Origin of the sequence: Bacillus sp. H1a, assembly GCF_000633475.1 — a bacterium.
Lineage (GTDB): Bacteria > Bacillota > Bacilli > Bacillales > Bacillaceae_G > Bacillus_A > Bacillus_A paramycoides.
Window position 1 is genome coordinate 1 of record NZ_AYMH01000030.1, and the last position, 57671, is coordinate 57671.

Sequence of the window (57671 nt, forward strand, 5' to 3'; positions counted from 1 at the left end):
CCAACGGTAGGTGGGAGATGAATTTCGGTTTGGTGTAGCCAAAAAAATTGTTTTTTCTATTTATTTCGCCTCTGATATAATCAGTCTTATAAGAGATAAAGTTTGGTATAACAATGAAATTAGATAATAATGACGCAGTGTTCATGTTGTGCTATCACCTTTGGTGGCTCGCCATAGATAAAGTAAAACAGTTTATGGGAAATCAAGGCGAAAGTGAGATGAACTGATATGAAAAAGCATAATAAGGCGTACAAATTTCGTCTGTATCCAACAGAAGAACAGGCATATCTGATACGTAAAACTTTCGGGTGTGTACGCTTTGTGTATAACAAAATGCTGGCTGAACGGAAAGAAGTATATGAAAAGTACAAAGAGAACAAGGAAGAACTAAAGAAACAAAAATTACCTACTCCTGCGAAATACAAAGCAGAGTATGAATGGTTGAAGGAAGTCGATTCATTAGCGTTGGCAAATGCTCAACTAAACTTGCAAACCGCGTATAAGAATTTTTTTAGTGGGCAAAGTGATTTTCCTACATTCAAAAGTAGAAAAAGTAGAAAATCATATACAACGAATAGGGTAAACGGAAATATTATGTTATTTCATGGTTATATCAAATTACCGAAATTGAAAATGGTGCGACTGAAGCAGCATAGAGAGATACCGCAAAACCATATCATCAAATCATGCACGATTTCAATGACACCAACTGGTAAGTATTACGTGTCTGTCTTGACTGAATATGAAAAGGAAATCGTTCAAAGAGAAGTAGAAAGTGTGATTGGATTAGACTTCGCAATGGCTGAATTGTACGTGAGTAGCGAAGATGAGAAAGCCAATTATCCTCGCTTTTATCGTCAGATGTTAGACCGATTAGCAAACGCACAACGAGTATTAGCAAGACGTGTGAAAGGTTCAGAGCGTTGGAATAAACAACGCGTTCGTGTAGCTAAGTTGCATGAAAAGGTCGCAAATCAACGTAAGAATTTCCTTCATCATAAGTCCAAAGAATTGGCTACGAATTTTGACGTTGTAGCAATAGAAGACTTACATATGAAAGGAATGTCAGGAGCACTTCGCTTTGGTAAAAGTGTTGCGGACAACGGTTGGAGGATGTTCACGACATTTTTAGCATATAAGCTACAAGAACAAGGAAAACAACTTGTAAAAATAGATAAGTGGTTTCCTTCTACAAAAATGTGTAGTAGTTGTGGAAGCAGAAAAGATATGTCACTATCTGAACGCACGTATGAGTGTTCTTGTGGACTAACAATAGGTCGTGACTATAACGCGGCTATCAATATCAAAAAGGAAGCCATACGCTTATTAGCGTTGGCATAAATAGCACAAAATAACCTTTGGAACAAGGGAGTTAGCTCGGCTGTCCTAGGACGAATTCGTTAGCTATTAAAAGTAACGATTAACCGAGAAGCCCCCACTTCAAGTAAGCTCGTAAGAGATACTAAGTGGTGGGTAGTTCACCCTTGAGAGTCTTACATTTCTCAATTGTTTTGTTGGAAAAAGGTAAGAAAACGTTATCTTTTTGATAGGGGAAGATTATGAAAATGTAATTGTATATCAAGTGAAAATTATTGTAGAAAGCAAGTATCAAAAGGGTTAGAGATCGTTGTTAAAGGACAGTTAAAGTGAGTGTAATCATGTTGCATAGCAGTGGAATACAAGGAAGAGTTTTCTCAACTAGCAGTAAATTTACTGTATATTTCTTGCAAAAACTATTGTATAATGATTATAGAAGTTACTTATTAAAAGTAATTGTTGTTTGTAATAAGTTGTTGCTTACATGAACTGCGATTTTTTTACTTTGCTATAAGACAAGTTATTGTGAAGAATTGCTGAAGTTAGAAATTTAAACTGTAATTAATACAGAATTTGTACTCTTTAAGGAGAGTGAGCTTTGTATGGTAACATTATATAGTTCTCCAAGCTGTACGTCTTGTAGAAAGGCGAAATTATGGCTAGAGGAAAATCATATTCCTTATACAGAACGTAATATTTTCTCAGATCCATTAACGATTGAGGAAATTAAAGAAATTTTACGTATGACAGAAAGCGGAACGGATGAGATTATTTCTACTCGTTCAAAAGTTTTCCAAGAATTGAATGTGAACTTAGAATCTTTACCACTTCAAGATTTATATAAGATGATTCGTGACTATCCGGGTATTTTACGTCGTCCAATTATGATTGACGAAAAACGCCTTCAAGTAGGTTACAACGAAGACGAGATCCGTCGTTTCTTACCACGTACAGTAAGAACGTTCCAATTACGTGAAGCACAACGTCTTGTAAATTAATTATAATAATATGAAAACCTTCTACCTATTATATAGTAGAAGGTTTTTTTTACTGTTTAACATTTCGTAATCGAATCTGTTGAACGATAAAGCCTATACATAAAACGGTGAAAATGAACAAATAAGGGATGCCGGTGGTAAAACTAGGATTATGATAGAAAAACGTTGCAAGTCTGTCTTCGTGTGTAATCATTTTTCCTGCTGTATAGGAGAGAACTGCTGCCCCGCCATAAATGAGAAATGGAAAGCGTTCCATGAGTATTAAAATAAGTTTGCTTCCCCAAATGATAATCGGGATAGAAATAAATAAACCGATTATTACGAGTAAAAATCTTCCGTGAGCTGCTCCTGCAATGGCAAGAACATTATCAAACCCCATAACGAGATCTGCGAATACAATTGTACGTACAGCTTGGAATAAAGTCGTTTTTCCTTGGATAGAAGAAAGGTCATTGTTATTATCAGTTAGTAAATTTACCGCGATTAATGTGAGTAAAATTCCGCCAATGAGTTGTAAGAATGGGATATCGAGTAAATAGACGGCTAGTATTGTGAGGAGAATTCGTAGCACAATTGCTAAAATAGTACCAATCAAAATGGCTTTATTTCGTTTTTTTTCAGGTAAATTTCGGCTAGCTAGTGCGATGACAATTGCGTTATCGCCACCTAGTACAACATCGATACCGACAATCATTAGTACAGATGTTAAAAACTCTAAGTCCATTCGTCTGCCTCCATTTATGATGTTTTAATAAGCGAAATATATGTATGTGATGAAGAAAGTTTGTCTAGGTTTTCCCGCGTACTTGGGGGACTAAATAATCTCCTCTAATAGATGTTTCACTTTATTACAGTGTACGGGCGAATATGGAAATGTATGTCCAAATTTTTTGTGAACAGTGAATTGGTGTCATGATATATTTGTCACGCTATCTGGGGGCTAATCATCTGAAGATGAACAAAACCCCCACTGATTAAAGTTTTACTTTATGTAAGCAGCTGAATGAAGGTAGGCATATAACTATTTTTGTAAAATAAATCGATTTTATTTCCATTCTGGAGAATCTTATCATAAAATGAAAGTACAAGAATCTATTGATTTGTCATATGAGTGGGGAATCCCTTCATAACAATTCTAAACAGGAAGGGAGAGTTGTATTTTGGATATTGAAAGAATTAACGATCATACGATGAAATTTTTTATTACGTACGTTGATATAGAGGATAGAGGATTTAACCGTGAAGAGATTTGGTATGACCGCGAACGAAGTGAAGAACTTTTTTGGGAAATGATGGATGAAGCTCGCGATCATGACGATTTCTTTATTGATGGACCGTTATGGATTCAAGTGCAAGCAGTTGACAAAGGAATTGAAGTGCTTGTAACGAAAGCACAGCTTTCAAAGGATGGACAAAAGTTAGAACTACCAATAGGTGTAGACAAAATTATAGATATTCCTCTAGATGAAGGAATCGAATCATTATTCCAGCAAGAATTAGAGGAAGAGGTAGTGGAACCAGCAGGTACAAACTTTAATGAAGATGGTACGTTTGGCTTTTTAATTAAGTTTAGTGATTTTGAAGATGTAATTTCATTAAGTCATCGTCTTATCTTTGAAGATATAAAAGATGAGCTGTATTCATTTGAGGACCGCTATTATGTATATGTAGAGTTTGATGAAGTGCTACATGATGAGGAAGAAATTGATCGTATTTTAAGTATTATTTTAGAATATGGAGAAGAATCTACTCTAACGATTCACCGCTTAAGTGAGTATGGAAAACAAGTTGTGAAAGAGCGTGCGCTTGAGACAATTCGTAATCATTTTCCTGCTAAGACGTAGGCCGATTTCTATAGTATGAAATCGGCTTTTTTTATGAAGCATAGGAAAGCTTTCTTAGTAAGGAGGTAAGAGATGAAAAATACGTTAAAACTACTTTTCTTTTTTCTATTATTGTTCGCATTATTTGTTTCGTTACGTATGTTTATTGATGTAGCATTTTATTCGGATGTAATTGGGATAAAAAACATTTCAATTTTAGGTATTATTAGTATTTTATTTACGGTTTCTGCGTTTTTAATTGGTTGTGTTATTTTCTTAGAAAACCGCCACCCGTCTAAAACACTTACATGGTTAATCGTACTAGGTATTTTTCCAGTGTTCGGTTTCTTTGCTTATTTATTATTTGGACAAAACTTTCGTAGGAAAAGAATGTTCCAAAAGAAGGCGTTACTCGATGAACAGGCGTTTTTACAATATAAGGGACACGAAGATTATGAGGAACGGATTTTGCGAGAACATAAGCATCAAGAATTGTTATTTCGCTTAGCAGATCGACTGGGTGCTTTAAATATTTCATTTCAAACTGAAACGAGGACATTAACAAATGGAGATGAAACGTTTCAGGCGATTTTAGATGGGTTAAATCGGGCGAAACATCACATTCATATGGAATATTACATTGTGCGTGATGATAAGCTAGGTACAGAAATTAAAGATATTTTAATAAAAAAATCAAAAGAAGGCGTTGTCGTTCGTTTTTTATATGACGCGGTTGGAAGTTTTAAATTATCAAATTCGTATATTGAAGAATTGAATGATGCAGGAGTAGAAATGATTCCATTTTTCCCTGTGCGCTTTCCGATTTTAAACGATAAAATTAATTATCGAAACCACCGAAAAATCGTTATTATTGATGGAAATGAAGGGTTTGTAGGTGGATTAAATATTGGAGATGAATATTTAGGTAAGGATAAATATTTCGGTTTTTGGCGAGATACACATTTATATTTGCGCGGTGAAGCAGTTCAAAGTTTACAGCTAATTTTCCTTCAAGATTGGTTTTATATGACTGGTGAGGCAGTATTAGCACCTGAATATTTACAAGCGAAAGCAGTTGAGGGTGATCATTGGGGCGGAGTACAACTTGTTGCAGGTGGACCAGATAATAAATGGGAAACAATTAAACATTTATATTTTACAATGATTGCTTCGGCTCGGAAATCGATTTGGATTGCAACACCATACTTTATTCCAGATGATGATATTTTATCTGCATTAAAAGTAGCTGCACTTGCTGGTATTGATGTTCGTTTGTTAATGCCAAGTAAGCCGGATAAGCGTACTGTCTTTTATGCATCAAGATCGTACTTTCCGGAGTTATTAGATGCAGGAGTAAAAATATATGAATATGAAAAAGGTTTTCTTCATAGTAAAGTTGTCATCGTTGATTCTGATTTAGCTTCAATTGGGACAGCTAATATGGATATGAGAAGTTTTCACTTAAACTTTGAAGTAAATGCCTTTTTATATGATACAGATAGCATTCGAAAGCTCGTTCAAGATTTTAAAGATGATTTAGAAGAATCAAGTGAAATTCATGTCGATCGCTTTCATAAAAGGCGTCTTCATAGACGAATTGTTGAATCGGCGTATCGGTTATTATCGCCTTTATTATAGAAAGGGATGTCCTAAATTAGGACATCTCTTTTTTAAAAAGGAATTTGTAGTAATTTGTAGAATACAAGAAGCTGAAAGGGTGTGATTGCGGTGTTTATTGCAAGGAGAGAAAACGGAGAAAAAATTCATCTATTATATAACCGGGATGAAGAGCGCTTACGCGATATGCGTAACCAAGAAAGATTCTTTTGTACAGCTTGCGGAAAGGAAGTGCAAATGAAATTAGGAAAACAGAAGAGCTGGCATTTTGCTCATAAGAAAGTAGATTCATGCCTTGCGTTTTATGAAGCAGAATCTGTGTATCATATGCACGGTAAAGAGTTGCTATATAGATGGTTAAAGACGCAAAGTTGTCATGTGGAAATTGAACATTATCTTCCAGAGATTCGTCAGCGCCCAGATCTGTTTATAGAAAGAGACGGGAGAAAGATTGCTATTGAATATCAATGTGCTGCGTTATGCGCGGAGCAATTATTCAAGCGAACATTATCGTATTGGAAAGCAGGTATACAAGTAATATGGATATTAGGCGGAAATCAACTGAAAAGGCATTCCGCTTATTGGTTTTCGTTATCTTCGTTTCATTCTTTTTGTCTACAGTCTTATCCTCAGCCATTACTCTTCTTTTTTTGTCCAAAGCAAAAAGCATTTATGAAATGTGTATTTATAACCGCATTTTCTTCAAATATTTATTTCTCACATACTATTTATTTACCTTTTCGTACTATTAGTCTTGAAAATCTTCTTCAGCCAGTTCCATTTCAAAAAAAACGATTAGAACAAGAATGGACGCATAAAAAGCAATATTTTCGGAAGAATGCTTTACCTATTTGGAATTATAATCATAAGTCACTACTACGAGTTCTATATCAATTCAAATTTACCCCAGCGAGTTTTCCTTCTGAAATTGGTGTTCCTCTTCCATCCTCATTTGCTTTTCAAACAAATCCATTTATATGGCAAGCTTCTCTTTATATGAAGTGCATAGGTAAGCTTAAGGTGGGGGAGTATATTTCCCTTCAATACGTATATAATTATGTAGCAAAATATACGAAGAGGCGTCTACTTCCGTATTTTGCACAACAAATATGGAAGATAGCAGTTGCAGAGTATATGACATTTTTATGTGATGCAGGTGTGTTAAATAAAGTAGGTACTTATAAGTATCGAAAAATAAGAGATATTGTTATGTTAAAAACAGAGGCAGAAATTATGAAATATGATGAAATTTGCTTAGCGCATGCACTATCTCTATTTGAGACAAAGTACAACATGAGAGAAGGAAAAGGGGATATAATAAAGACTGATCGTGAAGGAATTACATAAGAAAAATCGAATTGTACTTAAGTAGAGATATTTAAAGGAGGGCTTAAAGAATGGCTGAACAAAATACAGTAAGATCATTACCAGATCGCAATGAGATTGAAGAAGCAAACACATGGCGATTAGAAGATATTTTCCAAACAGATGCAGAATGGGAAAAAGAATTCCAAGCTATTAAAGAGCTATTACCGAAGTTAACTGAATTCAAAGGGAAACTTGGTGGATCTGCAAGTAATTTACTTGAGGCGCTGCAATATGAAGATGAAATTTCAATGCGATTAGGTAAGCTATATACATATGCTCATATGCGTTACGATCAAGATACAACAAATTCTGTGTATCAAGCATTAAATGATCGTGCGACAAATTTATATTCACAAGTATCTAGTAGCACAGCGTATATCGTGCCTGAAATCTTATCCATTTCAGAAGATACGTTACAAGCTTTCTTACAAGAAAATAGAGAACTAAGTGTATATGAGCATGCATTAGAAGAAATTACACGCCAACGTCCACACGTATTATCTGAAGCAGAAGAAGCTTTATTAGCAGAAGCATCTGAAGTGATGAGTGCATCAAGTAATACATTCGGAATGTTGAATAATGCGGATTTGAAATTCCCATCTATTAAAGGTGAGGATGGAGAAGAAGTAGAAATAACACATGGTCGTTACATTCAGTTTTTAGAAAGTGATGATCGTCGTGTTCGCCAGGATGCATTCGAAGCTGTTTATGAAACGTATGGAAAATATAAAAATACATTTGCAAGTACGTTAAGTGGTGCAGTGAAACGTAATAATTTCAATGCACGTGTTCGTAAATACGATTCTGCACGTCAAGCTGCATTAAGTAATAATAATATTCCTGAGGCGGTATATGATCAACTTATTGAATCAGTAAATGATAATTTACACTTACTACATCGCTACATTGATATTCGTAAGCGTGTTCTAGGTCTGGATGAGCTTCATATGTACGATTTATATACACCACTTGTACCAGAAGTGAAAATGAATGTGAAGTATGAAGAAGCGCAAGAAATGTTATTGAAATCTTTACATGTACTTGGTGATGAATATGTTGAAATTTTGAAAGAAGCATATGAAAATCGCTGGGTAGATGTGTATGAGAATAAAGGAAAACGAAGCGGTGCATATTCATCTGGTGCATACGGAACAAATCCGTATATTTTAATGAACTGGCATGATAATGTGAATAACTTATTTACGCTTGCTCATGAGTTTGGTCATTCTGTGCATAGTTACTATACAAGAAAGACACAGCCGCACGTATATGGTGATTATTCAATTTTCGTAGCAGAAGTAGCATCAACTTGTAATGAAGCACTTTTAAATGATTACTTATTGAAGACGACAGAAGATAAGAAAGAGCGTCTATATTTATTAAATCACTATTTAGAAGGATTCCGCGGTACTGTATTCCGTCAAACAATGTTTGCAGAGTTCGAGCATATCATTCATAAGAAAGTACAAGAAGGACATGCCGTTACTCCAGATATGTTAACGGAGATTTACTACGATTTAAATAAGAAATATTTCGGTGATGCTTTAGTAATCGATAAAGAAATTGGGTTAGAATGGTCTCGTATTCCGCACTTCTATTACAACTATTACGTATATCAATACGCAACAGGATTTAGCGCGGCAACAGCTTTATCAAAACAAATATTAGAAGAAGGGGAACCAGCAGTAGAACGTTACATTAACCAATTCTTAAAAGCGGGAAGCTCTGATTATCCAATTGAAGTGTTGAAAAAAGCAGGAGTAGATATGGCATCGCCAGAACCTGTAAGAGAAGCATTACAAGTATTTGAAGAAAAGTTAAACGAATTAGAAGCGCTACTATTTGAAGAGAAGTAATTAAAAAAGACGAGGATGAAATTCCTCGTCTTTTTTATTGTTTTGAACATTGATTCAGATATGTGTTGAATTTGTCGTTATTTGTCGAAAAACGATGAGGTTTCGCTTATTTTTTTCTAAATTAGAAGAGGTTTCGTGACTTATTTTTGTAGTTAAAATCGTTTGAACCGTTTTCTACGGTTGAAATAAGAGAGAGCGATGACGATAACTCCGAATAAAAGAGGTAAGGCAATAATTTTAGGAAAAGCTTGTAATAGAGAGAGGATATACAAGAGAAAAGAAACAATAACGCCTAGAAAGATAAGGAAAATATGAGACTTTTTCATAAAGAACACCTCCTAAATTGCTTTTTCTATAGCTTATTCAGGAATGAAAACGTTTAGAATGTGACAAAAGTGTGAAATTCGACAAAAGGGGTTGTCATCTGACGTCGAATCTTGTAATATAATAAGCGTGAACGAATTCACATACAAACATATACCCCTTTGTTTGAACGTGAAAATTTCTCCCATCCCCTTTAATATTTTTATAAGCCGTAAAGAAAAAGACCTGGTGTTTACACCAGGTCTTTTTCTTCTGTAATCCATTTCCAATAACGTTCGCACTTTACTTCAATCATTTGTACTTTTCGTTTTAGTAGTAATTTTTTGAGTTCGCGTTCTATTTCTTGCTGAGAGCAGTCATATATAAATGAGATTTCCTTCGAAGAAATAAATTGTGTTACTTCTAGTAATACCTCTAAAGGCGGTAATGGTTCTGGCTCAATCTCGCATTTCACAAGTTCTTTCAATAGCTGTACGTATACATCATAGGAATAAATCCCTGCGATTTTAATGCCTTCCTCATCTGAATTTGCATGGAAAAATACGAGGGAAGGAATTTCTGTAATGTGCATCTCATTTGTGAATTTCAGGTCACATTGGAAAGCTTTTTTTGCACTAATGGAATGTAAATCTTTTTTAAATTCCTCAACATCAATACCGCTATCTTTAGCACATGTAAGTAATAATTCACCGTCAGGGTTTGATACATTTTTAAGCAAAATGTATTCTTGGAGTTTTCGCAAAAACTTCGAACCTGCTTTTCGGCCTTGCAACTCCGCCGCCTTAATTGCCATCGAAACTAAATACGGTGTTGACGATGCATCTTGCATATGTACCTTTCCATCACATGAAAAGCCTTGTAAACTTGTTGTTTTTTCCCACACAAATCGAATATTAGCAGGTTTATTCCATTTGTGTGAGGAAGCATTTGCTCCGTCCACTTTTCCTGTTACTATATGACGAATCGAGAAGTATTTCCCATATTCAAGCCATAGTTTAATAATAAATGGCTCGATATCCCAGCAATCTTTACAAAGTGGATCGATAAATAAATATGCTTCTACAGATTTATGTTCGCATGTGGAAGGAGAAGGCATATGCTTAGCTTCCTGCTTATCCATTACACTTCACCTGTTTCATTTGGAGTATTAACCATATGTTGAGCAGTTAATGCTAAACGTTCAAAAACAAACTCTCTTATATGACCGTGCACTCCTGTATCATTCATTGCTTGCTCCATACATGATAGCCAAGCTTCTGCTCGTTTTGGAGTAATCTCAAACGGGAGATGGCGTGCTCTTAGCATAGGATGCCCATGTTCTTCAGTGTATAAATTAGGACCACCTAAATATTGTGTTAAAAATTGTTTTTGCTTCCTAGCGGTTTCTGTTAAATCATCCGGGAAGATCGGAGATAAGTCAGGGTGTTCACTGACATAGGAATAAAATGTATCCACTAATGTTGCAATGCATTGTTCACCGCCAATTGCTTCAAATGGTGTCATCGGTTGCTTGCTCATCCTTTATAAACTCCTTTTTCCATGAAATGTATATCTATTGTAGCAATGGAATGTTATGAAGAGCAACTAAACAGCCTTCATAACATTCTTTGCTTATTCTATAAGTTGCTAATAAATCTTTTTCTTTTCTAAAAGGTGAAACATAGTCACTGGTGAATTGCTTCTTCACTAATGGAATTTTCACTTTAGCGTGCTTTGTTTTGTTTGGCAAGGAAAAAGCGTTTTACTTTGTTGTTTGTATGACGAACTGGTACGCTATGTTGCTTTAGTAAACTCATAAATGCGGCTTTACCAGTCTTTTCATCTTGCACTTCGTATTCAATTTCATAATCATCGTGATTGTAATAGAAACTATGATCAAAGACAAGCGTTCCGCCTTCAAATAATATTTCAGCTCTTTCTGTTGTTAAACTACCCATATAAGTTAAAGAGGAAACGGGGATTTGTAATTTGTGAAGTTGATCCATTACAGCGCCTTGAATAATTGTGTTTGTTTCCATCATAAGATTAGCTTCTTTCTCTGTTACAGACTGATGAGTTTCTAATAAACCAATTTCAGCAGGTTGTTTTAATGTTAATGTATAAGTTCCATCTTTATGACGAATACGAAGTGCAGAGCCCGCATCTTTTAAAGAAAAGTGAGGCGTTTCAAAGTAGTGATTCACTTGTTTTGTAAATGCTTCAATAGAAAAAGATTTGCATAATGTTTGGAATTCGTCCTCTGTAACCATATTTTTAAATTCAATTTCAATTTCTTGTGTCATTGTATGCGCTCCTTTTGAAAAATAATTCTTTACACATTATCGCTTTTTCACAAATTTGGTTCAATGTTTTATTTGTTTGCGTCCATGTTATGATACAATAATACTGTTAAGTAAGACAGGAAGTTGAGATGGAGGAGTTCGAGCATGCAAAATAAAATCCAAGTTAAGAGCGTAGAAATGAGAGAGAATGCTCTTATTTTTTGTGCGGAAAATACTGAAATAGAGGTAAAGGAGTTAAGTACGCGTAATCACGTACTTGTAGACTCAGACAATTTATCATTTTTATATATCTTAGAAAACGAATCATCTTTCATTTATGTAAGCATTCCACATACATGCTGGGAAGCAATGCATGAAGCGATGAATAAAGATACAGCGATGTTTATTCGCGTGAATGATGTTGAAATGGAATTAGAAGGATTAAAAGAAGAAGTAGAATATTTAGTTGAAAATATTGAAGGTAATGCAAATTACGGAGAAGAATTAGTAACTGCTGTAGAAAAAGTGTTTCTATAAGCAAATGGATTGATTTTGGTGGTGGTTGAAATGAATCGTAATTGGGAAGAATTTTTAGCACCTTACCATCAAGCGGTGGCAGAGCTAAAAGTGAAACTAAAAGGAATGCGTACTCAATTTGCAATGTTAACGGAGCATTCTCCAATTGAGTTTGTAACAGGAAGGGTAAAGTCGGTTGCAAGTATTATTGACAAAGCGGAGAAGAGAAATGTACCGCTTGATCGGCTAAGAGAAGATATGCAGGACATCGCGGGCCTTCGAATGATGTGTCAATTTGTTGATGAGATCAAGCCTGTTGTAGAATATCTTCGAAAACGAAATGATTTTGAAATTGTGGAAGAACGTGATTATGTCACGCAAAAGAAAGACAGCGGCTATCGCTCTTACCACGTTGTCATTAGTTATCCTGTTCAAACGATACAGGGGGAGCAAAAAGTATTAGTTGAAATTCAAATACGTACGTTAGCAATGAATTTTTGGGCAACGATTGAGCATTCTCTAAATTACAAATATAGTGGACGTTTTCCTGAAGATATTAAAATACGCTTACAACGTGCAGCGGAAGCGGCATTTTTATTAGATGAAGAAATGTCTTCCATTCGTCTTGAAATTCAAGAAGCACAAAAGATTTTTTCACGAAAGCAAGAAACGAAAGATTCTGAATCATAAACTAAAGGGTGTTGGGCGATGAAATTTGCAATTATGTCAAAGGGAGATCAATCATCAGATACACTTGCAAGTACGATGAAAGAGTACTTGCTAGATTTTGGATTTATAATGGATGAAAAGGAACCCGATATTGTAATTTCTGTTGGGGGAGATGGAACGCTTTTATATGCATTTCATCGTTACTATAATCGATTAGATGAAACCGCATTTGTTGGTGTACATACAGGTCATTTAGGTTTCTATGCAGATTGGTTACCGACAGAAGTAGAAAAGTTAGTGATTGCAATCGCTAAAACGCCATTCCAAGTGGTTGAATACCCGCTTTTAGAAGTGATTATTCGCTATGTGAATGGTAGTAAAGAGTCACAGTATTTGGCGATGAATGAAGCGACTGTAAAAAGTGCAGAAGGTACATTAGTAACAGAAGTGGAAATACGCGGAGAGTATTTTGAAACGTTTCGCGGAGATGGTCTTTGTATTTCTACTCCTTCAGGAAGTACGGCGTATAATAAAGCGCTTGGCGGAGCAATTATTCACCCGTCTATTGAAGCGATTCAAATTGCAGAAATGGCATCCATTAACAACCGTGTGTTTCGTACAGTAGGCTCGCCGCTCGTACTGCCGAAGCATCATACATGCGTTTTGAAGCCGGCTGCAGGAATGAACTTGCAAATTACGGTGGATCATTTAACGATGGTTCATCAAGATGTGAAATCAATTCAGTATCGCGTTGCGAACGAGAAAGTGCGGTTTGTTCGTTTTCGTCCGTTCCCATTTTGGAAACGTGTCCGTGACTCGTTTGTTGCAGATAAATAGAGAGGGTTTATATATTTGAACAGATTTACATTGAAATGGACTATACAATCTGTAGCAGAAGGAATCTTAGTTAGAGAATTTTTAAAAACAAAGGAGATTTCTAAAGCTGCATTAACGGATATAAAGTTTCATGGCGGAGCAATTGAAGTGAACGGTGAACATGCGAGTGTTCGTCATAAGTTACAAGCAGGTGAAGAGTTACAAGTCTTCTTTCCAGTGGAGGAAAGAAGTGAAGGGATGATAGCGGAAAATATCCCTTTATGCATTGTATATGAAGATGATGCAGTGCTTGTTATGAATAAAGAGGCTTATATGTCAACGATTCCGTCTAGGGAGCATCCGTCAGGAAGTGTTGCGAATGCTCTTTTATATCATTATGATAAACAACATCTCGCAAGTACAGTGCACATTGTGACGCGACTAGACCGTGATACTTCAGGGCTTATGTTAATTGCGAAAAATCGATTCGTTCACCATCTTTTATCAAAGCAGCATCAACAAAAAGGGGTGAAACGAACGTATGAAGCGATCGTTCATGGAATGATTTTAGAAGAGGTAGGAACGATTGACGCACCAATCGGACGAAAAGCGGATAGCATAATCGAGCGAACTGTCTGTGAGGATGGTCAAAGAGCTGTTACTCATTTTAAAGTAATGGAGAGTTTTCCTAATAAGACGCGTGTAGCGCTTGAGCTCGAGACAGGAAGAACACATCAAATCCGTGTACATATGGCGCATATAGGACATCCGCTACTTGGAGACGATTTATACGGGGGACAAAGAGATGTGATGAAACGCCAAGCGCTTCATAGTACGTCTTTGACGTTTTATCATCCTATTTTAGAAAAGGAAATGACTTTTACTTCCAGCATTCCAGATGATATGCAACATGCTTTACGTAACAATTAAAAGGGAACAAAATTCTTAATACAATAAGAATTTTGTTCCCTTTTTTCTTAGCGGAATAATATTAGAATTTGATTCTCACTAGTACGTTTTATAACGAAAAAGCCACTTTCAGCTTTTGTAGCAATGCCGTCATCATTTGGACGACAATATCCGTGTGTTTCGCAAGTACCGTCATCACGTACTAACATTTGTCCAATTAATCCGATAGGAAGCCACTCGGTGCGATTTCGTCTTGATATATACTTGCAAGCTGGATCCCATTCTGTATTTAAAAGAGGCAGTATTTCTTGCGTGTCCTTACGTGTATATTGACGTTTTCCGAAGCTATCTGTTTTATAGCGCTTTGCCCAACTTAAAGCACCGCTATTCCCTATGAGAGCGGGTGTAGCACTAGATATTCCTAATATGAATGAATCGTTTGAAGTAGCTATACGAATTTTTTCTTCACTACTAAATGTAACGAAATAACCGACATCAATAGGGTTATGATCTGCTGTTTCAAACATTTGTGCATAATCAGTCCCGCTTGCATTGTAAGAAGCACCATCGATATACATTTCTCCATTATGAGCAAGCCATTTTGCACCTATATTATGATCGGTTTCATTTGTCCCATTTGCAATAAACCATGAATAAGCCTCTTCCGCTGTACCAAATTTCCCCATAATATGGCTACCGGCAAAATTAGCTGTTGATGTATGATTTCCTTCCGCATGAGATGAGAACCCGTTAGCGATAGTTGCGGTTCCTTCTGCATGTGCTGCTTCGCCTAAAGAAATCGTATGTTTTCCTTCCGCGTGAGAATAAGAGCCGCCTGCTGTCGTTTCACTTCCTTCACTATGCGAACTATGTCCAGTTGCCTTTGTTTTTGATCCTTCTGCATGAGAAAAGGGACCCGTTGCATGTGTCAGAAGCCCTTCTGCATGTGAAGCGATTCCGTCAGCTGTAGAGTGAAGGCCCTCCTTAAATGCATATCTCGCCACTTTTTTATTCTCTGAAGGAGTAGGTGAAGGTATGTGAGATTGAGTGATAGTAGGTTCTTCTTTTTTTGTGTCATCGGTTAAAGTTAATACTTCTTTTATTTTTTTTACTTGCTGTATAATATTGGCGGGGATTTCAGTCTGGATTTTTTCTTTAATTGCTTCAGGAAGTTCAGTCTGGATTTTTTCTTTAATTGCTTCAGGAAGTTCAGTCTGGATTTTTTCTTTAATTGCTTCAGGAAGTTCAGTCTGGATTTTTTCTTTAATTGCTTCAGGAAGTTCGGTCTGGATTTTTTCTTTAATTGCTTCAGGAAGTTCGGTCTGGATTTTCTCTTTAATTGTTTCAGGAAGTTCTTTTTTTATTTTCTCTTGCACACTGTTTGACTCAAGTGTAGGCTCATTTTTATGAGAAAGATGTTTCTTTTTTTGTAGTGCTTTTATTTTTCGGTTATCTATAATGCGCTTCATAACAGCACTCTCTAAAGAGATATACATTTCTCTCGTTTTCTCTTTTTTTATTTCTTCTCGTTCTTCTATCTTTTCAATAGCTGCAGCTCGTATGCTGCACCAGTTGTTAATTCCGTACATGGGCTGGTATAAAGGGAAAAAGTTTCTGTTTTGTTTAGAAGATTTTTTCTTCATTCCGTCACCTCCTGCGACAGTATATGCCGCACAATTAAAAAAAGATGCACTTTACTGCATCTTTTTTTAATTGCTTTATCTAGTTTTAGTGTGGGATACGCCTAGAAAACACCATTTTTCTCTGTTACTTGTGAATTCAATAGGGGTATTTATCCCGCATTAACGGGCAGTAAGACTCCCACCTCAAAATTCGGAAGTAAAGCAAAGAAGTTAGGTGGGAGATCAACTGCCCGTCAAAGCCCGATTGGTTCAACTAATAATCAGTGGGGAATGAACAAAACCCCCACTGATTAAAGTTTCACTTTATGAAATTGGGCGGAACTTTTCAGGAACAAAAGGTAAGGAAGAAGGGACAGAAACAGTCTCCATCTCAGGGTAACGTAGTCCAGTTAGTTTACCACCAAATACAGCGCCGGTATCAATATTGACTGTATGATTCACAAAGCGGGGTTCATGGACAGGTGTATGTCCATAAATAATCCATGTTTCACCCTTATACTCTTTCGCCCAATCTCGGCGGACAGGTGAGCCGTCAGGGTGTTTTTCGCCTGTAATATCACCATATAATACAAATGTTTGTACTTTTTTATCTTGTCTTCCTATGTAATCTTGCCGAATACCAGCGTGACAGACGATTAATTTTTTTTCATCCAGTATGTGATATAGCGGTGATTGTTCGTAAAGAGTAATGAATTTTTCTTTTATTATTTGTTGCTTATTAGAAGGCAATGCTTCATATTCTGCAACAGTTGTTTCGAGCCCATGAGCGATTGTAACATTACGCCCAAGGAAGAAACGATACAGTTTATTACAGTGATTCCCTGGCGCATAATAAGCATCTTTTCTATTTATTACGAGCTCCCATACAATTTCAATCATACGTAATGAATAAGGACCTCGGTCTGTAATATCACCAACGAATGCAAGCTTTCGTTTTGCGTTATGAATTGGGAGACCACTATCCCAGCTATACCCTAGTTTCGTTGTTAAATCTTGAAACTCTTGGAAGCATCCGTGAATATCACCTATAATGTCATATTTCATACTTAAACCTCCAGCTCATTTTTTCATTAGTATATCTAAAATGGACATAGAAAAAAACTATACCGTTTTTCGATATGGTTCATTTAAACATAAAGATTTTAGTTCTTGAGCGTACGTTTAAAATAAATCCAATAGCAATCATATATGTGAGCAGTGAACTCCCGCCGTAGCTCATAAGCGGTAACGTTATTCCTGTAATAGGGAGTAAACCGATTGTCATCCCGATATTTTGGAATACTTGGAACGTGAACATTCCGATTGTACCAGCGCAAATATAACTACCGAAAGGTTCATTGCTTTCTAAAGCGATATGAATCATTCGATAAATGAGTAAGAAAAAAAGTGAAATGATGACACTTGCTCCTAAAAAACCGAATTGTTCAGCGACATTTGTGAAAATAAAATCTGTGTGTGGTTCCGGAAAATATACTTGTCCATTCTCCCATCCTTTTCCTTGCATCTCTCCTGATCCCGCAGCTAAAAATGCTTGTCTTAATTGAAATCCTTGAGCGTCATATTCATAAGGTGCTAGCCAACCGTAGAAACGGTTTAACTGATATTCTTTTAGAATGTGCCCCTTAAAGAACGCTGTATGCGTGAAATAAATATATGTTAAGGTAGAGCCTATGGCGAAAACACCGGAGGTTAATCCGAAAATAAAGCGCCAACGTATACCAGAAACTAAAATCATTGCTGCGAGCATCGCAGAAATAACCATTGTGTTTCCTAAATCAGGTTCTTTAGCGATTAGAAGTAGTGGAGGCAAACTAGCTGCGAATATTTTTCCGAGTAAAATAAAATCTTCACGAGTTGTCCGGAAAAAGTACTTCTCATTATGGTTCGCTATAATTCGTCCAATGACGATAATTAAGAATAATTTCATAATCTCAGAAGGTTGAAAGTTTCCGATACCTGGAAGGCTGTACCATGCGGTAGCCCCTTTAATTGTAACGGCACCTGGAACTTGAAGTTCTAGGCCAATAAGAAGTATCATTGCAAAGCCATACAAATACCAAGCAATTTTTTTATAGCGATCAAAATCGATAATCATAATAACACCAATGGCGATAAATCCAATAACGTACCACTGGATTTGCTTTAGGACAAAATTTACGTTTTGTAAAAATGGTGGCAAAGAAGGTTGTGCACTTGCAATAGCGAAGCAACTAACAGTCCCAATGGCAAATAAAATAAATATTAATATGTAGTCTATTTGATATTGAGGATTTGAGTCTTTCACTGTATGTATTCCTTTCTAATGCTCTTTATATTAGTGGATCTTAGTTGTTGTATCGCAGAGTTTAAAATGAATGCATGATCGATAACGTGGATTCACATATCGATTATATACTTTTATTTTCGTAGAATAGGCTAATGATTTAGCTCTTTTTATAATTATATCCAAATAATGAGAAAGACGTACATGTGCATCAGGAATGATATTTGAAATGTGACGGTATGTAAAGAATTCTTTAAAATACTTAGAAATGGTACTGGAGGATCTTCAATTGAATGCGCAACCGAGGCGGAAGTTCTATAGATATATGTAATGAGGTAGGAAGATATGGCTCATGCGCTACTCATATTTCAAACAAAGCTGTTCTTTTTAGCAATTCGTGGAAAGGTTGAACTACAGATTTGTTTTCTATATGTGAGCCTCCTATAAAAAGGTATACGATATTATGGCTAATGTAGAAAGAGAAGAAATAATGATTGAATACATAATAGAAAAAGCAGTAAAACTTATATCAGTTTTACTGCTAAGTAAAAATTAAGCGATTTTTTCAATAGTAATTGATGCACTCGTACCAGCAGTTAGTGATAATCCAGTGATGTTTGTAACAAATGCTTCAACTAATGATGGAGTTGATGTAATTTGTGTAATCGCTTGGATAATGATAGGTACTCCAGCTATAACTAAAGTTGTATTGGCGCCTGGTATAGGTGAGCCATTAACTTGAATTTCAATGTTACCTAATGCACTTGCCAATGTAGTATATACGATAACGGTAATTTTATAGAATCCAGTTTCGTTTATGTTGAAAGTATCACCACCTGAAAATGGAGAAATTGCTGTGCCGAATTGTGATCCCAATGTATTAAACGGTACAGGTCCGGTACCCGACAAAGTGACACCAGCCGAATCAGAGTTAAATGCGTACAAGCCTGCTGGAAGTCCTGCCCCAGACGGTCCAGTAGCCCCAGTAGTTCCGGTAGCGCCAGTAGCGCCAGTAGTGCCAGTAGCCCCAGTAGTTCCGGTAGCTCCAGTGGCGCCGGTAGCTCCAGTAGTTCCGGTAGCGCCAGTCGTGCCAGTGGCGCCGATAGCTCCAGTCGGTCCAGTAGCCCCAGTAGTTCCGGTAGCGCCAGTAGTGCCAGTGGCGCCGGTAGCTCCAGTCGGTCCAGTAGTGCCAGTGGTCCCGGTAGCTCCAGTCGGTCCGGTAGTGCCAGTGGCGCCGGTAGCTCCAGTCGGTCCAGTAGCGCCGGTAGTTCCGGTAGCTCCAGTCGGTCCGGTAGTGCCAGTAGTCTCAGTATCGCCAGTCGGCCCGGAGTTCCCAGTGATACCGGTTGGTCCAGTAGGAAAAGTAAATGGTGGAATTGGCGGTAATGTAGGTCCTATGAGATTAGGGTCAAATGCACTGGCGGATAAAGATTCATCCGGATTTAAACCATCTGAATAAGTATGATTGGACATAAAGTCACCTCCATAAATCTCTCATTATATAGTAGGTGGGAATTAGTGAGAAAATACCATCGACATTAGAAGGATTGAAAAGAAATCTCGAATATATTGAATAATATAAAAAAAGGGGAAGTTTTTTGTGTATATAACATATGATTGAGTGGGGAGCGGGTGATTATATTGAATAAGCATGAAATTACAATTAGCTTATGTATGATTGTTCGTGATGAAGAAAATACAATAGCTCGATGCTTAGAATCAGTAAAAAACATAGTTGATGAAATTATTATAGTTGATACGGGTTCTATGGATCGGACGAAAGAGATTGTGGAGAAATATGCTTCTAATATACACGAATTTTCATGGATTGATGATTTTGCAGCGGCTAGAAATTTTTCTTTTTCAAAAGCAACGCAGCATGGTATTCCGTGGCGAGAGGATTTGTTTCAAGGGTTCCACTTTTATGATGTGTCACAGTCTTTAGAATTTCAAAAGGCTGGATATTTAATTGGTATCCCTAAGCAAATCTATGGTGTATTCATTACAACGGAGATGAGTTTGATGCGGATACATATGAGAAGTACCGGAAAGTTTTCGTAGAACATTACAAAGATATACTATCTCCATCATAAGGGAGAGATGAAGGATGAAAGGGATTATTTTAGCAGGCGGTACAGGGTCGAGACTATATCCAATAACGAAAGTAACGAATAAACATTTACTTCCCGTTGGGCGATATCCGATGATTTATCATGCGGTATATAAGCTGAAGCAATGTGAAATTACAGATATTATGATTATTACAGGTAAAGAGCATATGGGAGATGTTGTTAGCTTTCTAGGAAGTGGTCAAGAATTTGGCGTGTCCTTTACGTATCGTGTGCAAGATAAGGCGGGCGGGATTGCACAGGCGTTAGGGCTTTGTGAGGACTTCGTCGGGAATGATCGTATGGTAGTTATATTAGGAGATAATATCTTTTCAGATGATATTCGTCCATATGTTGAAGAGTTTACAAGTCAAAAAGAAGGTGCGAAAGTGCTGCTTCAATCTGTAGAAGATCCCGAACGATTTGGCGTAGCGCATATTCAAGGACGGAAAATAATTGAAATTGAAGAAAAGCCGAAGGAGCCGAAAAGTTCTTATGCTGTGACGGGAATTTATTTGTATGATTCGAAAGTCTTTTCTTATATAAAAGAATTAAAACCTTCCGCAAGAGGGGAACTTGAAATTACAGATATAAATAATTGGTATTTAAAACGAGGGGTACTTACTTATAATGAAATGAGCGGTTGGTGGACTGATGCGGGAACTTATGCATCTCTTCAAAGAGCGAATACGTTAGCGCGAGATATAAACTTTGGGAAACAGTTTAATGGAAAACAGGTGAAAATATGAAAGTTGTAGAAACAAATTTTACCGATGCGAAATTGTTAGAACCGAGGTTATTTGAAGACGAGCGAGGTTTTTTTACAGAAAGTTATAATAAGAAAACACTAGAAACGTTAGAGATTACGTATTCATTCGTACAGGATAATGTATCTTATTCAGCTAGGTCGGGAACGATTCGTGGGTTACACTTTCAAAAAGATCCGAAAGCACAAACGAAGCTTATTCAAGTTATGCAAGGTGCAATATATGATGTTATCGTTGATTTGCGAAAAGAATCACCAACTTTTAAACAGTGGAGAGGGTATATTTTAAGTGCGGATAATCATAGGCAATTATTAGTGCCAAAAGGATTTGCTCATGGTTTTTGTACGCTTGTACCTCATACAATTGTTATGTATAAAGTAGATGAGTATTATAGTGCTGATCACGATTCAGGTTTGCTTTGGGAAGATGAAGAATTAGCAATTCCATGGCCGGTAACAAATCCTATCTTGTCCGATAAGGATCGAATATTACCATTACTCCAGGAATATGAAGATAGTTTTTAAGTAGGAGAGTTGTTTATGAATATATTAGTAACAGGTGGAGCGGGATTTATTGGAAGTAATTTCATACATTATATGTTAAAAAAATATGAAACATATAAAATTATTAATTATGATGCATTAACATATAGCGGGAATTTAAATAATGTAAAGTCTATTCAAGATAATCCTAACTACTCATTCGTAAAAGGGGAAATTCAAAATGGAGAGATGCTAGAGCATGTTATTCATGAATGTGACGCGCAAGTAATTGTAAATTTCGCGGCTGAATCACATGTGGATCGTAGTATTGAAAACCCAATCCCTTTTTATGATACGAATGTAATAGGTACAGTTACGTTATTGGAGTTAGTGAAAAAATATCCACATATTAAACTCGTGCAAGTATCAACAGATGAAGTATACGGTTCTTTAGGGAAAACGGGGAAATTTACAGAGGAAACCCCATTAGCGCCAAATAGTCCATATTCTTCAAGTAAGGCGAGCGCGGATATGATAGCCTTATCTTATTATAAAACATACCAATTACCAGTTATTGTGACGCGTTGTTCTAATAATTATGGACCGTATCAATATCCTGAGAAGTTAATACCGTTAATGGTTACGAATGCACTTGAAGGAAAGAAACTACCTTTATATGGTGATGGATTAAATGTAAGGGATTGGCTGCATGTAATGGATCATTGTAGTGCAATTGACACCGTCTTGCATAAGGGACGTGTAGGAGAGGTATATAATATTGGTGGAAATAATGAAAAGACAAATGTAGATGTTGTGGAACAAATTATAGAACTTTTAGGAAAAACAAAAAAAGATATTGAATTTGTAACAGATCGTTTAGGTCACGATCGTCGTTATGCGATTGAGGCGCAAAAAATGAAGAATGAGCTTGATTGGGAACCGAAGTATACATTCGAGCAAGGATTAAAAGAAACAGTGGAATGGTATGAAAACAATACGGAATGGTGGAAACCACTAAAAGAAAAGTAAGGGGCATGTAGATGAAAGAACGGATTATCATAACGGGAGCTAACGGTCAATTAGGGAAGCAACTACAAGAAGAGTTGAATTCTGAGGAATATGACATGTATCCATTTGATAAGAAGTCACTTGATGTAACAAATATATCTCAAATTGAGCAAGTCGTACAAGAAATAAGGCCGCATACAATTATTCATTGCGCAGCGTATACGAAGGTAGATGCTGCTGAGAAAGAACAGAATCTTGCGTACTTAATAAATGCGATTGGAGCTCGAAATGTAGCAGTTGCTTCACAATTAGTAGGGGCTAAATTAGTTTACATCAGTACCGATTATGTATTTTCAGGTAATAGGCCGAACGGATATCATGAATTTCATAATCCAGCACCGATAAATATATACGGATATTCTAAGCTTGCAGGAGAACAGTTTGTAAAAGAGTTACATAATAAATATTTCATAGTTCGTACATCGTGGCTGTATGGAAAATATGGAAATAATTTCGTGAAAACGATGCTGCGCTTAGGAAAAGAGAAAGAAAATATATCTGTTGTAGCTGATCAAGTTGGTTCTCCTACGTACGTGGCGGATTTAATTACTGTGATTAACAAGCTCATTCATACGTCCTTATACGGTACGTATCACGTATCAAATCTCGGTTCGTGTTCTTGGTTTGAATTTGCTCAAAAAATATTTTCGCACACAAAAATGAGAGTGAATGTGTTACCTGTGTCGACTGAGGAATTTGGATCGGCGGCAGCGAGACCGAAATATTCGATCTTTCAGCATAAAATGCTACAATTAAATGTTTTTTTACAAATGCCTTCTTGGGAAGAAGGATTAGAACGGTTTTTTATAGAAACAAAAAGTCATTAACAAATGTATGTTAATGACTTTTTTGTTTGCCTTTAAGAGGTTTTATGGTACTATAATTATAGTATCAGGTACTAATAACAAGTATAAGTATTTCTGGGAGGATATATCATGGAACTATTACAAGGGAAAACATTTGTTGTTATGGGCGTTGCGAACCAAAGAAGTATTGCATGGGGAATCGCTCGCTCTTTGCATAATGCAGGTGCAAAATTAATATTCACATATGCAGGAGAGCGTTTAGAAAGAAACGTTCGTGAATTAGCGGAAACATTAGAAGGACAAGAATCACTTGTATTACCTTGTGATGTAACGAATGATGAGGAACTTACAGCTTGCTTTGAAACTATTAAGCAAGAAGTTGGTACAATTCACGGTGTTGCACACTGTATTGCTTTTGCAAATCGTGATGATTTAAAAGGTGAATTTGTAGATACTTCTCGCGATGGATTTTTACTTGCACAAAATATTAGTGCATTCTCTTTAACAGCTGTAGCAAGAGAAGCGAAGAAAGTGATGACAGAAGGCGGAAATATTTTAACTTTAACATACCTTGGCGGCGAACGCGTTGTGAAAAACTATAACGTTATGGGTGTTGCGAAAGCTTCATTAGAAGCTAGTGTAAAATATTTAGCAAACGATTTAGGACAACACGGCATTCGCGTCAACGCTATTTCTGCAGGACCAATTCGTACGTTATCCGCGAAAGGTGTAGGTGACTTTAACTCAATCTTAAAAGAAATTGAGGAGCGCGCACCACTTCGTCGCACAACAACTCCAGAAGAAGTTGGAGATACAGCAGTATTCTTATTCAGTGATTTAGCACGCGGAGTAACAGGTGAAAACATTCATGTTGATTCAGGATATCATATTCTAGGATAAATATAATATTGATTATAGTTTTTTAAAAAGGACAGTCTCTAAATATTGAGACTGTCCTTTTTAATTGTTCTAGGAAAGAACGATTTTTAACGAAAGTTCTTGCATTGTTATGAATATAACTCTAATAGTACACGATTTATCCAGCTATGTATGGAAGTGGGAGGGACGAGTGTGAAGAATAAAAATAAAAGTTCAACAGTTGGAAGACCGTTGTTATATATTGCACAAGTAAATTTAGAACTCGATACACCGAAAATAAAAAGAATTCTCCTTACAAACTTTAAAAATGATGGTAGGCGTGAGCAAAGCGATAGAGATCAAAGTATTGTCAGTAGTGCGGTGGAAGAGGTGATAGAGCAAGAACGACAAGAGCAAGGGAAACATCAAGTGGAAGAAGAAAAAATAGAAGAGGAGGAGCAAGACGGGAAAGAAGAGCGAGCACAGGTGAGAACAGTCCCGCACAATAAATCGTTTAAGAATATGAGCAATGAAGAAAAAATTAACTTCTTATTAAACCGCCCTCATTACATTCCGAAAGTAAGATGCAGAATAAAAACAGCAACGATATCATATGTAGGATCGATTATATCGTACCAAAATGGAGTCGTATCAATTATGCCACCAAATAGTATGAGAGATATTAAGTTACCTATAAAAGAAATAAAATCGATTGATATGGCCGGTTTATAAATATGTAAAGGTGGTAGAAAGACTCTATCTACCCCTCCCCAATAGTTTTTTAGTTTACTTATTAAATAGAAACGTCGCTTAAGCACTGAATAGCACAGAAACAGCTTAAATCAACAGTAATACAAGTAGGTGTTGATTTTAACTTTGCATTTGGTACATTTAAAAACGTACAAATTGGATCATCATCAGCTGGTACAGGGGAGCCATTACCTAATACTACAACTAATACGCGTAGCACAGCGCAGCTATCGTCATCTACGCTCTCAACACGGAAAACTGCAGACGTACAGTGCTTAGCTTCTCCTACTGCTACTGGTGCAAATGCTTTAAAAGGTTCTCCATCTTTTGTGTATAAAATAAAAGGACGTGTATTCGCTACTGGTGCAGTGTTATGTGCTCCTAAAAATGGAATTTCACAACCAGATCCACACGTTGTAGTAGAACAATCTTGTAGTTCATTGATGAATTTTACGACGTCAACTACGCAGTGAGAAGAGCCATGGTGTTTATTTTCGTTACAACTCATTAATGTCACTCCTTATCTTCTTGTTTGTATTTACATTAATAAGATATTGGAGTAGGGGAGATTTGGTCACAGTCTCAAGACCTTTTTTTTAATAGGCTAAAGAAGATAGGGAAGGTGGAATTATGTTAGTTACAAGCTGGCTTTTATTTTTTATTTTCGCGCTAGCTGCTTTTAGGTTAACTCGTCTCATTGTGTATGATAAAATTACAGCTTTTTTGCGAAGACCGTTTATTGATGAGTTAGAGATTACGGAACCAGATGGAAGTGTATCAACTTTTACAAAGGTGAAAGGGAAAGGATTAAGAAAGTGGATTGGAGAATTATTAAGCTGTTATTGGTGTACAGGTGTGTGGGTCAGTGCTTTTTTATTAGTTTTATATAAATGGATTCCTATTGTTGCAGAGCCTGTACTAGCATTATTAGCCATTGCAGGTGCAGCGGCGATCATTGAAACAATTACAGGATATTTTATGGGAGAATAATAAAATGAAACTGGGGATCCTCCACACTAACTATTAGCCCTCACCAATCGGGATAAATCTTCATGATGCTAGTAAAAGCGGAGTTTAAGAGGATGAGGGAACGGAAATAAGGAGTTGTTCATATAGTAAATAGACAGAATTGATAGTAGAGGAGATGTTTGCTGTGAGTAATAATCCAAGTCAAAATTCATATGACCTACAGCAGTGGTATAATATACAGCAACAGCAACAAGCACAACAACAGGCATATCAAGAACAGTTAAAGCAACAAGGATTTGTGAAGAAAAAGGGATGTAACTGTGGGAAAAAGAAGAACATATTAAAACAATATGAAGAATGAAACACTCATGTTACTGTGAGTGTTTTTTATTATAAAAATAAAAAGCGGTATTTCGGTTAAGAAATACCGCTTTTTACTAACCGATTTGTACAACTGTTAATGCTGCGGCACGAACATCTACACTACCGAATAATTCGACGGGTACAATTTGAATTAAGTTGCTAGGGTTTAAGTTAATAAGGATAACACCGCTGGAGATATCTACTTCACCAGTGCCAATAACGTTAGAGCGGACCGCAGTACTTGAGCCTGGAATAATATTGTGTGGTGTATCTAATGATAAGAAGAAACGACCAGCTTCAGGGATTGCATTGGAATTATCAAGGCTTATTGATAATGTATAACTGATTTGATAAATACCAGGTAGTTGAATTTTAATATCATCTCCTATACTTACCGTATCGTTTATTATCGGAACCGTAATGTTTGGATTTGGACTTGCGCTAGGTAATAGTAATGGTGTGAATAATGAAGCGAATTGAGGCGCAAAAGCATTAAAAGCAAAACCGAAGGCATTTAGTGTACTAGCTGATTTCGCCTCGCAATCAGAAGAGAATGTGTTTTTCACTCTTTTATCTGTTTCTACTCTCAGTTAATGTAGTGGACCAGTTCCCAATTTTATGAAAAATACATAATAATACCTTTTAAGCATGGATTGGGTGGCAGAGTTCTCTGCCACCCAATCCATACTTAAATCATTGTGTAGTTTTATATAGAAACATCGCGTAAGCATTGAATAGCGCAGAAGCAATTTAAATTGACAGTAAGACAAGAAGAGGTCGATTTTAATTTCGCATTTGGTACATTTAAAAACGTACAGATTGGATCATCATCATCTCGTACAGGAGAACCATCACATAATACAACAACTAATACGCGTAGCACAGCGCAGTTGTCATCATCTATGCTCTCAACGCGGAAAATCGAAGACGTACAGTGCTTAGAATTTTCTGATGGTGCAAATGCTTTGAAAGGTTCTCCATCTTTTGTGTATAAAATAAAAGGACGCGTATTTGCAACTACTGCGCTATTATGTGCTCCTAAAAATGGAACTTCGCACCCAGATCCGCATGTTGTGGTTGCACATTCTTGTAGTTCATGTATAAAACGAACGACATTAGATACACAGTTGAAATCAAAGTCATGGTGATGATGATCTTCGTTACAATTGCAGCTCATTATGTTCACTCCTTATCGTGAGTTCTGACATACACTATTACAATATGAGTGGGATATGGTTGATATTACGTTAATTCTCAGGATAGAAACAGGGAATTTATATAGAGGGGATGTACATAACGTGATATGGAAAAAAGACATCCTTATTTTGTGGATGTCTTTTCAGGTAAATCTATTCGCGTAGTATATAAAAAACGAGATATATCTAGTTTTTTTCCTCTGAAAAATTGCGGAGAGGAAATGTAAAGTTCTTCTTTTGCGCGTGTAATTGCGACGTATAGTAATCGTCGTTCTTCTTCTAATGCTTCAGAAGTCTCAGTTACACGGTCATTTGCGTCTTTTAAAGAAGAAGTGTGAGGCAGAATGCCATCGCTTGCTCCGAGTAAAAAGACGCATGGGAATTCAAGGCCTTTCGCATTATGAATTGACATAAGCGATACGGCATCTTTTTGTGGCATTGTTTTTAATGCTTCCATTTCTTTTTGGCCTTGAATTGCTTCATTAATAAATTGTAAATAAGCTGGAATAGCCGTAAAGCGAGTTGCTGATTCCATTAATTCTTCTAGCATTTCTTTTTGTATGTCCTTATGCATCGTAAAGGAAGAACGATCATTACTTTGTAAGTACTCTAAATATTTTCCTTTACCATGAATAATTTCTTTCAATGCTTTTTTCGGTTCAAGTTCTTTTATAAATTTAATAAAATCGATTCGCTCATTTACTTTTTTTACTTGAAAAGGTTTTAAGCTTGGATTTAGTAATAGGAAATGAAGAAGAGAAGGGAAGCGGCCCTCACCATATTTCCATTGTTCACGTTCAATAAATGAAATGCACTCATCACGGCCAATATACATCGTTGGTAATATATTTGAAAGTGATTCGAGGCGGAACGGTTCCAGCACCAATCGTAAATGATCTAATACGGGCCTAATTAAAGAATGCTCGTAGAACGATTGGCTCGCCCCATGTTTTATAAATGGAATTTTATGAATTGTAAGCTGATCGAGTAAAGAACGACTTACAGAATGTGTACGATATAATAAACAAAAATCTTTATAGTTTCGTTCACCGCTATCTACTTTTTCTTGAATGAGTTGCAAAATTTGGTTTGCTTCATCAAGAGTCGTAGCAGGTCTTGCGTAAAATGGTTGTACACCTTCTTCACGAACAGAATATAGCTCTTTATCAAAGCGTTCTTGATTTAATTTAATGACTTCATTCCCAAGTCCAACGATAAATGGATTGGAGCGATAGTTCGTATTAAGAGCGATAATCGTTGTGTTATCAAATTCTTTCGGAAAAGATAAAATGATCTGGTGGCTTGCTCCTCGCCATCCGTATATCGCTTGATCGTCATCACCTGCGATAAACAAATTATTTCTTGGTGAAGCTAACAATTTTACAATTTCATATTGTGCATATGATGTATCTTGAAACTCGTCTACTTCAATGTAATGAAAACGCTCTTGTAATTGCGTAAGCAGGGGAGCGTTATTTTCTAACATATAATATGTTTCTAATAAGATGTCGTCAAAATCGATATAATTGTATCGTTGTTTTACCTCTTCAAAACGTTCATATACTTCTTTGAATTCTTGTTCAACCGGTGTTTTCGCTTGTACATCTTTCGGACGATTCAATTTGTTTTTCTCAAGTGAGATCATAGCGAGTATCGTTTCAGCATCATAATCGTCTTTTAAGCGCAATTCTTTCAAAATTTTCTTTATCATAATTTGTTTATGTTTTTCATTTGCTAAAATTTGCTGATTATATCCTTGACTACGAAGCAATTTTAAAAAGACAGAGTGGAATGTACCAGCAACGACATAGCTACTTGCGGCATGATTCATACCAGGCAAATTCGCTACACGGCTTCGAATTTCTTCAGCTGCTTTTTGTGTAAACGTCAGTAGCAAAATATTTCGTGGATGAACATGTTTTACATTAACTAAATAACCAACGCGAGTTGTTAAAACAGATGTTTTACCACTTCCAGCACCAGCTAGTGTAAGGACAGGTCCTTCTGTCGTTTGCACTGCTTCTAACTGTTTCTCATTTAAATAAACACCTTGCTGTTCTAAAGCGCGGAAATACGCCGCATCTGCATCTTCTTCCATAATTAAATGGGTAGATGTTTTCGGAATATGATACGTCGCTTGCGGAATGCCAGCGTGTGTTAACGATTTTTGTGAAAATTTTTCTTGTGTCATATATTCACCTTCAAAACTATAGCATCAACATTTAACTTTAGCGGAAGAAAAAGAAAATAGCAATGTAAAAAACAGGAGGGGTTACCTCCTGCTACAAAATTATAATTCTTTTATCATCACGATGTGCGGGATATTTGCTTCCATAAATACATCAGAAGTCGTCACGTATCCGAGTTTTTTATAGAAAACTTCAGCATGTGTTTGCGCATGGAGTTTCAATTTTGGTAGAGACTCTTCCTTTGCGTGCGCTTCAAGTACATCCATAATGATTTTACCAATTCCTTTTTTGCGATGGGAAGCTAGTACGCAAATGCGTTCCATTTTTCCAACTCCATCAACAATGCGAAAGCGACCCGCACCGATTGGAATGTCATTGTCATATACAACAACGTGCGCCGAAGTATCTTCGAATTCATCGTATTCTTCTTCTGACGATACACGCTGTTCTTCTACAAAAACTTGTTTACGTACAGAGAATGCATCACTTAGCTGCTCGTCTGTTTGTACGATTTGTGCGTGCAAATTAGTTGTTCCCCTTTCCAAGGTGGAATGTTTCATGTACAGTCCAAGTTCCGTTTTCTAATTGATATAGAAGGTGGAAACGATCGATTGGTTGCTCATAATAGAAATCTTTCATACGTAATCGACCTAATACATCAGCGTGCTCTGCATCTGATAAGCTTTGACCGATTGTTAAATGCGGTACGAAAGCGTACTCGCGTTCTTGTGTAAAGAATCCATTATGCATTTCTTCATTTAAGAAAGTAAGTTCAGGTGTTTTTTCTACTTTAAAATAAAGAACATTATTAACAGGTGCGAATGAACCAACTTTTCCAACATGAAGGGTAAATGGGTTCGTTTTGTTTGCGATTGTATGTAACTCATCTACAATCGATTCTAATTGCTCATCTTGCGTCTCAAAGGGTGTTTTCAATGTAATGTGTGGCGGAACTAATGCGTAATGCGGATCATAACGTTTACGCAATCCGTTCGCTTTATCCTGAATCATTTTTGATGGAAAAATTACAATGCCTAATTTCATGTTCCAATTCCTCCCTTTGCAAGTCTAGTTAGATTTTGAGAATAAATCTCTTTATCTATTATATCAAATTATTCTGAATACTGCTCTCTATTATTTCATTGATAGAATATGAGAAAATGCTTTCGGTAAATCTGCTTGCCAATACTTCCAAGTGTGATTACCTTCAAACTCTTCGTAATGCGTGATGAAGTTTCTGCCTGAAAGAAGTTTATTTAACTCGCGATTCGGTTCTACGAAATCAGATGTTTGTCCATCTGTACGTTTTACATTTGTTTCTTCTGTACCGATGACATGATAAATTTCTAGTGCTTGTGGGTCTTTGAAATCTTTCGCTAAGTTAAGAACTGTGTCATCAACAAATGGTGATTGCATAACGACCTTACCGAATGTATGCGGATACATAAGCGCAGTCATAAAGGAAACGGTACCGCCAAGAGAATCTCCAATTAAAACGCGGCCTTTACCCATTTGATACGTTGGATAATTTGCATCAATATATGGAGCAAGCTCATGAGCAAGGAAACGAATGTAAGCAGCATTCTTTACATCGTTCGGGAAATACTTTTCCTTACGATCGTGTACATTTTTATATGGAATACCGACAATAATTGTGCGGTCAATTTCTTCAGTTTCACGAAGACGCTCAATTACACGGTGCGCTTTACCAAGTTGAAAATAATCTCTACCATCTTGTGCAATAACAACCGTATGTTTATGGAGAGGTGTATAATTTACTGGTAAATAAACGAGAAGCGTAAGTTCCTCTTGAAGTGATGTACTAAAAAATGAAATTTCTTCAATTCTCCCTATTGTTTGATTCATGTATATCCCCCTAAATAAAAATTTACTGTAATGATTGTAAGAGCGACGCTTGTAGTGAAAAGGAAAGAAATATTCACTAATAGGTGCTTTCATTTCTATTTTACCATAATGGTACGAAGAATCTAAAAATTTGTATTTAAGTTATGAAAGAAAACGGATATAATGAAGTGGGATTTTTTACAGGTGAGAGGGGAGACACAATTTGAAACAAGAAAGGTCAATCGCACTACCATTAGCAATTTCCATTATAGCCATTTCATTCGCAGCAGTTTTTGTAAAGATGTCCTCAGCACCATCTTCCATTTTAAGTATGTATCGTTTATGGATTATTGTACTTATTATGCTGCCTATCGTTTGGAAAAAACGGGAAGAGTTTAGTAAGATTCAAATAAAAGATTGGGGATTTTTAATTGGATCTGGATTCTTTTTAGCGCTACATTTTCTTTTATGGTTTGAGTCTTTAAAGCATACAACAGTTGCTAGTTCGACAATTATTTTAGCACTTCAACCGATCGTGTCTTTAGTTGGAGGTTTTTTTCTGTTTAAAGAAAGAACAACCTATTCAGCAATTGCGACGATGGGTATCGCTATATTAGGTGTAATGTGTATTGGCTGGGGAGATTTAGGTTTAAGTAAACAAGCAATTTATGGAGATATATTATCCTTTTTAAGTGTAATAGCGGTTGTCGGTTATTTATTTATCGGACAAACGACAGTAAAGAAAGTATCGCATTGGATTTATAGCTTTACAGTTTTTGCATTCGCAGGTATTTTCATGGGAATTTATAATGCCATACTGCAAGTACCTTTTACAGGTTATACGAAGTGGGACTGGACTATTTTTCTTTTACTTGCGATTGTACCGACAGTGTCACACGTAATTAATAACTGGCTATTAAACTACGTAAATGCAACAACAATTTCAATGAGTATTCTAGGAGAACCAGTTGGGGCATCTATACTAGCGTTCTTCTTACTTGGAGAAAAATTAAACGCAATGCAAATTATCGGCAGCATGCTCGTATTGTTTGGTGTATCTGTTTTCTTACTACAGCAACAAAAACGAACATCAAAAAATGTGGTGAACGAGCAGGTGTATACACAGGAACTATAACGAATTTATTGTAATATGCGAAAAGAGAGGTTATTGGTAGCTTCTCTTTTTTTGTTCTATGCTGAAAGTAAAAGAGATTTTATAGTGGAGTTAAATCATACGTTTCTCATACAAAGGGAAGGAGAAGCAAAGATGAAAGAAATTTTAATGAAATACATGACAAATCTTACAACATTAAGTGAAGAACAGCAGCGCATGATCGTGGAAGAGTTACAAATTGAAGAATATAAAAAAGGAACAGTGCTCTTAAGACAAGGAGATGTTCCGTCTAAATGTTATTTTGTATTAAAAGGATGCATTAGGCAACATTGTATAAATGAATCTGGAAAAGAAGTTACATCAAATTTTTATACAGAAGAACAAGCGATCTCAAATTTTAACCACCATAAACAAGATAAATCATCCCCACATACGTTAACGTGTTTAGAAGACTGTATAGTAGTCGTGGGTGACCTTAATAATGAAAAGGGCATGTATAATAAATATTCACAGTTAGAAGAAATGACACGCCAAATGATTGAATACAATTTTGGTGAAATACAAGAAGAGCTTACATTATTTATTGCATCGACACCAGAAGAACGCTACAAATCATTATTACAAAAACGACCTCATTTAATCGATCGTGTTCCTCAATATCAATTGGCAAGTTACCTTGGTATTACGCCAGAATCGTTAAGCAGAATAAAGAAAAGACTTAAGTAATAGATTTTCTGCCGCCTTTTAGAAGTAGCCATATGCTAAGTCCTAATTCACCTGCAATCATAGGCAATTGGAATAAAACTTTAGTAAACGAAATGATTGCATCATATTGCGAAAACATCGTATTCATTACGTTAATGACGATATAACCGATTGCAGCAATGAGCAGTAATACACTAATAGTTTTCGGTATTCTTTTAGATTGAAAGGTTACATATCCTAACGTGAGAAGATGTAAGCCGAAAATGATTAATCCTACAGACCAAATGTATTCAAAAGCTTCTAGAAATAACATTATATATGCTTCTGGATTAGCGACTGTACTTTTAGAAAGAAGTAATACAAATGTTAAATTGAATATAGCAATTCCAAGTAGTGCTGTATACATAAGACGAAGCCAGGCAGTTAGTAATGAGAGACTAGCGTGGATAGGCTTTAGAAAGAAATAAAGAGCCCATGCGACGATAATATCAGTAATAAAAATGATAATCCATCCGAAGATTTCCGCTTTGAAAAGTGAATTTTGAATATTATGGAGTGTCGTGCTCGCATCTCCTTGTACAACGAGATTTGCGTGAACAAAACCGTAAGAAAAAAATGCAATGAATGCCATAACAAGAAGAGAAGTACCAGCAAATAAGGCATACTTTCGTTCAGTCATAATACGTCCTCCTATTCTAATGTTGCTTTCATTGTAATAGGAAAGAGAAGGGGGTTCATTGACTTAAATCAAGAGAGGGGAAGTTTAGTGGAATTTCCATCAAAAAAAGATGCATGGTTATATCCAATTTTTCTAGTTGTTATTGGTGCATGCATTGCTCCAATCTTTGCAGGGAGAGAATATTTTCTTCTGTTTTTTACAATTCCGTTAGCTATGGTACTTACTTGGAGTTGGTTTACGACAAAGTATATTGTGGAGGGAGAAGTAATCATTATTAAATCAGGACCTATTAAGAAGCGGATTTTCATAAAAGATATAAAGAAAATTTCTAATACGAAAAATCCGTTAGCAGCCTATGCACTATCATTTGATCGATTAGAAATTCTATACGGATCATATGAAACAGAACTTATTTCTCCAAGAAATAAAGAAGAATTTAATTCGTTGTTAAAAAGAAAAAATCCTCAAATAGAAATAAAGTAAGAGAGTGGCTTCGTATCCACTCTCTTTATTTTACTTTGGATTTGTCATATAAGATTGTACGTGAACGATACATAATTCACGGAATTTTCCTTCGGCAGTTGTGACAATAACAACTGCTCTTCCCGCACTTTTTCCTGTAATTGTTACAGTCTCACCTTTTGGATATATGGTGATAACGTCGGAATTCATATTTGTCCATATAAGCTCTTTATTCGTTGCCTGCATTGGTAAAACGGAAGCTGATAAATCAGCGCTTTGTCCCATTTTTATTTTTAGCTTATTTTTTTGTATATGAATACCAATTACAGATATAACAGAAGGAGCAATTGAAATTTTAGGTGGATTTGGTTGTATGTTTAAGCAAGAAGCAGAAGTATTTGTGATAGGTGAAAATTTTCTTATATGTTGTCGCTGTAAAGATGCTAACATTTTGGAGTCCCCTTTCTGTATAAGTGTCGATATTAATAATATAAAGGAAGAATGTTATAGTAAATTTAACGAAACATAAAGAAATTGTTAAATTCGAGAAGAAAACTGTCTATAATAAAAAATAACCTCCGCTTGTATATTAAAAGCGGAGGTTATTTTTATAGGCTATGTTGTTTTTCGAAATCTTCAAATTGCTCTTCAACTTCTTTTGAAGGTTTTGTTAGTAAACTAACAATTACGATTACAATTAAACTAATAGCGAAACCAGGAATCATTTCATATAAGAAATCTTTCAAGAATTTGAATTGAGTCCATATAATTACAGTAGCGGCACCAGAAATCATACCAGCAAGTGCGCCCCATTTCGTCATACGTTTCCAATATAAGCTTAATAAAATAGCAGGTCCAAATGAAGAACCAAATCCAGCCCAAGCATATCCAACAAGAGCTAAAATCGTATCATTTTGTTTAAACGCTAATGCACACCCAATTAGTGCAATACCAAGAACAGCCATACGACCGACAAATACAAGTTCTTTATCAGAAGCAGAACGCTTAAAGAATGTACGATATAAATCCTCAGTTACCGCACTTGAAGTAACGAGAAGCTGAGATGAGATTGTACTCATAACCGCTGCTAAAATTGCAGCTAATAAAAATCCAGTAATAAGTGGATGGAATAAAATGGTCCCTAATTCCAGGAAAATGGTCTCTTTGTTTGCAATTGTTAAGCCATTTTGTGAATAGTAAGCAATACCGATAAGACCAGTAAACATAGCTCCGACAACAGAGAAAATCATCCAGCTCATACCAATTCGGCGTGCAGTTTTAATTTCTTTTACAGAAGAAATCGCCATAAAGCGTACGATAATATGAGGTTGTCCAACATAACCAAGGCCCCAAGCGAATAATGAAATAATTCCTAATACAGAAGTGCCTTTAAAAATATCTAATAATGTTGGATCGATAGATTTAATTGTTTCGAATGCTGGGCCAAGTCCATTTACATGCATAATTGTTACAACCGGAACAAGAATAAGAGCGACTACCATAATGATTCCTTGCACGAAGTCTGTCCAACTTACAGCTAAGAAACCGCCAAATAGTGTATAAGCTACAACAACGCCTGCAACAATGAATAATCCAACATGATAGTTCATACCAAAGGAATTTTCAAATAATACAGCGCCTGAAACTAATCCTGAAGCTACATAGAAAGTAAAGAAAATCATAATAACAAGTCCAGATACTAGGCGTAGCATATGAGATTTGTCGTGGAAACGGTGTTCCAAAAATTCTGGGATAGTAATAGAGTTGTTTGCAATTTCAGAGTAGGTACGTAAGCGAGGAGCGACGTAGATCCAGTTTGCGTATGCGCCTAGTGTTAGGCCAATCGCAATCCAACTACTACTTAATCCAACGCCAAACATTGCACCGGGTAATCCCATTAAAAGCCAACCGCTCATATCAGCTGCTCCAGCACTTAATGCTGTTACTGCGGGGCCTAGTGTACGCCCGCCAAGCATATAATCTGTTAAGTTGGACGTTCGTTTGTAGGCGAAATAGCCGATTACTAACATCCCGAGCATGTAAATAGAGATAGAAGTTAAAGTTAACATCTGCGTACTCATGTAGTTCCCCTTCCTTTTGTCATGTCTTTTGATGCATTTTGCATATGTATAATCTATCATGATTATTCAGAAAAATCCATGCGGAAATATGAATTTTCTGAAATGTAAGCGTTTTTTGACATTAATTTGCTTTTGTAATATATAATTTTCTGACAAAAAAACCTTAATTTTAATAGAGTATTTATTATATTTACATAAAAATAGGTTGTTTTGTCAATATAATATTGAATGAAGAAAAAATATTTTTTTCGGAAAAAGTATTGACTTATTTGAAAAATGAGGAATATAATGAGTGCAACTTAAAAAAAATGCAAGCGTTGATGAAGAAGAGTACACATGATGAACATGTCAGAGAGCTGATGGTTGGTGCGAATCAGTATGGGATTGATGTGGAATGGGCTTCGGAGCTTCCAAACCGAAACGAAAGAAGTAGGCTTTGGCGACATGATCTCATCGATACAAGAGACACGTATTATTTTTTGATACGGCAAAGTGCGTTACATTCGTAACGAATTAAGGTGGCACCACGGGAGTACCCGTCCTTTCTATAGGATGAGTACTCCCTTTTTGTGTATAAAAAATTGTTGAACGTCCTATAAAAATTAAATATGTTAAATCGTTTAAGTAAGAAGAGTACGTATAATGGAGACGTTACAGAGAGCCGGGGACAGGTGGGAGCCCGGTGCGGTGCCATATACGGAATGGGCTTACGAGAGGTATGCTGAACAATTGTTTTCAGTAGGCAACCCGGGTTCCGCCGTTACAAGGATAAGGTATATATTTTGTACCTGAATAAAGCGGGATGCTTTTGCATCCAACATGAGGTGGTACCACGGTAAATTTATCGTCCTCTACATATTTCGATATGTAGGGGACTTTTTTTATTTTTCAGAGTGAGGTGAAAGGCATGATGACGAAAGAAGAATTTATGAAGCAAAAAGAACTAGGAAAACCATTTTTAATAATTGCTGAAGAAGAAGGAGATAGCATTACGCCAATTTCTTTATATAGACGTTTGAAAGGAAAGAACAAGTTTTTATTAGAAAGCTCACAGCTTCATCAAGATAAAGGACGCTACTCTTACTTAGGGTGTAATCCATATGGAGAAGTGAAAAGCGTTGGTACAGTCGTAGAAATAACGTTAAATGGTCAAACTGAAAAACTTCAAAAAAATGTATTACACGTATTAGAAGAAACGCTCGCACCAGAGCAAGTAGAGAGTCCATTCCCGTTTTGCGGAGGAGCGATTGGATATATCGGCTACGACGTAATTCGGCAGTATGAAAATATAGGAGAGGAATTAATTGACCCATTAAATATCCCAGAAGTACACGTACTACTGTATCGCGAGTTTATCGTTTACGATCATTTACGCCAAAAATTATCGTTTGTATATGTATACAAGAAAGACGATTCTGGCTCCTATGAAGAAGTCTATGAAAGATTACAAGTATACAAAGAGGAAGTACTAAGTGGAGAAGAGGCCGCGGTAAGTGAAGTGCTATCACCTTTATCATTTACTTCTTCAGTAACTGAAAAAGAATTTTGTGAAATGGTAGAAACAGCGAAAGAATACATTCGGGCCGGAGATATTTTTCAAGTTGTATTATCTCAGCGTTTGCGAAGTGAATGTAAAGGAGATTCATTTGCATTATACCGGAAACTTCGGATTGCAAATCCATCGCCATATATGTTCTATATCGATTTTCAAGATTACGTCGTTCTCGGCTCTTCACCAGAAAGTTTACTATCAGTAAGAGACGATAAGGTAATGACAAATCCAATTGCTGGTACGAGGCCGAGAGGGAAAACGAAGCAGGAAGATGAGGAAATCGAAAAAGAACTGTTAGGAAATGAGAAAGAGCGAGCAGAGCATATGATGCTTGTAGACCTAGGCCGAAATGATATTGGCAGAGTAAGTGAAATTGGCTCTGTGACGATAGATAAATATATGAAAGTAGAGAAATACTCTCACGTTATGCATATTGTATCTGAAGTTTACGGAACATTGCGAAAACGAATGAGCGGATTTGATGCATTAGCGTATTGTTTACCAGCTGGCACAGTATCAGGTGCTCCGAAAATTAGAGCGATGGAAATCATCAATACATTAGAGCATGAAAAAAGAAATGTATACGCCGGAGCAGTTGGATATATTTCATTCTCAGGAAACCTTGATATGGCGCTAGCAATTCGAACGATGGTTGTGAAAGATGAGAAAGCGTACGTTCAGGCAGGAGCGGGTATCGTCTACGATTCAGACGCGATAGCTGAATATGAAGAAACATTAAATAAAGCGAGAGCGCTTTTGGAGGTAATGAAATGATTGTACTTATCGATAATTATGACTCATTCACATATAACTTGTATCAACTGTTAGGCGAGTACGAGGAAGAAATTGTTGTCGTAAGAAATGATCAAATAACAATTGAACAATTAGAAGAGATGAAGCCGAAAGGAATTGTGTTATCGCCAGGACCTGGGAAACCAGAAGATGCTGGAATTTGTATCGAGGTCATTCGTCACTTTTATAAGAACGTTCCTATCTTAGGTATTTGCCTCGGTCATCAAGCAATTATATCTGCATTTGGAGGAGAAATTGTTAGAGCAGAGCGCATTAAACACGGAAAAACATCGCGAGTGAAACATAACGGAACGTCAATCTTTTCATACGTTACGCAGCCGCTTACGGCAATGCGTTACCATTCACTCGTTGCAGCACAAATGAGTTTACCACAATGCTTTGACGTATTAGCGACAGCGATGGATGACGGAGAAATAATGGCAGTTCGTCATAACTATTATCCGCTCTTCGGATTACAATTTCATCCGGAATCAATCGCAACAGAAGAAGGCGGAAAATTAATACGTGCCTTTTTAGCACAAGTGAAAGAGGAGGAAAGAGTATGAACAGTTATCTTCGAAAATTAGTAGAGGGACAGCATTTAACAGAAGGAGAAATGTATGAAGCAGGGCTCCTTTTATTAAGTGAAAACATATTAGAAAGCGAAATTGCTGCCTTTTTAGCACTGCTGAAAGCGAAAGGGGAAACAGCAGAAGAAATATACGGTCTCGTTCGTGCTCTTCGTGAAAAGGCATTGCCGTTTTCGAATCATATAAAAGGCGCGATGGACAATTGCGGCACAGGTGGTGACGGTGCGCAAACATTCAATATTAGTACAACATCTGCATTCGTCCTTGCTGGAACTGGCGTAAAGGTTGCAAAACATGGAAACCGTGCTATTTCTAGTAAAACAGGAAGTGCTGACTTATTAGAAGAACTCGGTGTAAACATTAGCTGTACGCCTGGTGAGATTGACTATTTATTAGAGAATGTAGGTATTGCCTTCTTATTCGCACCAGCGATGCATCCAGCATTACGACGCATTATGAAAATAAGAAAAGAATTAAACGTTCCGACAATCTTTAACTTAATTGGACCGTTAACGAATCCGGTTAATTTAGAAACACAATTTGTCGGTATTTATAAACGAGATATGTTATTGCCGGTAGCCAAAGTATTGCAGAAACTCGGACGAAAACAAGCGCTCGTTGTAAATGGAAGTGGATTTTTAGATGAAGCATCATTACAAGGCGAAAACTACGTCGCTATTTTAAAAGATAATGAAATAATTGAAACGAGTATTGCACCAGAAAAATATGGTTTCTCAAGAGTGAAAAATGAAGACATTAGAGGCGGAAATTCAAAAGAAAACGCAAAGATTACGCTCGGAGTATTAAGCGGAGAAAAAAGTGTATACCGCGATACCGTTTTATTAAATGCAGGGCTTGCTCTTTTCGCAAACGGAAAAGCAGAATCGATTGAAGAAGGAATTAAACTAGCGGCACATAGCATTGACTCTGGAAAAGCATTAGAAAAATTAAACTTATTAATTACAGCAAGTTATGAAAAATTAGAAAGGGTGAATTAAAGTGGGGACGATTTTAGACAAAATTGTAGAGCAAAAGAAAGTAGAAGTTGCGGAGTTATATGAAACGTATTCACCAGTAAAAGCAAAAAGGCAAACACACTCACTTGTAAAAGCTTTAGAGCAGTTTACTGTAATCGCAGAGGTGAAGCGAGCGTCTCCATCAAAAGGTGATATAAATTTACATGTTGATGTACCAAGACAAGTTAAAACATATGAAGAATGTGGTGCTGGGGCGGTTTCCGTTTTAACAGACAGTCAATTTTTTAAAGGATCGTTTCACGACTTACAAACCGCAAGAACAGAAAGTAACATTCCGCTTTTATGCAAAGACTTTATAATCGATAAAATTCAAATTGATAAGGCATATGAAGCAGGAGCAGATCTTATTTTATTAATCGTAGCGGCGTTAACGAAAGAGAAGTTAAAAGAGCTTTATAACTACGTACTAGAAATAGGATTAGAAGCGATTGTTGAAGTTCATGATGAACGAGAACTAGAAATTGCAATTGAATTAAATCCACATGTTATTGGCATTAACAATCGAAACTTAAAAACGTTCGAAGTAGATGTAAGCCAAACAGAAAAGCTCGGAAAACGATTGAATGAGGAAAAATTACTATGGATTAGCGAAAGTGGCATTCATTCAAAAGAGGATATTATTCGCGTCAAAAGAGCTGGTGCAAAAGGTGTATTAGTTGGTGAAGCACTTATGACAACATCTTCTATTAGCAGATTTTTCGATGAATGTAAGGTGAAAATATGAAAGTAAAAATTTGCGGTATTACTGATGTTGAAACAGCGAAAAGTGCGTGTGAATACGGTGCAGATGCAATCGGATTTGTTTTTGCAGAAAGTAAACGGAAAATCACTCCCGAGCAAGCGAAAGAAATTATTCAGGAACTTCCAGCGCACGTTTTAAAAGTTGGTGTTTTCGTAAATGAATCAGTAGAAATGATCCAGAAAATTGCAAAGGAATGCGGGTTAACACATGTGCAATTACACGGGGATGAGGAAAATTATCACATTAGAAGATTGAATATTCCGTCTATAAAAGCGGTAGGAGTAGTTGCGGAGAGTGAAATTAAAAACGCAAATATATACGAAACTGATTATGTATTATTTGATAGCCCGAAAGAAAGGTTTCATGGAGGAAATGGTAAGACATTCTCATGGGAGTTACTCGCACATATGCCAAACGAGTTGCGAGAGAAAACGATATTAGCTGGTGGATTAAACATCCTTAATATAGAAGAAGCAATTCGAACCGTTCAGCCCTATATGATCGATGTGAGCAGTGGAGTAGAGACAGAAGGAAAGAAAGATATAGAGAAAATAAAACAATTTATACAAAAAGCGAAGGAGTGTTCCAAATGAATTATGCATATCCAGATGAAAAAGGTCATTACGGTATATACGGAGGACGATACGTTCCAGAAACGTTAATGCAATCCGTATTAGAACTAGAAGAAGCATATAAAGAAGCGATGCAAGACGAAGCGTTTCAAAAGGAATTAAATCATTATTTACAAACGTATGTTGGAAGAGAAACACCGCTATATTTTGCGGAAAATATGACGAAGTATTGCGGCGGGGCAAAGATTTATTTAAAGCGTGAAGATTTGAATCATACAGGAGCTCACAAAATTAACAATACAATTGGCCAGGCACTTCTTGCGGTAAGAATGGGTAAGAAAAAAGTTGTCGCTGAAACAGGGGCTGGACAACATGGAGTTGCAACAGCTACTGTATGTGCACTTCTTGGTTTAGAATGCGTCATTTTCATGGGAGAAGAAGATGTAAGACGTCAAAAATTAAATGTGTTCCGAATGGAATTGCTCGGAGCGAAAGTAGAAAGCGTAGCGGCCGGTAGCGGTACATTAAAAGATGCTGTGAACGAGGCGCTTCGTTACTGGGTTTCACACGTGCATGATACGCACTATATTATGGGATCAGTTCTCGGACCACATCCATTCCCGCAAATTGTCCGTGATTTCCAAAGTGTAATTGGAAAAGAAACGAAAAAACAATATGAAGCGCTAGAAGGGAAATTACCAGAAGCAGTCGTTGCTTGTATTGGCGGTGGTAGTAACGCGATGGGAATGTTTTATCCGTTCGTACACGATGAAGAAGTTGCTCTTTACGGCGTAGAAGCAGCTGGAAAAGGGGTCCATACAGAAAAGCACGCAGCGACTTTAACGAAAGGAAGCGTCGGTGTTTTACACGGGTCAATGATGTACCTTCTGCAAAATGAAGAAGGACAAATTCAAGAAGCGCACTCTATTTCGGCAGGACTGGATTACCCGGGTGTTGGACCAGAACATAGTTTACTAAAAGACATCGGTCGCGTTTCTTACCATTCGATTACAGATGATGAAGCGTTAGAAGCGTTCCAATTGTTAACGAAAAAAGAAGGGATTATCCCGGCATTAGAAAGCTCACATGCTGTTGCATACGCTTTAAAACTAGCACCGCAAATGAAGCAAGACGAAGGACTTGTCATTTGTTTATCCGGTCGTGGTGATAAAGATGTAGAGAGCATAAAACGTTATATGGAAGAGGTGTAAAAAATGGGAGTAGAAAAAATTAAAGCAGCGTTTGAAAATGGCAAGAAAGCATTTATTCCTTACGTAATGGGTGGAGATGGTGGCCTTGGAAAATTAAAAGAACAAATCCGTTTTCTAGATGAAGCAGGGGCAAGTATTGTTGAAATTGGTATCCCATTTTCAGATCCAGTCGCAGACGGTCCAACTATTCAAAGAGCAGGAAAAAGAGCGTTAGATAGCGGTGTAACATTAAAAGGTATTTTTCAAGCATTAGCTGAAGTGAGGAAAGAAGTACAAATTCCATTTGTACTCATGACATATTTAAATCCAGTACTCGCATTCGGAAAAGAACGTTTCATCGGGAGTTGTCTTGAGGTAGGTGTGGATGGCATTATCGTTCCAGACTTACCGTATGAAGAACAAAATATTATCGCTCCATTACTTCGAGAGGCAAATATTGCTTTAATTCCACTCGTAACCGTAACGAGCCCAATTGAGCGGATTGAAAAAATTACGAGTGAATCACAAGGATTCGTCTACGCTGTTACAGTAGCGGGGGTAACGGGAGTACGCCAAAACTTTAAAGACGAGATTCATAGTTACTTAGAAAAAGTAAAATCACACGTCCACTTACCGGTAGTTGCAGGATTCGGTATTTCAACACGAGAACAAATAGAAGAAATGATTACAATATGCGACGGTGTTGTCGTTGGAAGTAAAGTCATTGAGCTTTTAGAAAATGAAAAGCAAGAGGAAATATGTGAGTTAATACATGCGGTAAAACAAAAAGAAGAGGCGTAAGTCTCTTCTTTTTGTTTCCTTTAAGAAATGTTAAAATATACAGAAAATACATATATTTTAGAGGGTGAGAAGGCATGCTAAGACGTAAACTATTATATCTTCTGTTAACAGTACCACTATACGCTCGGCTCATTAGCATGACGAAAATAGAATTATTGGCTCTATTTCTAGGGTATGTATTCATCTTTTCCAACTTAAAGCGGATTCAAGAGCAATCTATTTTAGAAGTATGTATATTTTCAATTATTATAGAACTATTTAGTATCGTTTCGATTGTATTATTAAACGAATTATTCCGGGGGATTCATTCATTTGCATTAATGAAATTTGGGAATATTGTACTGCAAGTAGTATGTACTTATATTGTGTTTGCTGTTTTAGAAAAGATGCTTGGGCAGCAGACGGTTTTTCAGGATAAATAAGAGGCCTACTGTTAATAGGGGCCTCTTACTATTTTAACCTAATGGGTTCTCGCCGAAACGCTCCCATAACTTTGGAAAGCGCTCCGCTAGTTCATCTTCATCATCTTCCCAATCGAATTCCAGTTCAGGCATAGATGAATCATGCCCTTTTTCATCTAATAGGGAGTCAAATTTATTCCACAGATCATCGTCCCATTCTGTATCACCGATTTCTTTTAAAGAGAAGGCTTCAAGTCCGACAGATAGCATTTCCTCGAATTCTGGAATAAGCTCATCTTCTTCATAAAACTCCGGAATTAAGTTTGCTAGGGACTCAGGGTGTTCTACTGCGGATTCAAAGATTTCTTGTCCACATGCAATAAGCCAGCCTCTAAAGTAATCAAATGAATCATCAGAGCATCCACCTAAAATAATATAAGCGCTAGCCCATAGGTTAGACGTATAAGATTGCTTTAAAGCGTTTTGGAGATGAATCTCAAAATCTATAATTTCACTTGTAGGCTTTTTAGATAATTGTTTAATTAACCAATCACTCGTTGCGTCTTTTGTATTCATTTCAGAAATAAATTGCCAAAATTGTTCTTTATTCATATGTATAACACCTCGAAAAAATGTATTTCTTAAAGTGTAACATTTTTTCGGTTATTCACTTCATTAACAATAACGAGAAAAACTGTTATAAAATTAATTGAAAATTATAACACCTGTTATATAATAGTTAAAATTGCATTTTTTACGAAATGAGATGATAGCATGGCCATATTGTTGGCACTTATCCCGATTATGATGATTTTCATTTGTTTATTTTTGTTTAAACAAACGTCATTAAGAGCCTCATTAATTTCTTATGCCGTTTCTGTCGGAATCGTTTTACTCTCGCCAACGTTTCAATTAGGGATAAGTGAAACTGTACACGCAACGATTAAAGGTTGGTTAATTTGTTTTATTGTCGGATACGTTTTGTTTTTCGGTATTTTTTTATTTCACCTTATGAACAAAATGGGGTATATCGATCAAGTAGCGAGATTTCTAGAACAAGTCACGCACGATCGATTATTGCAAATGCTTCTTATGTGTTTTGGTATTTGTCCACTTATTGAATCAGTAAGTGGGTTCGGAATTGGCTTTATGGTCGCAGCACCTATTTTTCTTTCTCTCGGCTATAAACCATTTCAAGCTGTGCTACTCTCGTTTATCGGCTTACTTGCAAGCTCATGGGGCGCGATGGCAACCGGTACAATTATCGGTTCTCAGCTTATTAACATGCCGCTCACAACTCTTGGCACAAATACAGCGCTATTAAGCATCCCGATTTTTGCTTACTTTATTATTCTGTCTTTATATGTTGTTGGTGGCTTTCAGGCGGTTATAAAAAAGTGGAAGGAGGGAGTAGGGTTCTTTCTATTATTTTCTACAGGAATCTATCTTTCTAACACGTACGTAAGTGTTGAATTAGCAGGGATATTAAGTTCTATCGTTACAATTACATTTGGCTTTCTTATCATTAAATTAAAAGGGAAAAGTGAGCAAAACCTTTTAACGGAACATGCGGCTGCTGCAGAGAGAGAAGTATCCATTATAAAAATTATTAGCCCTTATATCTTTTTAACAGTTTGTATTTTACTTTCTCGCCTTGTTCCAGTATTACATGATTCGCTTAGGTCATATGCGGTTCTCGATTTTAAATCATACTCTTACAAATTAGAAATGCTGTATTCGCCAGGATTTTGGCTCGGTATGACTTGTTTATTTACAATTATTTTCTTCCGCATTCCATCTACTATTATTAAACAATCAATCTCACAAACGATAAAACAATGGATTCCTTTCGCTATTACAACGACGATGTTCATTGCAATTTCAGAACTAATGGGTGCATCTGGTATGCATTCATTACTAGCAAAAACAGCTGGTGAAACATTTGGTACCTTTTTCGTTTTCGTTGCGCCATTCATCGGCGGAATTGGTGGCTTTTTAACAGGTAGTAACGCAGGATCAAATGCAATGTTTATAAAACTGCAAATGCAAACAGCTCAAAACGTAGCACTCCCGTGGCAATACGTCACAACGCTTCAAAATACCGCATCATCAGTAGCGACAATCGCTTGTCCATCACGTATTACACTTGGTGCTTATTTATGTAATATCCCTTATCGTGAAAATGAACTATTAAAGAAAACGACGTTAATGATTTTTGGTGCGGTGTTACTTGTAGTGATAGAAGTTATTTTTTGGTACGTATTGATAAAGTGAAACTTTAATTAGTCGGGAGCGTTTTACATCCCCACAAAGCATTAGTTGAACCAATCGGGCTTTTACGGGCAGTCAGGCTCCCGCTGGATTTTTTTGTGGGGGTCTTACTGCCCGTTAATGTGGGATAAAGTGAAAAATCCTCCTAACATAGGAGGATTTTTTTTATGATTGGATAATTTGTAAGTATGTAAAGCTGCTACTAAATGAATAGGAGATGAAAGAGATGTCCTTAAAAAACTACGGTGTGTTAAAAGGTACCGTTATACAATCAAAGATTGGAAAAGGGAAAACACCTCATTATCAAGTTCATTTACAAGGCGAAGTAGGAGTAGATTATCGCATTGCAATTAATGTGAAGTCGCAAAGTTATCCGTCGGAGGTTTTATATTTTGCGAGTAACAATATTCGATTAGAGGCGATTCATATTTTACCGACATTACCGTTCGGCTTTACAGAAGTAAAGAATAACGAACCGAAAGTCGCTTTAGATTATGTAAGAGGTAATTTATTTGAATCAAAGCAAATGATTCCTTTGCCAGCTGAAAAATCGGGATCTGATAATGATTTAAATGAGAAAATAGAACATTATATAAAAAGAGCAATAGATGAGAAAGCAATTATTTATGCGTTTGGTGAAAGGTGGGGACCGGAAGAAAAGGTTCCGGATTCATATTTCCACTTTACACCTGGAAACGGTATACACGATATTCATATGAATCAAGGGAATGTAGAGAAATGGCAAGGTGATGACGGTATATGGCAAGATGGAGGTTTGCTCATTCATTTTGAGAAGAGGGAAGAGTGGGTAGGTATTTTCCTTGCCTTTCAGTCACAGTCATGGTGTACCGATGAAGAGGGGCATGCTCGTGTTCCGGTTGAGAATTGTAGTTATAAGAGAGAGAAATGATTAGAGGAGGTAGTTCAAAATGAACTACCTCCTCTAATTTTATAAAATACAAAACTCACAAGTGTAGAAATACAAGAGAACAGCAGTGCCACACTAGAAAACGCAATGAGATACATATTATATTTCATTACTTTACCAATTAGTTGGTTACTATCGTACTGAAAGAGTCCCGCTATTATATTGAATAAAAATAACACGATAAACATGACGATGACACCGTCTATTGATCCTTTAATGTCTGGTTTACTTAAAGCGATATGTGCGGAAATACAAATAGCGATAAATAAAAATAACCAAAATGAAGGATTTAATAAATTGTTTAGCGTAAATAAACTTTTCAATAATACAAACGTTGATAGTATCATGTTTTGGACCATTTCTACATTAATAGAAGTAGAGGCAATCGTTTTTTCGAGAGTTGTATTAAATAGAGAATATGAATCTGGTACGAAATAACGCATTAAAAGGATTAATGCAGTAATACCAGAAATAATAGGGCCGATTCCAATAAAGAAATTCCCAATTCGCTGATATACACTTTTTTGATTGTATTGGTGTTGTATGTAACCTAGAGCACCTTGACTTGTATCTGTTGGGAAGAACTGCGTTGCTACAATTTTATGACGAAATAGTACGCACATAATTGCATGTCCGAGTTCATGAATAGGAACACCAATCCACGCAGTTAATAGGAATCCTTTTCTTCCGAAAGCCCTTGACCAATACATTCGTGTGAGAGATTCTAAATAACCTAATAGAAATCCAATTACAATGATGACTCCAATTAAAGAAAATAGTTGGATCACACTTGTAAGGAGTATTTGAAAAATTGAGTTTACAAATTCCATTGTCTTTCATCCAATCTGTTTAAAGTTTCACTTTATTTGCTATGTTTCATAATAGCATTATTTTTCTAGATTACTAGTACATATATTTTCTTTCGAAGGGAGGATTTCATAATCTTTTTCTTGTAGTCATGTTTTATGTCCAAAGTCATATATTGAATCTGTAACACCCTATAAGGTATATGCTTAAGGAGGGATGAGAGAATGAAATGTCCGGCGTGTAGTACAGAAAATGCAGCGGAGGCAAAGTTTTGTGGGAATTGTGGACATTCGTTAACGGAAGAAGCGGAAGCAAGTGGCACACAGGAAGAAGGGCAACTATCGCGCGCAGCGCAAGTAAAGGAAAGTCGGCCGAATGAAACGGTAGAGCAAGCGAAAAAATTTGCAAGTGGTTATTTTCAGTTCTTTCAAAATGCGTTAAAAGCACCGACAGCGATTATGAAAAGTGGAAGTATTGAAGTGCGAAATGGGATAGTGAGTCTTGTGCTTATTTGTTTTTTAGGAGCATGTATATTTTATAGAATAATGAGCGCAGCAACAGCCGTTACGAGAACATTTGCACCAGATATATCTACTCCCACATTTTTTGGAGAATCTGTAACGGTCTTTTTATTTTTATTAATTTTAACTTTATTTGTCGGATTTATTATTTTTGTAAGCGGTAAGATGATGAAATCATCTTTTTCTTTTCTTGAAGTATTCGGTATATGGGGAACGATAGTGACTCCGGCTATTGCTATATTAGTCCTTTCGTTTCTTTTTAGTTTCTTATTAATCTTTTTCTTACCGATATTACTATGGGTAGCTACAACATATATAGGGATTAGTATAATTGTAGCTATATTAAAACTAGACAACGGTGGCTTAGATCCTGTTTACACACTTATTATCGCAAATGTTTTCATTGGGATTGCAACATGGATTGTACTTTGGTCTTACATTAACACGATAATTCAAACCTTTACCAGAGGATTAACTGGCTTCTAATGAAAAGGTGGTTGAACGGATGAATGTATGTACAAAGTGCGGAACTCAGTTTGAAGACGGAGTACAATTTTGCCAAAACTGCGGGACGAAGAGGGGACGTCCTGTAGTACAAAAGCAGAAAATGGGCAAAGGGACAAAAATTGGAATTATACTTTTAGCACTTTTTGTGATAGTAATGGGCGGGTTGTATATGTATGGTGGTTCATATTATTCGCAATCAGCGCAAGTAGACCGTATGATTACTGTTTTACAAGAGAGGAACGGGGAGCAACTGGCTGAGATGGTCACGACAGATGATACAGCGGTTATTGTAACGAGAGAGAGTTTAGCGCCTCTATTTTCATATATAAAAGAAAATCCGTCTTACGTTAATGAATTGAAAGGTTATATGAAGCAAGGACAAAAGCAGGGTGAGGGAATAGAAAGAGTAGATTTTTCTTTAACGAAAGACGGGAAGTATTTCTTTTTATTTGATCGGTATAAATTGAAAGCGAAGACGTATTATGCAACGTTACTTACAAATGAAAAAGATACCTTTTTAAAGGTGAACGGAAAAGAGCTTGATAAGACGAATGATAAAAAGTTTGAGAAGCAATATGGACCGTTTCTTCCAGGGGTACAACTGTTTCAATCAGAATATAAAAATGAATATGTGAAACTATCCCGTGAAGAAAAGGTTGTACTTATGAAACAAAGCCAAAATAATGTAACGATAGATTTAACGTTACAAGGACAATATATTACAGTCCAAACGAATGCGCCTGGTGCGACATTATATGTGAATCAAAAGCCAGTTACAACGTTGACCGGAGAAGAGATTACGTGGGGGCCTATATCTACTGATGGAAGTGCAACGATTTATTTAGAACGAAATGGTGAAAACGGAAGAGAAATGACAAAGGTGGAAACTGTTACCGCACTGTCGACTTATAGTCTTCCATTTCAAAAGAAAGGTGCAGAAAAAACAGTTATTTACAATGTCACCCCGCCAGTTACGACTCAATATGTATATAATGGTTTCATTTTCCCTGATAGTGATATTCGTAAATTAACGAGTGCGGATTTGGGATATTTAACGAAAGAACAATTGAAAATTGCTAGAAATGAAATATACGCAAGACATGGACATATTTTTCAAACGAAAGATATGCAAACGTACTTTTCAAAACAGTCTTGGTACAGAGAAAACCCTTATTTTACAGGAGCGTTAACTAATATTGAATCTTATAATGTTGAACTTATCAAATCAAGAGAATAGAGTGCGTGAAAAAGGTACAGTGCATATTACTGTACCTTTTCTATAGTTATTTAGCTGAATTGGGATCTCATGAGAAAAAATATGAAAGAGGAATGTGACTCTGCTTGCTTTTCCTGATGTACTAACCGTTATTGTATCTGGAGATAAGTTAATAATTTTAACAGTACCGACCGGAAATATGGACTTACCGGCGTGTGATGCTGAGGCGAAGCGAGTGGCTTTCCAAATATCTTGTGCCACAAATTTGTAGAGGGAATTCTCTTTCTTTACAATAGAAGTAGGTGTTATTTCTATAAAATATGGAAATCGTAAAGAGTATGTAAAAAGAAGGAGTGGTAAAGTGAACTATGTCATAATTGGCGGAGATGCAGCTGGTATGAGTGCAGCGATGCAAATTGTTAGAAACGATGAAACTGCAAATGTTGTGACGTTAGAAAAAGGTGAAATATATTCATACGCTCAGTGCGGACTACCGTATGTAATTAGCGGTGCTATTGCTTCAACTGAAAAATTAATCGCACGCAATGTAAAGACATTTCGAGATAAATACGGAATAGATGCGAAAGTGCGTCATGGAGTAACGAAAGTGGATACTGAAAATAAAGTTGTGTATGCAGTACATACGAAGACGAAAGATGTCTTTGAATTTCCATATGATCGATTATTAATCGCGACTGGTGTACGACCTGTTATGCCGGATTGGGAAGGAAGGGATTTACAAGGTGTTCATCTTTTAAAAACAATTCCGGATGCTGAGCGTATATTAGACACGTTACAAGCAAATAGTGTTGAGCAAGTAACGATTATTGGCGGCGGTGCAATTGGTCTAGAGATGGCAGAAACATTTGTAGAACTAGGAAAGAAAGTAAGAATGATTGAGCGAAACGATCATATTGGCACAATTTATGATGCCGATATGGCGGAATATATACATAAAGAAGCGGATAAACATAATATCGAAATTTTAACAAATGAAAATGTAAAAGCGTTTAAAGGAAAAGAGAGAGTAGAGCTAATTGAGACGGATAAAGGTACGTATAAAACAGATCTCGTCTTAGTATCTGTCGGTGTACAGCCAAATACTGATTTTCTTGAGGGGACAAATATACGTAAAAATTATAAAGGTGCAATTGAAGTAAATGCTTATATGCAAACGAATGTGAAAGATGTATATGCAGCAGGAGATTGTGCAACGCATTATCACGTTATAAAAGAGATTCATGATCATATTCCAATTGGAACGACCGCAAATAAACAAGGGCGACTTGCAGGGTTAAATATGGTTGATAAACGAAGAGCCTTTAAAGGTACTTTAGGTACAGGAATTATTAAATTTATGGATCTTACATTAGCGAGAACGGGGTTAAATGAAAAAGAAGCGAGCGGATTAGATATTCCGTATAAAACAGTAAAAATAGATTCAACAAATATGGCAGGCTATTATCCGAGTGCTACACCACTTTATTTGAAATTACTATATCGTTCTGATACGAAACAATTATTAGGCGGACAAGTAATTGGTGAAGAAGGTGTAGATAAGCGTATTGATGTTATCGCAATGGCACTTTTCAATAAAATGAGCATTCACGATTTAGAAGATGTCGACTTAAGTTACGCACCACCATATAACAGCGTTTGGGATCCAATTCAACAAGCAGCAAGGAGAGCGGAATAGCACTTTTTAAGTGCTATTTTTTTGTTAAAGGGGAATGATCATTTTTGTCGAATAAAGAGGATTGGGAAATAGTTACATATAGGGAAGGGGATCATTAAAAATGGTTGTAGCACTTCAAAAAGTTCAAGAATCAGAAAAAACGATTTTACGTAATTTGTACTCACTATATCTTCATGACCTCTCTAGGTTCACTACTAATATAACTATTGGAGCGGATGGTTTTTTTGAATACGAAGATTTGGACACGTTTTGGAAAATCGACGGAATCACTCCATATTTCATAAAAGTTGATAATAGTATCGTAGGGTTTTTATTGTTATTAGAACGTCCATTTTTAAAGAAAGAAAATGACTTTGGTATTAATGATATTTTCATATTGAATCAATATAAAGGAAAAGGAATTGGTAAACAAGTTATTGAGGATTTACTAGAAGAGAAACGAGGACAATATTTCGTCATCGAACTTGTGAAAAATGTACCAGCAGTTTCGTTTTGGAAGAAAGTATATAAAGAACTGAATATTGAATTTGATGAGAGAGAGCAACTAATTGATGATGAAGAATGTCTCGTTCAGACGTTTAAAATATAATGAAATTGGTGCTCTTTACAATTACTTTGAAGTTTAACTTTATCCCGCGTTAACGGGCAGCTCGATTGTCGTGAGAGCTACTAATCGGTGGGGATGGGCAAAATCCTTGCTGATTAAAGTTTCACTTTATTTTGAATATAGCGTTCACCCTTGAAAAGTATAGTAGTTATCGCTTATATTGTCATATAGTATTTGTTTTTTTAACAAGCAATGAACGAACCAGGGGGTACAACATGGCAATAAATATGAAAACAATCGAAGAATGGATTGCTGAATCAAATACAAGACATGAAGAAGACTTTGGACACGTTGTTGAAGAGATGAAAGAAGTATGTGTTGGACTTGATAACGCGACGTTAATTTATACGAAAAATGTATTTTGTTTCGGCAAGAAAGCAGAAGTATTTTTCTTCTTCCAAGATCACGTTGTTATCGGACAAGAGAAGGGAGAGTATGTCGAAGTTGAGAAGTTAAAGTATGCTGATATTACAAATAGTAATTTAAAAACAAATGATAAAAATACTACATTAGAATTGAAGTTTTCTAATGGAAAAGTTATCAATTTAGATAGTTTAAATGATAACTATGGTACGAAAAACTGGTTATTTGCAAGACAAATTAAGAGTATCTTTAAATTAATCTAGTAAAAAAGCAGGCCTTGAACGGCCTGCTTTTTTACTTGTTTCCTATTAAACAAAGGCAACCTCTCTCCTCATAACATTTCACACATTTAAATCCTGTTTTATAAAAGAGGTTTACTAATTCTTCGGTCGCTTTAAATGTATCCATATGATATTGGATTTTGAAAGTTTCAGCGACTAATAAAAAGGATCCGTTCGGTTTTAAGACGCGAAACACTTCTTTTATATCGTGTTCAACATCAGGCCAAAAGTAGTGGGTTTGAAAAGCGGTGATGAGATCAAAGAAGTTCGTATTGTAAGGAATAGAGGAGACGCTTGCTTGATGAATAATTACTTTCGCTGCTTTTACATCCTTCATATTTGCTTTCTTTGAGTTTTCAACAGCTTGATTGGAGTAATCAATCCCATATATTTTCCCATGGGGAGTTAATCTTGAAAGTGTATGTATTGTTTTACCACCTCCACAACCAATATCTAAAATAACTGCATCTTCACTTATATGTATTTTTTGTAAAGCCCAATTTGTTAGTCTCGTATGTGCAGCATTCATAATGCAAAGCATAGAGGAACCGATTGTCCCACGAGGATTTTTCGCTTGCTCGATTAATCGTTGTAAAATACTCAATTCAAACTCTCCTTTTATATAAGAATATGTACTTATTTCGCTTCTAATAATTTAACTCCTTTAAAAAAAGCACGCCATCAATTGGCGTGCTTCTAATTATGCAAGTATCCTTTTAGCCAATTCCGCGCCCGATACGCTCCAACTGGAATTTGAATGAGCGACGTTTCATTTCTGCCATCTATTCCATACAATTGATTACATAAATTTGTATCGAAACTAAGTAAAGGGTGACCGCCCATTCCCATAGCAGTCGCAGCTAAAACGAGTTTATGAACGAGGATACCAGCTTCCATTTGGTGAATACGGTATCCTCTATATCCTAATTCATTTTTATAGTAATCTTTATTTCCAATTACATGTAGACAAAGTGGTGCTTGAAACAGATTTACGTTATCCATCGTCATACTGGATTGGAGGGGATAACGAAGGTCTCCATGCCGTATTGGCTGTATGGAATGTGTTTGAATGTTATAAGCGTAAGCGCCGTTTTCTATATCTTTTACGTTATAAAAGCATCCATATAATGAGACTCGTGCATTTTCATTTAAGTAATTACCATCAAGGTCGTTGTAATAAGGGAAGGAGAGGCTCGCTTCTTGTAGTAAAGTAGCGAGCTCGACTGCATCCCATTTCGTTAAAATGAAGTCGGCATCAGGTGAATATCGTTTTTTACAAAGGTGCAAGAAATCATATGATAAACGTTCTACTTTTGGTAGTTGTAAAGTGTGGGCATTATATTGATGTCGTTCTTCATGAGTTAATGTTTGGAAGTGTTCTGTCGATTCAATCATAGATGTCGCGTTTACTTTTGTTATCATCGGATATTCATCTACATGTTTTGAGCGAACGAAATGCTCATGTGTTAAAGGCGGAATTTGCTGTAGTAAGTCATGAGAAGTAACTGTTTTATTTTCATGATGATCATCGTGAAACCAATCTGTATGTGGTTCTGTACTTAAAGGAACGACCGCGTATACACTTTCTTCATTTTCTGATAGTCCGAGTAAATGATTAATTGCCCGGTCTAGAAACTGAAAATATACCCCATTTGTGTAGCCGAATTGTTTTGCGCATTCAAGCAATTGTCCGATTAGAACGCCACTATCTAACCCTTGCAGACGATATGAAAAGTTATTGTATTTAAAGAAGTTTTTCCAAAACATAGTAGATACGAATGCAGCGCCAAAACAAGAATGTATGTTGCAACGATTGCCGAGTGCTTCTGTAAGATAAGAATCGAAATTTCCTTCGCGAAGTAAGATGAGACGATGGTGTGCGGCATCATAATGGTAAATTCCGTCTGGATAATGGTCAATCTTTAAATACATATATAATTCATTTGGATATAAAGCCCCCCCTGAAGGGATGAATCTTCGGAATAGAGTCGTTGTTCTATTATGTTCTAGGCTAGTAGTAGGTTGGCATAATTGTGTTAAACCAAATGAGTACCAAAGATAATGACCGATTTCCTCTAAGTTAGGTTTAGTAGAAGGATTACGTAATGTTAACGGGACTTCTAAAGAGAGAGGGATGACTGGTAAATTTCGATATAATTTATAAGGAAGTGGCGCATCTTCCCAATCAATCTCTTTATCGGGCGGCATAATTTCATTAATAGAGAAATGGAGATGGTGTAAAAAAGTATCTAGTTGCATCAAATTCCCTCCTTACTATAAATTATGGAAACGGATGCGGATGTGGATTTAATCCCTCATTAGTTAAAGGTTCATTTGTATAGCCGAGTGTCATCGGTACGGTATATACTCTGTCTAGTCCTGTAAGACGAGTGAGATGGTGACCAAACGTCATCGGTAACATACCTGGAATAATTACTTTTACACAATGTAATCCATTCTTTTCTATGAGGGGGACAGTTTGATCTACAACAATTACTTCAAGCTCAGATTGATGTAGTCGGTTTAAAAGTTGATTCAGGTCAGATGTTAAATCCATATCAAATGATTGTAATGCATTCACTTCTTGGAACGTTTGCACCGGAGCATCGTCACGTAAAAGGAAGTGAATACGTTCTTCAGCTTCTTTCAATCCGTATAGCATACTATGATCGCCCATTTGCGTAACAAGATAAGGATCGCGTAAACAGTTTTCATATTTTTCTTTGTTTTGATTCAGATCATCATCTGATATAAGTAACATGCCAGCTATTTCATGAATCGCAGTTTTGATTGCTCGAATGGGTTCCATATGAGCACCACCAGCACAGACGAGATTCATCCCATCTTGCCTCGTGTTTTTCGCAATCACCCAAATGCTCGGAATACCGTGTTCCATCGTTGCGTTGAAAACGTGTAATTCATATCCAGTAATCGTACGCAAGCGCTCAATCATTAATTGTAATTCAGTATCCTCTGCAGAACTAAGATCAAGACGAGGAAGAGGTAATTCTGCATACCATGTGAGTAAAAAAGCATCGCGCTCTACGATTTCTAATATGCCATGAAAAATGGCCTCTTCTAAACTACCACCAATCGCACATCCATTTGATGTTTCATACACAAAAGCATCTCGATGACCAAGGCTATAATAGGCGATTGATTCTGGGACTAGAAGTGGTCTATCTTGTGATAAAGAATATCCCCATACCCAACTTTGCTGATGATCAGGATCAAATGGTTTAAATGGAAAAGGATCACGATTATAATGTTCATTTGTATGTACACCAAGTGTGAGGGGATTCAGTGCGATATCCTCTAGTTCACGAAAACTACCATGTACATTTGTCTTTTTGCCACGAGGTGACATGCCACAATATCGTTCTAATCCTTCCAAAATAGCAGTTGATTCACTGAGTGCGAATGAATTAGTTCGGCCCGCGACACCTTCATTCCCAAACATTAACGGCATATTTATAATGACATCAGCGAACGGTAATAAAGAATGCTGCATTTTGCCGTTTAAAATTCCGGTTCGATAATCTAAATAATCTTTCGTTAAAAATGTGTTTAGCTCATGAATCGAACGACAGCGATACGCTTCACTGCTCGTTTTCAAACTCGGTTGTAAAGAAATCTTTGATGCATCGGCTGTATCGTCAGACAAATTGCTACATACTGGACAGAGAGGATCTGGAAGAAAGGAATGCCGGGTACATTGTAATGTTTGTAAGTCTAGTAAAATAAGTTCGTTTTCTAAAGAAGAATGTTCAGTAGATAATATTTTCTCTGTTTCAGCATGAATGAGCTGGCACATTTGTAAAATTCCATTTTGGGTGGCGCGTACATCACGCCTCGTCACATCATTTGCTTTTAACGCATATTTCCGCTGTAATTCCCACATTTCTCGTTGATCAAAGCCAGCTATAAAGCGACGGCCATCAGCACAGTTGGTACATCCTGTGGCAAGAGGGGGAA

60 protein-coding genes, 3 pseudogenes and 2 other annotated features (1 of these 65 running past the window's edge) are annotated in these 57671 nt (G+C 36.5%); of the genes and pseudogenes, 38 read left to right on the forward strand and 25 right to left on the reverse strand.

All coding sequences use genetic code 11. The features are described from left to right. The first annotated feature begins 228 nt into the window (after window positions 1-228). Together U860_RS0114700 and spx are read left to right on the forward strand one after the other, a co-directional pair. Complete coding sequence (locus tag U860_RS0114700) at window positions 229-1341, forward strand: RNA-guided endonuclease TnpB family protein (RefSeq protein WP_025149135.1); 1113 nt, start codon at window positions 229-231, stop codon at window positions 1339-1341. 578 nt (window positions 1342-1919) lie between these two features. Continuing rightward, window positions 1920-2315, forward strand: coding sequence for a transcriptional regulator Spx (spx, locus tag U860_RS0114705; protein WP_000258267.1), 396 nt, complete (start codon window positions 1920-1922; stop codon window positions 2313-2315). Window positions 2316-2364: 49 nt separating this feature from the next. Here spx and U860_RS0114710 read toward each other — a convergent pair whose 3' ends face one another. Beyond that, complete coding sequence (locus tag U860_RS0114710; RefSeq protein WP_025149136.1) at window positions 2365-3039, reverse strand: TerC family protein; 675 nt, start codon at window positions 3037-3039, stop codon at window positions 2365-2367. Window positions 3040-3475: 436 nt separating this feature from the next. On the opposite strand from U860_RS0114710, the gene mecA reads away from it, so the two are divergent. The 4 genes from mecA (at window position 3476) to pepF (ending at window position 8979) form a co-directional block, all read left to right on the forward strand. Beyond that, window positions 3476-4159 (forward strand): adaptor protein MecA, encoded by a 684-nt coding sequence (mecA, locus tag U860_RS0114715; RefSeq protein ID WP_025149137.1) that lies wholly within the window; start codon window positions 3476-3478, stop codon window positions 4157-4159. A 72-nt stretch (window positions 4160-4231) separates the two neighbouring features. Beyond that, window positions 4232-5776: a cardiolipin synthase gene (locus tag U860_RS0114720; protein WP_025149138.1), complete on the forward strand. Its 1545-nt coding sequence runs from the start codon at window positions 4232-4234 to the stop codon at window positions 5774-5776. 81 nt (window positions 5777-5857) lie between these two features. Further along, window positions 5858-7102 carry a competence protein CoiA family protein gene (locus U860_RS0114725; protein WP_025149139.1) on the forward strand — a complete coding sequence of 415 codons (1245 nt, stop codon included), beginning with the start codon at window positions 5858-5860 and terminating at the stop codon, window positions 7100-7102. A gap of 50 nt (window positions 7103-7152) precedes the next feature. Further along, window positions 7153-8979 carry an oligoendopeptidase F gene (pepF, locus tag U860_RS0114730; protein WP_025149140.1) on the forward strand — a complete coding sequence of 609 codons (1827 nt, stop codon included), beginning with the start codon at window positions 7153-7155 and terminating at the stop codon, window positions 8977-8979. Window positions 8980-9131: 152 nt separating this feature from the next. On the opposite strand, the gene U860_RS35915 is transcribed toward pepF, so the two are convergent. The 4 genes from U860_RS35915 to U860_RS0114750 form a co-directional block, all read right to left on the reverse strand. Further along, window positions 9132-9305 carry a hypothetical protein gene (locus U860_RS35915; RefSeq protein ID WP_081806736.1) on the reverse strand — a complete coding sequence of 58 codons (174 nt, stop codon included), beginning with the start codon at window positions 9303-9305 and terminating at the stop codon, window positions 9132-9134. 230 nt (window positions 9306-9535) lie between these two features. Then, the gene (locus U860_RS0114740; RefSeq protein ID WP_025149141.1) at window positions 9536-10423 is read right to left on the reverse strand and encodes a ClpXP adapter SpxH family protein; all 888 of its coding nucleotides are present in this window, start codon (window positions 10421-10423) and stop codon (window positions 9536-9538) included. Then, the gene (locus U860_RS0114745) at window positions 10423-10821 is read right to left on the reverse strand and encodes a group 2 hemoglobin yjbI (protein ID WP_002170846.1); all 399 of its coding nucleotides are present in this window, start codon (window positions 10819-10821) and stop codon (window positions 10423-10425) included. The genes U860_RS0114740 and U860_RS0114745 overlap by 1 nt, the downstream gene beginning before the upstream one ends. Before the next feature lie 185 nt (window positions 10822-11006). Beyond that, window positions 11007-11585 carry a CYTH domain-containing protein gene (locus U860_RS0114750; RefSeq protein WP_025149142.1) on the reverse strand — a complete coding sequence of 193 codons (579 nt, stop codon included), beginning with the start codon at window positions 11583-11585 and terminating at the stop codon, window positions 11007-11009. Window positions 11586-11729: 144 nt separating this feature from the next. On the opposite strand from U860_RS0114750, the gene U860_RS0114755 reads away from it, so the two are divergent. Genes U860_RS0114755 through U860_RS0114770 form a run of 4 tightly spaced genes read left to right on the forward strand, consistent with a single transcriptional unit; the run spans window position 11730 to window position 14495 of the window. Continuing rightward, window positions 11730-12101, forward strand: coding sequence for a hypothetical protein (locus tag U860_RS0114755; protein ID WP_025149143.1), 372 nt, complete (start codon window positions 11730-11732; stop codon window positions 12099-12101). 30 nt (window positions 12102-12131) lie between these two features. Beyond that, window positions 12132-12770, forward strand: coding sequence for a GTP pyrophosphokinase family protein (locus U860_RS0114760; RefSeq protein WP_025149144.1), 639 nt, complete (start codon window positions 12132-12134; stop codon window positions 12768-12770). An 18-nt stretch (window positions 12771-12788) separates the two neighbouring features. After that, window positions 12789-13586: an NAD kinase gene (locus U860_RS0114765; RefSeq protein ID WP_002170850.1), complete on the forward strand. Its 798-nt coding sequence runs from the start codon at window positions 12789-12791 to the stop codon at window positions 13584-13586. 15 nt (window positions 13587-13601) lie between these two features. Beyond that, window positions 13602-14495 (forward strand): RluA family pseudouridine synthase, encoded by an 894-nt coding sequence (locus tag U860_RS0114770; RefSeq protein ID WP_025149145.1) that lies wholly within the window; start codon window positions 13602-13604, stop codon window positions 14493-14495. Window positions 14496-14542: 47 nt separating this feature from the next. Here the strand turns inward: U860_RS0114770 and U860_RS35140 are convergent, their stop codons facing one another. The 4 genes from U860_RS35140 to U860_RS0114795 form a co-directional block, all read right to left on the reverse strand. Continuing rightward, window positions 14543-15970 carry a peptidase G2 autoproteolytic cleavage domain-containing protein gene (locus tag U860_RS35140; protein ID WP_240184473.1) on the reverse strand — a complete coding sequence of 476 codons (1428 nt, stop codon included), beginning with the start codon at window positions 15968-15970 and terminating at the stop codon, window positions 14543-14545. 450 nt (window positions 15971-16420) lie between these two features. Then, window positions 16421-17161 (reverse strand): bis(5'-nucleosyl)-tetraphosphatase PrpE, encoded by a 741-nt coding sequence (gene prpE / locus U860_RS0114780; protein ID WP_025149147.1) that lies wholly within the window; start codon window positions 17159-17161, stop codon window positions 16421-16423. Between the two features lie 79 nt (window positions 17162-17240). After that, window positions 17241-18401 carry an FtsW/RodA/SpoVE family cell cycle protein gene (locus U860_RS0114785; protein WP_025149148.1) on the reverse strand — a complete coding sequence of 387 codons (1161 nt, stop codon included), beginning with the start codon at window positions 18399-18401 and terminating at the stop codon, window positions 17241-17243. A gap of 531 nt (window positions 18402-18932) precedes the next feature. Continuing rightward, complete coding sequence (locus U860_RS0114795; RefSeq protein WP_025149149.1) at window positions 18933-19853, reverse strand: exosporium leader peptide-containing protein; 921 nt, start codon at window positions 19851-19853, stop codon at window positions 18933-18935. Window positions 19854-20018: 165 nt separating this feature from the next. On the opposite strand from U860_RS0114795, the pseudogene U860_RS36425 reads away from it, so the two are divergent. From U860_RS36425 to U860_RS0114830, 8 genes and pseudogenes are all read left to right on the forward strand, one after another. After that, window positions 20019-20258: pseudogene (locus tag U860_RS36425) on the forward strand (glycosyltransferase); the annotation flags it as partial. After that, window positions 20250-20473: pseudogene (locus U860_RS0114800) on the forward strand (glycosyltransferase); the annotation flags it as partial. The pseudogenes U860_RS36425 and U860_RS0114800, both read left to right, overlap by 9 nt. Before the next feature lie 14 nt (window positions 20474-20487). Then, window positions 20488-21237, forward strand: coding sequence for a sugar phosphate nucleotidyltransferase (locus U860_RS0114805; protein WP_025149151.1), 750 nt, complete (start codon window positions 20488-20490; stop codon window positions 21235-21237). Next, the gene (rfbC, locus tag U860_RS0114810; protein WP_025149152.1) at window positions 21234-21779 is read left to right on the forward strand and encodes a dTDP-4-dehydrorhamnose 3,5-epimerase; all 546 of its coding nucleotides are present in this window, start codon (window positions 21234-21236) and stop codon (window positions 21777-21779) included. Before U860_RS0114805 ends, rfbC begins: the two co-directional genes overlap by 4 nt. 15 nt (window positions 21780-21794) lie before the next feature. Further along, window positions 21795-22766 carry a dTDP-glucose 4,6-dehydratase gene (rfbB, locus tag U860_RS0114815; RefSeq protein WP_025149153.1) on the forward strand — a complete coding sequence of 324 codons (972 nt, stop codon included), beginning with the start codon at window positions 21795-21797 and terminating at the stop codon, window positions 22764-22766. 11 nt (window positions 22767-22777) lie between these two features. Continuing rightward, entirely contained in the window at window positions 22778-23632 is an 855-nt protein-coding gene (gene rfbD, locus U860_RS0114820) for a dTDP-4-dehydrorhamnose reductase (protein WP_025149154.1), read from the forward strand. A 108-nt stretch (window positions 23633-23740) separates the two neighbouring features. Beyond that, on the forward strand, window positions 23741-24511 hold the full coding sequence (gene fabI / locus U860_RS0114825) for an enoyl-ACP reductase FabI (RefSeq protein WP_025149155.1): 771 nt from the start codon (window positions 23741-23743) through the stop codon (window positions 24509-24511). A 150-nt stretch (window positions 24512-24661) separates the two neighbouring features. Then, window positions 24662-25201, forward strand: a complete 540-nt coding sequence (locus U860_RS0114830) for a spore coat CotO family protein (RefSeq protein ID WP_081806739.1) — start codon at window positions 24662-24664, stop codon at window positions 25199-25201. 61 nt (window positions 25202-25262) lie between these two features. Here U860_RS0114830 and U860_RS0114835 read toward each other — a convergent pair whose 3' ends face one another. Then, complete coding sequence (locus U860_RS0114835; RefSeq protein WP_025149157.1) at window positions 25263-25727, reverse strand: CotY/CotZ family spore coat protein; 465 nt, start codon at window positions 25725-25727, stop codon at window positions 25263-25265. A 122-nt stretch (window positions 25728-25849) separates the two neighbouring features. Between U860_RS0114835 and U860_RS0114840 the strand changes: the two genes are divergently transcribed. Beyond that, complete coding sequence (locus U860_RS0114840) at window positions 25850-26209, forward strand: DUF1360 domain-containing protein (RefSeq protein WP_025149158.1); 360 nt, start codon at window positions 25850-25852, stop codon at window positions 26207-26209. Between the two features lie 154 nt (window positions 26210-26363). Further along, window positions 26364-26549 (forward strand): hypothetical protein, encoded by a 186-nt coding sequence (locus U860_RS0114845; protein WP_029952990.1) that lies wholly within the window; start codon window positions 26364-26366, stop codon window positions 26547-26549. A gap of 76 nt (window positions 26550-26625) precedes the next feature. On the opposite strand, the gene exsF is transcribed toward U860_RS0114845, so the two are convergent. The 6 genes from exsF to U860_RS0114875 all read right to left on the reverse strand — a co-directional run bounded on the left by exsF (window position 26626) and on the right by U860_RS0114875 (window position 31802). Then, window positions 26626-27117, reverse strand: coding sequence for an exosporium protein ExsF (exsF, locus tag U860_RS0114850; RefSeq protein ID WP_025149160.1), 492 nt, complete (start codon window positions 27115-27117; stop codon window positions 26626-26628). 140 nt (window positions 27118-27257) lie between these two features. Next, window positions 27258-27728: a CotY/CotZ family spore coat protein gene (locus tag U860_RS31555; protein ID WP_033795434.1), complete on the reverse strand. Its 471-nt coding sequence runs from the start codon at window positions 27726-27728 to the stop codon at window positions 27258-27260. A 143-nt stretch (window positions 27729-27871) separates the two neighbouring features. Continuing rightward, window positions 27872-29938 (reverse strand): ATP-dependent helicase, encoded by a 2067-nt coding sequence (locus U860_RS0114860; RefSeq protein WP_025149162.1) that lies wholly within the window; start codon window positions 29936-29938, stop codon window positions 27872-27874. 99 nt (window positions 29939-30037) lie between these two features. Next, window positions 30038-30460, reverse strand: a complete 423-nt coding sequence (locus tag U860_RS0114865; RefSeq protein ID WP_025149163.1) for a GNAT family N-acetyltransferase — start codon at window positions 30458-30460, stop codon at window positions 30038-30040. A gap of 1 nt (window position 30461) precedes the next feature. Next, entirely contained in the window at window positions 30462-30980 is a 519-nt protein-coding gene (locus tag U860_RS0114870; protein WP_025149164.1) for a YjcG family protein, read from the reverse strand. Between the two features lie 90 nt (window positions 30981-31070). After that, window positions 31071-31802 carry an alpha/beta hydrolase-fold protein gene (locus U860_RS0114875; RefSeq protein WP_002170873.1) on the reverse strand — a complete coding sequence of 244 codons (732 nt, stop codon included), beginning with the start codon at window positions 31800-31802 and terminating at the stop codon, window positions 31071-31073. A 202-nt stretch (window positions 31803-32004) separates the two neighbouring features. Here U860_RS0114875 and U860_RS0114880 point away from each other — a divergent pair, with 202 nt between their 5' ends. Further along, window positions 32005-32916: a DMT family transporter gene (locus tag U860_RS0114880; protein WP_025149165.1), complete on the forward strand. Its 912-nt coding sequence runs from the start codon at window positions 32005-32007 to the stop codon at window positions 32914-32916. A 132-nt stretch (window positions 32917-33048) separates the two neighbouring features. Next, window positions 33049-33621 (forward strand): Crp/Fnr family transcriptional regulator, encoded by a 573-nt coding sequence (locus U860_RS0114885; RefSeq protein ID WP_025149166.1) that lies wholly within the window; start codon window positions 33049-33051, stop codon window positions 33619-33621. On the opposite strand, the gene U860_RS0114890 is transcribed toward U860_RS0114885, so the two are convergent. Further along, the gene (locus tag U860_RS0114890) at window positions 33614-34279 is read right to left on the reverse strand and encodes a DUF4386 domain-containing protein (protein WP_025149167.1); all 666 of its coding nucleotides are present in this window, start codon (window positions 34277-34279) and stop codon (window positions 33614-33616) included. The two genes, U860_RS0114885 and U860_RS0114890, sit on opposite strands and share 8 nt — an antisense overlap. Window positions 34280-34366: 87 nt before the next feature. Between U860_RS0114890 and U860_RS0114895 the strand changes: the two genes are divergently transcribed. Beyond that, window positions 34367-34762: a PH domain-containing protein gene (locus U860_RS0114895; protein WP_025149168.1), complete on the forward strand. Its 396-nt coding sequence runs from the start codon at window positions 34367-34369 to the stop codon at window positions 34760-34762. 30 nt (window positions 34763-34792) lie between these two features. Here the strand turns inward: U860_RS0114895 and U860_RS0114900 are convergent, their stop codons facing one another. Both U860_RS0114900 and putP read right to left on the reverse strand, forming a co-directional pair. Beyond that, window positions 34793-35191, reverse strand: coding sequence for an Ig-like domain-containing protein (locus U860_RS0114900; protein ID WP_002170878.1), 399 nt, complete (start codon window positions 35189-35191; stop codon window positions 34793-34795). Window positions 35192-35349: 158 nt separating this feature from the next. After that, window positions 35350-36822 (reverse strand): sodium/proline symporter PutP, encoded by a 1473-nt coding sequence (gene putP, locus U860_RS0114905; protein ID WP_025149169.1) that lies wholly within the window; start codon window positions 36820-36822, stop codon window positions 35350-35352. A gap of 308 nt (window positions 36823-37130) precedes the next feature. Next, window positions 37131-37369, forward strand: a binding site (T-box leader). A gap of 63 nt (window positions 37370-37432) precedes the next feature. Beyond that, window positions 37433-37677, forward strand: a binding site (T-box leader). Window positions 37678-37729: 52 nt separating this feature from the next. On the opposite strand from putP, the gene trpE reads away from it, so the two are divergent. The 8 genes from trpE (at window position 37730) to U860_RS0114955 (ending at window position 44520) form a co-directional block, all read left to right on the forward strand. Next, the gene (gene trpE, locus U860_RS0114920) at window positions 37730-39148 is read left to right on the forward strand and encodes an anthranilate synthase component I (RefSeq protein ID WP_025149171.1); all 1419 of its coding nucleotides are present in this window, start codon (window positions 37730-37732) and stop codon (window positions 39146-39148) included. Next, a complete protein-coding gene (locus tag U860_RS0114925) occupies window positions 39145-39732 on the forward strand; it encodes an aminodeoxychorismate/anthranilate synthase component II (protein ID WP_025149172.1) in 588 nt (195 codons plus the stop codon). The genes trpE and U860_RS0114925 overlap by 4 nt, the downstream gene beginning before the upstream one ends. Then, window positions 39729-40754, forward strand: coding sequence for an anthranilate phosphoribosyltransferase (gene trpD, locus U860_RS0114930; protein ID WP_025149173.1), 1026 nt, complete (start codon window positions 39729-39731; stop codon window positions 40752-40754). The genes U860_RS0114925 and trpD overlap by 4 nt, the downstream gene beginning before the upstream one ends. A gap of 1 nt (window position 40755) precedes the next feature. Then, window positions 40756-41517, forward strand: coding sequence for an indole-3-glycerol phosphate synthase TrpC (gene trpC / locus U860_RS0114935; protein ID WP_025149174.1), 762 nt, complete (start codon window positions 40756-40758; stop codon window positions 41515-41517). Further along, a complete protein-coding gene (locus U860_RS0114940) occupies window positions 41514-42128 on the forward strand; it encodes a phosphoribosylanthranilate isomerase (protein ID WP_002170884.1) in 615 nt (204 codons plus the stop codon). Before trpC ends, U860_RS0114940 begins: the two co-directional genes overlap by 4 nt. After that, the gene (gene trpB, locus U860_RS0114945) at window positions 42125-43318 is read left to right on the forward strand and encodes a tryptophan synthase subunit beta (RefSeq protein ID WP_025149175.1); all 1194 of its coding nucleotides are present in this window, start codon (window positions 42125-42127) and stop codon (window positions 43316-43318) included. Before U860_RS0114940 ends, trpB begins: the two co-directional genes overlap by 4 nt. Window positions 43319-43321: 3 nt before the next feature. Next, entirely contained in the window at window positions 43322-44098 is a 777-nt protein-coding gene (gene trpA / locus U860_RS0114950; RefSeq protein WP_025149176.1) for a tryptophan synthase subunit alpha, read from the forward strand. Between the two features lie 74 nt (window positions 44099-44172). After that, window positions 44173-44520, forward strand: coding sequence for a DUF4029 domain-containing protein (locus U860_RS0114955; protein WP_025149177.1), 348 nt, complete (start codon window positions 44173-44175; stop codon window positions 44518-44520). Between the two features lie 33 nt (window positions 44521-44553). Here U860_RS0114955 and U860_RS0114960 read toward each other — a convergent pair whose 3' ends face one another. Then, window positions 44554-45111, reverse strand: coding sequence for a DUF4240 domain-containing protein (locus tag U860_RS0114960; protein ID WP_025149178.1), 558 nt, complete (start codon window positions 45109-45111; stop codon window positions 44554-44556). A gap of 162 nt (window positions 45112-45273) precedes the next feature. On the opposite strand from U860_RS0114960, the gene U860_RS0114965 reads away from it, so the two are divergent. Further along, window positions 45274-46773 (forward strand): L-lactate permease, encoded by a 1500-nt coding sequence (locus tag U860_RS0114965; RefSeq protein WP_025149179.1) that lies wholly within the window; start codon window positions 45274-45276, stop codon window positions 46771-46773. 223 nt (window positions 46774-46996) lie between these two features. Next, window positions 46997-47680, forward strand: a complete 684-nt coding sequence (locus U860_RS0114970) for a YukJ family protein (RefSeq protein ID WP_025149180.1) — start codon at window positions 46997-46999, stop codon at window positions 47678-47680. Window positions 47681-47694: 14 nt separating this feature from the next. On the opposite strand, the gene U860_RS0114975 is transcribed toward U860_RS0114970, so the two are convergent. Continuing rightward, entirely contained in the window at window positions 47695-48528 is an 834-nt protein-coding gene (locus U860_RS0114975; protein ID WP_025149181.1) for a hypothetical protein, read from the reverse strand. A gap of 201 nt (window positions 48529-48729) precedes the next feature. On the opposite strand from U860_RS0114975, the gene U860_RS0114980 reads away from it, so the two are divergent. Both U860_RS0114980 and U860_RS0114985 read left to right on the forward strand, forming a co-directional pair. Continuing rightward, window positions 48730-49512 (forward strand): zinc ribbon domain-containing protein, encoded by a 783-nt coding sequence (locus U860_RS0114980; protein WP_025149182.1) that lies wholly within the window; start codon window positions 48730-48732, stop codon window positions 49510-49512. 19 nt (window positions 49513-49531) lie between these two features. Further along, window positions 49532-50770, forward strand: a complete 1239-nt coding sequence (locus U860_RS0114985) for a YARHG domain-containing protein (protein ID WP_025149183.1) — start codon at window positions 49532-49534, stop codon at window positions 50768-50770. Here U860_RS0114985 and U860_RS36430 read toward each other — a convergent pair. Continuing rightward, a pseudogene (locus U860_RS36430) lies at window positions 50759-51007 on the reverse strand (hypothetical protein); the annotation flags it as partial. The gene U860_RS0114985 and the pseudogene U860_RS36430 sit on opposite strands and share 12 nt — an antisense overlap. A gap of 103 nt (window positions 51008-51110) precedes the next feature. Here U860_RS36430 and U860_RS0114995 point away from each other — a divergent pair. The 3 genes from U860_RS0114995 to U860_RS0115005 all read left to right on the forward strand — a co-directional run bounded on the left by U860_RS0114995 (window position 51111) and on the right by U860_RS0115005 (window position 53678). Next, entirely contained in the window at window positions 51111-52445 is a 1335-nt protein-coding gene (locus U860_RS0114995; protein ID WP_025149184.1) for an FAD-dependent oxidoreductase, read from the forward strand. A 100-nt stretch (window positions 52446-52545) separates the two neighbouring features. Continuing rightward, a complete protein-coding gene (locus U860_RS0115000) occupies window positions 52546-53034 on the forward strand; it encodes a GNAT family N-acetyltransferase (RefSeq protein ID WP_025149185.1) in 489 nt (162 codons plus the stop codon). A 233-nt stretch (window positions 53035-53267) separates the two neighbouring features. Beyond that, window positions 53268-53678 (forward strand): DUF3908 family protein, encoded by a 411-nt coding sequence (locus U860_RS0115005; protein ID WP_025149186.1) that lies wholly within the window; start codon window positions 53268-53270, stop codon window positions 53676-53678. A 31-nt stretch (window positions 53679-53709) separates the two neighbouring features. Here the strand turns inward: U860_RS0115005 and U860_RS0115010 are convergent, their stop codons facing one another. The 3 genes from U860_RS0115010 to U860_RS0115020 all read right to left on the reverse strand — a co-directional run. After that, complete coding sequence (locus U860_RS0115010; protein WP_025149187.1) at window positions 53710-54300, reverse strand: class I SAM-dependent methyltransferase; 591 nt, start codon at window positions 54298-54300, stop codon at window positions 53710-53712. A 92-nt stretch (window positions 54301-54392) separates the two neighbouring features. Continuing rightward, window positions 54393-55955, reverse strand: coding sequence for a SagB family peptide dehydrogenase (locus tag U860_RS0115015; RefSeq protein ID WP_025149188.1), 1563 nt, complete (start codon window positions 55953-55955; stop codon window positions 54393-54395). A gap of 22 nt (window positions 55956-55977) precedes the next feature. Next, window positions 55978-57671: the 3' portion of a TOMM precursor leader peptide-binding protein gene (locus U860_RS0115020; RefSeq protein WP_025149189.1), read on the reverse strand. The gene runs 256 nt beyond the window's last position; only the last 1694 of its 1950 coding nucleotides appear in the window; the start codon falls outside the window, past its right edge — the gene reads right to left on this strand; the stop codon is at window positions 55978-55980.

What these genes read in the sequence shown, in the direction of transcription:
- U860_RS0114760 (WP_025149144.1), top strand. Translation starts at nt 12,132, where the DNA reads ATGAATCGTAATTGGGAAGAATTTTTAGCACCTTACCATCAAGCGGTG.
- U860_RS0114965 (WP_025149179.1), top strand. Translation starts at nt 45,274, where the DNA reads ATGGCCATATTGTTGGCACTTATCCCGATTATGATGATTTTCATTTGT.
- U860_RS0114870 (WP_025149164.1), bottom strand. Translation starts at nt 30,980, where the DNA reads ATGAAATTAGGCATTGTAATTTTTCCATCAAAAATGATTCAGGATAAA.
- U860_RS0114890 (WP_025149167.1), bottom strand. Translation starts at nt 34,279, where the DNA reads ATGACTGAACGAAAGTATGCCTTATTTGCTGGTACTTCTCTTCTTGTT.
- U860_RS0114940 (WP_002170884.1), top strand. Translation starts at nt 41,514, where the DNA reads ATGAAAGTAAAAATTTGCGGTATTACTGATGTTGAAACAGCGAAAAGT.
- U860_RS0114840 (WP_025149158.1), top strand. Translation starts at nt 25,850, where the DNA reads ATGTTAGTTACAAGCTGGCTTTTATTTTTTATTTTCGCGCTAGCTGCT.
- U860_RS0114765 (WP_002170850.1), top strand. Translation starts at nt 12,789, where the DNA reads ATGAAATTTGCAATTATGTCAAAGGGAGATCAATCATCAGATACACTT.
- U860_RS0114970 (WP_025149180.1), top strand. Translation starts at nt 46,997, where the DNA reads ATGTCCTTAAAAAACTACGGTGTGTTAAAAGGTACCGTTATACAATCA.
- U860_RS0114745 (WP_002170846.1), bottom strand. Translation starts at nt 10,821, where the DNA reads ATGAGCAAGCAACCGATGACACCATTTGAAGCAATTGGCGGTGAACAA.
- U860_RS0114980 (WP_025149182.1), top strand. Translation starts at nt 48,730, where the DNA reads ATGAAATGTCCGGCGTGTAGTACAGAAAATGCAGCGGAGGCAAAGTTT.
- U860_RS0114860 (WP_025149162.1), bottom strand. Translation starts at nt 29,938, where the DNA reads ATGACACAAGAAAAATTTTCACAAAAATCGTTAACACACGCTGGCATT.
- U860_RS0114700 (WP_025149135.1), top strand. Translation starts at nt 229, where the DNA reads ATGAAAAAGCATAATAAGGCGTACAAATTTCGTCTGTATCCAACAGAA.
- rfbD (WP_025149154.1), top strand. Translation starts at nt 22,778, where the DNA reads ATGAAAGAACGGATTATCATAACGGGAGCTAACGGTCAATTAGGGAAG.
- trpE (WP_025149171.1), top strand. Translation starts at nt 37,730, where the DNA reads ATGATGACGAAAGAAGAATTTATGAAGCAAAAAGAACTAGGAAAACCA.
- U860_RS0114960 (WP_025149178.1), bottom strand. Translation starts at nt 45,111, where the DNA reads ATGAATAAAGAACAATTTTGGCAATTTATTTCTGAAATGAATACAAAA.
- U860_RS0114720 (WP_025149138.1), top strand. Translation starts at nt 4,232, where the DNA reads ATGAAAAATACGTTAAAACTACTTTTCTTTTTTCTATTATTGTTCGCA.
- U860_RS35915 (WP_081806736.1), bottom strand. Translation starts at nt 9,305, where the DNA reads ATGAAAAAGTCTCATATTTTCCTTATCTTTCTAGGCGTTATTGTTTCT.
- U860_RS31555 (WP_033795434.1), bottom strand. Translation starts at nt 27,728, where the DNA reads ATGAGCTGCAATTGTAACGAAGATCATCATCACCATGACTTTGATTTC.
- U860_RS0114900 (WP_002170878.1), bottom strand. Translation starts at nt 35,191, where the DNA reads ATGTTAGCATCTTTACAGCGACAACATATAAGAAAATTTTCACCTATC.
- U860_RS0115000 (WP_025149185.1), top strand. Translation starts at nt 52,546, where the DNA reads ATGGTTGTAGCACTTCAAAAAGTTCAAGAATCAGAAAAAACGATTTTA.
- spx (WP_000258267.1), top strand. Translation starts at nt 1,920, where the DNA reads ATGGTAACATTATATAGTTCTCCAAGCTGTACGTCTTGTAGAAAGGCG.
- U860_RS0114755 (WP_025149143.1), top strand. Translation starts at nt 11,730, where the DNA reads ATGCAAAATAAAATCCAAGTTAAGAGCGTAGAAATGAGAGAGAATGCT.
- U860_RS0114750 (WP_025149142.1), bottom strand. Translation starts at nt 11,585, where the DNA reads ATGACACAAGAAATTGAAATTGAATTTAAAAATATGGTTACAGAGGAC.
- U860_RS0114805 (WP_025149151.1), top strand. Translation starts at nt 20,488, where the DNA reads ATGAAAGGGATTATTTTAGCAGGCGGTACAGGGTCGAGACTATATCCA.
- U860_RS0114845 (WP_029952990.1), top strand. Translation starts at nt 26,364, where the DNA reads ATGTTTGCTGTGAGTAATAATCCAAGTCAAAATTCATATGACCTACAG.
- U860_RS0114875 (WP_002170873.1), bottom strand. Translation starts at nt 31,802, where the DNA reads ATGAATCAAACAATAGGGAGAATTGAAGAAATTTCATTTTTTAGTACA.
- fabI (WP_025149155.1), top strand. Translation starts at nt 23,741, where the DNA reads ATGGAACTATTACAAGGGAAAACATTTGTTGTTATGGGCGTTGCGAAC.
- trpD (WP_025149173.1), top strand. Translation starts at nt 39,729, where the DNA reads ATGAACAGTTATCTTCGAAAATTAGTAGAGGGACAGCATTTAACAGAA.
- trpB (WP_025149175.1), top strand. Translation starts at nt 42,125, where the DNA reads ATGAATTATGCATATCCAGATGAAAAAGGTCATTACGGTATATACGGA.
- rfbB (WP_025149153.1), top strand. Translation starts at nt 21,795, where the DNA reads ATGAATATATTAGTAACAGGTGGAGCGGGATTTATTGGAAGTAATTTC.
- U860_RS0114830 (WP_081806739.1), top strand. Translation starts at nt 24,662, where the DNA reads ATGGAAGTGGGAGGGACGAGTGTGAAGAATAAAAATAAAAGTTCAACA.
- U860_RS0114955 (WP_025149177.1), top strand. Translation starts at nt 44,173, where the DNA reads ATGCTAAGACGTAAACTATTATATCTTCTGTTAACAGTACCACTATAC.
- rfbC (WP_025149152.1), top strand. Translation starts at nt 21,234, where the DNA reads ATGAAAGTTGTAGAAACAAATTTTACCGATGCGAAATTGTTAGAACCG.
- U860_RS0114835 (WP_025149157.1), bottom strand. Translation starts at nt 25,727, where the DNA reads ATGAGTTGTAACGAAAATAAACACCATGGCTCTTCTCACTGCGTAGTT.
- prpE (WP_025149147.1), bottom strand. Translation starts at nt 17,161, where the DNA reads ATGAAATATGACATTATAGGTGATATTCACGGATGCTTCCAAGAGTTT.
- U860_RS0115015 (WP_025149188.1), bottom strand. Translation starts at nt 55,955, where the DNA reads ATGCAACTAGATACTTTTTTACACCATCTCCATTTCTCTATTAATGAA.
- U860_RS0114975 (WP_025149181.1), bottom strand. Translation starts at nt 48,528, where the DNA reads ATGGAATTTGTAAACTCAATTTTTCAAATACTCCTTACAAGTGTGATC.
- U860_RS0114710 (WP_025149136.1), bottom strand. Translation starts at nt 3,039, where the DNA reads ATGGACTTAGAGTTTTTAACATCTGTACTAATGATTGTCGGTATCGAT.
- U860_RS0114985 (WP_025149183.1), top strand. Translation starts at nt 49,532, where the DNA reads ATGAATGTATGTACAAAGTGCGGAACTCAGTTTGAAGACGGAGTACAA.
- pepF (WP_025149140.1), top strand. Translation starts at nt 7,153, where the DNA reads ATGGCTGAACAAAATACAGTAAGATCATTACCAGATCGCAATGAGATT.
- trpA (WP_025149176.1), top strand. Translation starts at nt 43,322, where the DNA reads ATGGGAGTAGAAAAAATTAAAGCAGCGTTTGAAAATGGCAAGAAAGCA.
- U860_RS0115005 (WP_025149186.1), top strand. Translation starts at nt 53,268, where the DNA reads ATGGCAATAAATATGAAAACAATCGAAGAATGGATTGCTGAATCAAAT.
- U860_RS0114795 (WP_025149149.1), bottom strand. Translation starts at nt 19,853, where the DNA reads ATGTCCAATCATACTTATTCAGATGGTTTAAATCCGGATGAATCTTTA.
- U860_RS35140 (WP_240184473.1), bottom strand. Translation starts at nt 15,970, where the DNA reads ATGTATATCTCTTTAGAGAGTGCTGTTATGAAGCGCATTATAGATAAC.
- putP (WP_025149169.1), bottom strand. Translation starts at nt 36,822, where the DNA reads ATGAGTACGCAGATGTTAACTTTAACTTCTATCTCTATTTACATGCTC.
- U860_RS0114740 (WP_025149141.1), bottom strand. Translation starts at nt 10,423, where the DNA reads ATGGATAAGCAGGAAGCTAAGCATATGCCTTCTCCTTCCACATGCGAA.
- U860_RS0114885 (WP_025149166.1), top strand. Translation starts at nt 33,049, where the DNA reads ATGAAAGAAATTTTAATGAAATACATGACAAATCTTACAACATTAAGT.
- U860_RS0114925 (WP_025149172.1), top strand. Translation starts at nt 39,145, where the DNA reads ATGATTGTACTTATCGATAATTATGACTCATTCACATATAACTTGTAT.